The 57,671-nt window shown below is 35.1% G+C and carries 56 protein-coding genes, 3 tRNA genes, 2 rRNA genes and 1 pseudogene (2 of these 62 only partly in view); 22 read left to right on the top strand and 40 right to left on the bottom strand.

Annotated elements, in window-relative coordinates; translation table 11 throughout:
• The 3 genes in view from rsmB to def are tightly spaced (each overlapping or abutting the next) and all read right to left on the bottom strand, a layout consistent with a single transcriptional unit that may run on beyond the window.
• Positions 1–128 carry the 5' end (the start) of a 16S rRNA (cytosine(967)-C(5))-methyltransferase RsmB gene (gene rsmB / locus GKC53_04915; GenBank protein QRN41462.1) on the bottom strand. It extends 1,165 nt beyond the left edge of the window, so 128 of the gene's 1,293 nt are visible here — the first part of the coding sequence; it begins with the start codon at positions 126–128; its stop codon lies beyond the left edge, outside the window.
• The gene (locus GKC53_04910) at positions 95–1,018 is read right to left on the bottom strand and encodes a methionyl-tRNA formyltransferase (GenBank protein ID QRN41461.1); all 924 of its coding nucleotides are present in this window, start codon (positions 1,016–1,018) and stop codon (positions 95–97) included. The genes rsmB and GKC53_04910 overlap by 34 nt, the downstream gene beginning before the upstream one ends.
• On the bottom strand, positions 1,018–1,524 hold the full coding sequence (gene def, locus GKC53_04905) for a peptide deformylase (GenBank protein ID QRN41460.1): 507 nt from the start codon (positions 1,522–1,524) through the stop codon (positions 1,018–1,020). The genes GKC53_04910 and def overlap by 1 nt, the downstream gene beginning before the upstream one ends.
• A 171-nt stretch (positions 1,525–1,695) precedes the next feature.
• Here def and GKC53_04900 point away from each other — a divergent pair, with 171 nt between their 5' ends.
• The 5 genes from GKC53_04900 (at position 1,696) to GKC53_04880 (ending at position 8,423) form a co-directional block, all read left to right on the top strand.
• On the top strand, positions 1,696–2,766 hold the full coding sequence (locus GKC53_04900; protein ID QRN41459.1) for a hypothetical protein: 1,071 nt from the start codon (positions 1,696–1,698) through the stop codon (positions 2,764–2,766).
• Positions 2,767–2,780: 14 nt separating this feature from the next.
• Positions 2,781–3,899: a DNA-protecting protein DprA gene (gene dprA, locus GKC53_04895; GenBank protein ID QRN41458.1), complete on the top strand. Its 1,119-nt coding sequence runs from the start codon at positions 2,781–2,783 to the stop codon at positions 3,897–3,899.
• A 17-nt stretch (positions 3,900–3,916) separates the two neighbouring features.
• Positions 3,917–4,381 (top strand): DUF494 family protein, encoded by a 465-nt coding sequence (locus tag GKC53_04890; GenBank protein QRN41457.1) that lies wholly within the window; start codon positions 3,917–3,919, stop codon positions 4,379–4,381.
• Positions 4,382–4,718: 337 nt separating this feature from the next.
• Positions 4,719–7,004, top strand: coding sequence for a type I DNA topoisomerase (topA, locus tag GKC53_04885; protein QRN41456.1), 2,286 nt, complete (start codon positions 4,719–4,721; stop codon positions 7,002–7,004).
• An 18-nt stretch (positions 7,005–7,022) separates the two neighbouring features.
• Complete coding sequence (locus GKC53_04880) at positions 7,023–8,423, top strand: amino acid permease (GenBank protein ID QRN41455.1); 1,401 nt, start codon at positions 7,023–7,025, stop codon at positions 8,421–8,423.
• A 56-nt stretch (positions 8,424–8,479) separates the two neighbouring features.
• Here the strand turns inward: GKC53_04880 and GKC53_04875 are convergent, their stop codons facing one another.
• From GKC53_04875 to GKC53_04810, 14 genes are all read right to left on the bottom strand, one after another.
• Positions 8,480–8,902 (bottom strand): F0F1 ATP synthase subunit epsilon, encoded by a 423-nt coding sequence (locus GKC53_04875; protein ID QRN41454.1) that lies wholly within the window; start codon positions 8,900–8,902, stop codon positions 8,480–8,482.
• Between the two features lie 13 nt (positions 8,903–8,915).
• Positions 8,916–10,313 (bottom strand): F0F1 ATP synthase subunit beta, encoded by a 1,398-nt coding sequence (gene atpD, locus GKC53_04870; GenBank protein QRN41453.1) that lies wholly within the window; start codon positions 10,311–10,313, stop codon positions 8,916–8,918.
• A gap of 41 nt (positions 10,314–10,354) precedes the next feature.
• Positions 10,355–11,239, bottom strand: a complete 885-nt coding sequence (gene atpG, locus GKC53_04865) for a F0F1 ATP synthase subunit gamma (protein ID QRN41452.1) — start codon at positions 11,237–11,239, stop codon at positions 10,355–10,357.
• A 23-nt stretch (positions 11,240–11,262) separates the two neighbouring features.
• Complete coding sequence (locus GKC53_04860; protein ID QRN41451.1) at positions 11,263–12,801, bottom strand: F0F1 ATP synthase subunit alpha; 1,539 nt, start codon at positions 12,799–12,801, stop codon at positions 11,263–11,265.
• A gap of 9 nt (positions 12,802–12,810) precedes the next feature.
• The gene (locus GKC53_04855; GenBank protein ID QRN41450.1) at positions 12,811–13,350 is read right to left on the bottom strand and encodes a F0F1 ATP synthase subunit delta; all 540 of its coding nucleotides are present in this window, start codon (positions 13,348–13,350) and stop codon (positions 12,811–12,813) included.
• A gap of 2 nt (positions 13,351–13,352) precedes the next feature.
• On the bottom strand, positions 13,353–13,823 hold the full coding sequence (locus tag GKC53_04850; GenBank protein ID QRN41449.1) for a F0F1 ATP synthase subunit B: 471 nt from the start codon (positions 13,821–13,823) through the stop codon (positions 13,353–13,355).
• 2 nt (positions 13,824–13,825) lie between these two features.
• Positions 13,826–14,059, bottom strand: coding sequence for a F0F1 ATP synthase subunit C (atpE, locus tag GKC53_04845; GenBank protein QRN41448.1), 234 nt, complete (start codon positions 14,057–14,059; stop codon positions 13,826–13,828).
• A 52-nt stretch (positions 14,060–14,111) separates the two neighbouring features.
• Complete coding sequence (gene atpB, locus GKC53_04840; protein QRN41841.1) at positions 14,112–14,948, bottom strand: F0F1 ATP synthase subunit A; 837 nt, start codon at positions 14,946–14,948, stop codon at positions 14,112–14,114.
• A 14-nt stretch (positions 14,949–14,962) separates the two neighbouring features.
• The gene (locus tag GKC53_04835) at positions 14,963–15,307 is read right to left on the bottom strand and encodes a hypothetical protein (protein ID QRN41447.1); all 345 of its coding nucleotides are present in this window, start codon (positions 15,305–15,307) and stop codon (positions 14,963–14,965) included.
• A 112-nt stretch (positions 15,308–15,419) separates the two neighbouring features.
• Complete coding sequence (locus tag GKC53_04830) at positions 15,420–16,283, bottom strand: ParB/RepB/Spo0J family partition protein (protein QRN41446.1); 864 nt, start codon at positions 16,281–16,283, stop codon at positions 15,420–15,422.
• A 16-nt stretch (positions 16,284–16,299) separates the two neighbouring features.
• Positions 16,300–17,079 carry an AAA family ATPase gene (locus tag GKC53_04825; GenBank protein ID QRN41445.1) on the bottom strand — a complete coding sequence of 260 codons (780 nt, stop codon included), beginning with the start codon at positions 17,077–17,079 and terminating at the stop codon, positions 16,300–16,302.
• Positions 17,080–17,081: 2 nt separating this feature from the next.
• The gene (gene rsmG / locus GKC53_04820; protein ID QRN41840.1) at positions 17,082–17,720 is read right to left on the bottom strand and encodes a 16S rRNA (guanine(527)-N(7))-methyltransferase RsmG; all 639 of its coding nucleotides are present in this window, start codon (positions 17,718–17,720) and stop codon (positions 17,082–17,084) included.
• Positions 17,713–19,602 (bottom strand): tRNA uridine-5-carboxymethylaminomethyl(34) synthesis enzyme MnmG, encoded by a 1,890-nt coding sequence (gene mnmG, locus GKC53_04815; GenBank protein QRN41444.1) that lies wholly within the window; start codon positions 19,600–19,602, stop codon positions 17,713–17,715. The genes rsmG and mnmG overlap by 8 nt, the downstream gene beginning before the upstream one ends.
• Before the next feature lie 205 nt (positions 19,603–19,807).
• Positions 19,808–19,883 (bottom strand) — tRNA-Thr (locus tag GKC53_04810).
• A 163-nt stretch (positions 19,884–20,046) separates the two neighbouring features.
• Between GKC53_04810 and GKC53_04805 the strand changes: the two genes are divergently transcribed.
• Positions 20,047–20,131 (top strand) — tRNA-Leu (locus GKC53_04805).
• Positions 20,132–20,191: 60 nt separating this feature from the next.
• Here GKC53_04805 and GKC53_04800 read toward each other — a convergent pair.
• Positions 20,192–20,506, bottom strand: coding sequence for a hypothetical protein (locus GKC53_04800; protein ID QRN41443.1), 315 nt, complete (start codon positions 20,504–20,506; stop codon positions 20,192–20,194).
• Positions 20,507–20,773: 267 nt separating this feature from the next.
• Here GKC53_04800 and GKC53_04795 point away from each other — a divergent pair, with 267 nt between their 5' ends.
• From GKC53_04795 to GKC53_04775, 5 genes and pseudogenes are all read left to right on the top strand, one after another.
• Entirely contained in the window at positions 20,774–20,932 is a 159-nt protein-coding gene (locus GKC53_04795) for a hypothetical protein (protein QRN41442.1), read from the top strand.
• Positions 20,933–21,379, top strand: coding sequence for a hypothetical protein (locus GKC53_04790; GenBank protein ID QRN41441.1), 447 nt, complete (start codon positions 20,933–20,935; stop codon positions 21,377–21,379).
• A 159-nt stretch (positions 21,380–21,538) separates the two neighbouring features.
• A pseudogene (locus GKC53_04785) lies at positions 21,539–22,766 on the top strand (transposase).
• Positions 22,767–22,807: 41 nt separating this feature from the next.
• Positions 22,808–22,942, top strand: coding sequence for a hypothetical protein (locus GKC53_04780; protein QRN41839.1), 135 nt, complete (start codon positions 22,808–22,810; stop codon positions 22,940–22,942).
• A 24-nt stretch (positions 22,943–22,966) separates the two neighbouring features.
• Positions 22,967–23,128, top strand: coding sequence for a hypothetical protein (locus GKC53_04775; GenBank protein ID QRN41838.1), 162 nt, complete (start codon positions 22,967–22,969; stop codon positions 23,126–23,128).
• 244 nt (positions 23,129–23,372) lie between these two features.
• Here the strand turns inward: GKC53_04775 and GKC53_04770 are convergent, their stop codons facing one another.
• The 7 genes from GKC53_04770 to rsmI form a co-directional block, all read right to left on the bottom strand.
• The gene (locus GKC53_04770; protein QRN41440.1) at positions 23,373–23,678 is read right to left on the bottom strand and encodes a hypothetical protein; all 306 of its coding nucleotides are present in this window, start codon (positions 23,676–23,678) and stop codon (positions 23,373–23,375) included.
• A 606-nt stretch (positions 23,679–24,284) separates the two neighbouring features.
• Positions 24,285–24,509, bottom strand: coding sequence for a hypothetical protein (locus tag GKC53_04765; GenBank protein QRN41439.1), 225 nt, complete (start codon positions 24,507–24,509; stop codon positions 24,285–24,287).
• 1,822 nt (positions 24,510–26,331) lie between these two features.
• The gene (locus GKC53_04760) at positions 26,332–27,717 is read right to left on the bottom strand and encodes a hypothetical protein (protein ID QRN41438.1); all 1,386 of its coding nucleotides are present in this window, start codon (positions 27,715–27,717) and stop codon (positions 26,332–26,334) included.
• A gap of 262 nt (positions 27,718–27,979) precedes the next feature.
• Positions 27,980–28,093 (bottom strand): 5S ribosomal RNA (gene rrf, locus GKC53_04755).
• A 131-nt stretch (positions 28,094–28,224) separates the two neighbouring features.
• Positions 28,225–31,122: ribosomal RNA gene (locus GKC53_04750) — 23S ribosomal RNA — on the bottom strand.
• Positions 31,123–31,772: 650 nt separating this feature from the next.
• Positions 31,773–31,857, bottom strand: a tRNA-Leu gene (locus GKC53_04745).
• A 55-nt stretch (positions 31,858–31,912) separates the two neighbouring features.
• Entirely contained in the window at positions 31,913–32,791 is an 879-nt protein-coding gene (gene rsmI, locus GKC53_04740) for a 16S rRNA (cytidine(1402)-2'-O)-methyltransferase (protein ID QRN41437.1), read from the bottom strand.
• 455 nt (positions 32,792–33,246) lie between these two features.
• Between rsmI and GKC53_04735 the strand changes: the two genes are divergently transcribed.
• Genes GKC53_04735 through GKC53_04715 form a run of 5 tightly spaced genes read left to right on the top strand, consistent with a single transcriptional unit; the run spans position 33,247 to position 37,100 of the window.
• Positions 33,247–33,852, top strand: coding sequence for a phosphoheptose isomerase (locus tag GKC53_04735; GenBank protein ID QRN41436.1), 606 nt, complete (start codon positions 33,247–33,249; stop codon positions 33,850–33,852).
• A gap of 37 nt (positions 33,853–33,889) precedes the next feature.
• Positions 33,890–34,519, top strand: coding sequence for a BON domain-containing protein (locus tag GKC53_04730; GenBank protein QRN41435.1), 630 nt, complete (start codon positions 33,890–33,892; stop codon positions 34,517–34,519).
• 47 nt (positions 34,520–34,566) lie between these two features.
• Complete coding sequence (locus GKC53_04725; protein QRN41434.1) at positions 34,567–35,025, top strand: hypothetical protein; 459 nt, start codon at positions 34,567–34,569, stop codon at positions 35,023–35,025.
• Positions 35,026–35,034: 9 nt separating this feature from the next.
• The gene (locus tag GKC53_04720; protein ID QRN41433.1) at positions 35,035–36,366 is read left to right on the top strand and encodes a murein transglycosylase; all 1,332 of its coding nucleotides are present in this window, start codon (positions 35,035–35,037) and stop codon (positions 36,364–36,366) included.
• Positions 36,367–36,368: 2 nt separating this feature from the next.
• On the top strand, positions 36,369–37,100 hold the full coding sequence (locus GKC53_04715) for a 16S rRNA (uracil(1498)-N(3))-methyltransferase (protein ID QRN41432.1): 732 nt from the start codon (positions 36,369–36,371) through the stop codon (positions 37,098–37,100).
• Here the strand turns inward: GKC53_04715 and mnmC are convergent.
• From mnmC to GKC53_04680, 7 genes are read right to left on the bottom strand one after another with little or no spacing between them, the layout of a single operon-like run.
• Complete coding sequence (mnmC, locus tag GKC53_04710) at positions 37,093–38,766, bottom strand: FAD-dependent 5-carboxymethylaminomethyl-2-thiouridine(34) oxidoreductase MnmC (protein ID QRN41431.1); 1,674 nt, start codon at positions 38,764–38,766, stop codon at positions 37,093–37,095. The two genes, GKC53_04715 and mnmC, sit on opposite strands and share 8 nt — an antisense overlap.
• Complete coding sequence (locus GKC53_04705) at positions 38,748–40,982, bottom strand: AsmA family protein (GenBank protein ID QRN41430.1); 2,235 nt, start codon at positions 40,980–40,982, stop codon at positions 38,748–38,750. Before GKC53_04705 ends, mnmC begins: the two co-directional genes overlap by 19 nt.
• Before the next feature lie 21 nt (positions 40,983–41,003).
• Positions 41,004–42,122 carry an aspartate-semialdehyde dehydrogenase gene (gene asd / locus GKC53_04700; GenBank protein ID QRN41429.1) on the bottom strand — a complete coding sequence of 373 codons (1,119 nt, stop codon included), beginning with the start codon at positions 42,120–42,122 and terminating at the stop codon, positions 41,004–41,006.
• 39 nt (positions 42,123–42,161) lie between these two features.
• A complete protein-coding gene (gene ptsP / locus GKC53_04695) occupies positions 42,162–43,904 on the bottom strand; it encodes a phosphoenolpyruvate--protein phosphotransferase (GenBank protein QRN41428.1) in 1,743 nt (580 codons plus the stop codon).
• Positions 43,905–43,906: 2 nt separating this feature from the next.
• Entirely contained in the window at positions 43,907–44,176 is a 270-nt protein-coding gene (locus tag GKC53_04690) for an HPr family phosphocarrier protein (protein QRN41427.1), read from the bottom strand.
• Positions 44,173–44,580 (bottom strand): hypothetical protein, encoded by a 408-nt coding sequence (locus tag GKC53_04685; protein ID QRN41426.1) that lies wholly within the window; start codon positions 44,578–44,580, stop codon positions 44,173–44,175. Before GKC53_04685 ends, GKC53_04690 begins: the two co-directional genes overlap by 4 nt.
• A gap of 7 nt (positions 44,581–44,587) precedes the next feature.
• The gene (locus tag GKC53_04680; protein ID QRN41425.1) at positions 44,588–45,133 is read right to left on the bottom strand and encodes a hypoxanthine-guanine phosphoribosyltransferase; all 546 of its coding nucleotides are present in this window, start codon (positions 45,131–45,133) and stop codon (positions 44,588–44,590) included.
• Positions 45,134–45,297: 164 nt separating this feature from the next.
• Between GKC53_04680 and minC the strand changes: the two genes are divergently transcribed.
• The 4 genes from minC (at position 45,298) to GKC53_04660 (ending at position 48,606) form a co-directional block, all read left to right on the top strand.
• Complete coding sequence (minC, locus tag GKC53_04675) at positions 45,298–46,011, top strand: septum site-determining protein MinC (GenBank protein ID QRN41424.1); 714 nt, start codon at positions 45,298–45,300, stop codon at positions 46,009–46,011.
• Between the two features lie 25 nt (positions 46,012–46,036).
• On the top strand, positions 46,037–46,849 hold the full coding sequence (gene minD / locus GKC53_04670) for a septum site-determining protein MinD (protein QRN41423.1): 813 nt from the start codon (positions 46,037–46,039) through the stop codon (positions 46,847–46,849).
• A 9-nt stretch (positions 46,850–46,858) separates the two neighbouring features.
• Positions 46,859–47,146, top strand: coding sequence for a cell division topological specificity factor MinE (minE, locus tag GKC53_04665; GenBank protein QRN41422.1), 288 nt, complete (start codon positions 46,859–46,861; stop codon positions 47,144–47,146).
• A 539-nt stretch (positions 47,147–47,685) separates the two neighbouring features.
• Complete coding sequence (locus tag GKC53_04660; GenBank protein QRN41421.1) at positions 47,686–48,606, top strand: LysR family transcriptional regulator; 921 nt, start codon at positions 47,686–47,688, stop codon at positions 48,604–48,606.
• Between the two features lie 92 nt (positions 48,607–48,698).
• Here GKC53_04660 and ilvC read toward each other — a convergent pair whose 3' ends face one another.
• The 6 genes from ilvC to GKC53_04630 all read right to left on the bottom strand — a co-directional run bounded on the left by ilvC (position 48,699) and on the right by GKC53_04630 (position 54,180).
• Entirely contained in the window at positions 48,699–49,712 is a 1,014-nt protein-coding gene (gene ilvC, locus GKC53_04655; GenBank protein ID QRN41837.1) for a ketol-acid reductoisomerase, read from the bottom strand.
• A 19-nt stretch (positions 49,713–49,731) separates the two neighbouring features.
• Positions 49,732–50,223, bottom strand: a complete 492-nt coding sequence (ilvN, locus tag GKC53_04650; protein ID QRN41420.1) for an acetolactate synthase small subunit — start codon at positions 50,221–50,223, stop codon at positions 49,732–49,734.
• Complete coding sequence (ilvB, locus tag GKC53_04645) at positions 50,220–51,998, bottom strand: biosynthetic-type acetolactate synthase large subunit (protein QRN41419.1); 1,779 nt, start codon at positions 51,996–51,998, stop codon at positions 50,220–50,222. Before ilvB ends, ilvN begins: the two co-directional genes overlap by 4 nt.
• A 249-nt stretch (positions 51,999–52,247) precedes the next feature.
• On the bottom strand, positions 52,248–52,682 hold the full coding sequence (locus GKC53_04640; protein QRN41418.1) for a ClpXP protease specificity-enhancing factor: 435 nt from the start codon (positions 52,680–52,682) through the stop codon (positions 52,248–52,250).
• A gap of 12 nt (positions 52,683–52,694) precedes the next feature.
• A complete protein-coding gene (locus tag GKC53_04635; protein ID QRN41417.1) occupies positions 52,695–53,333 on the bottom strand; it encodes a stringent starvation protein A in 639 nt (212 codons plus the stop codon).
• A gap of 100 nt (positions 53,334–53,433) precedes the next feature.
• Positions 53,434–54,180 carry a Nif3-like dinuclear metal center hexameric protein gene (locus GKC53_04630; protein QRN41416.1) on the bottom strand — a complete coding sequence of 249 codons (747 nt, stop codon included), beginning with the start codon at positions 54,178–54,180 and terminating at the stop codon, positions 53,434–53,436.
• An 85-nt stretch (positions 54,181–54,265) separates the two neighbouring features.
• On the opposite strand from GKC53_04630, the gene GKC53_04625 reads away from it, so the two are divergent.
• Together GKC53_04625 and bioB are read left to right on the top strand one after the other, a co-directional pair.
• A complete protein-coding gene (locus GKC53_04625; GenBank protein QRN41415.1) occupies positions 54,266–55,432 on the top strand; it encodes a glycerophosphodiester phosphodiesterase in 1,167 nt (388 codons plus the stop codon).
• A gap of 24 nt (positions 55,433–55,456) precedes the next feature.
• Positions 55,457–56,434 (top strand): biotin synthase BioB, encoded by a 978-nt coding sequence (gene bioB / locus GKC53_04620; protein QRN41414.1) that lies wholly within the window; start codon positions 55,457–55,459, stop codon positions 56,432–56,434.
• Here the strand turns inward: bioB and yaaA are convergent.
• Both yaaA and GKC53_04610 read right to left on the bottom strand, forming a co-directional pair.
• A complete protein-coding gene (gene yaaA, locus GKC53_04615) occupies positions 56,418–57,194 on the bottom strand; it encodes a peroxide stress protein YaaA (protein ID QRN41413.1) in 777 nt (258 codons plus the stop codon). The two genes, bioB and yaaA, sit on opposite strands and share 17 nt — an antisense overlap.
• A gap of 56 nt (positions 57,195–57,250) precedes the next feature.
• Positions 57,251–57,671, bottom strand: the 3' portion of a protein-coding gene (locus GKC53_04610) for an OmpA family protein (GenBank protein ID QRN41412.1). It continues 230 nt past the right edge of the window; only the last 421 of its 651 coding nucleotides appear in the window; its start codon lies beyond the right edge, outside the window; the stop codon is at positions 57,251–57,253.

Here is a 57,671-nt window from a genome sequence, read left to right as displayed (position 1 = left end):
GCAAATACATCAGTTAAGTTACGCCTCTCTAACAGTACTTGCTTAAGAATCTTAACCGCATATGTCTGAATTTTATTTTGGTTCAAAAATACTCCTATCCAAGAACAGTACCCACTTTTATAGGGAATCCTAAAATAAAATCCTTAACTGCCATCTTATGAGAACCCGGTTTTTGTATTTGCTCAATTAGTAACGAACCCTCTGAAGTAGCTACTTCTACTCCTAGATTAGACACTGATACAACACTACCTGGGGTACACTGGCACTTACTGGAAACTATCTTTGCTTGCCATATTTTAATTTCTTGATCATTAATTTTGGTTCTTGCAATCGGGAATGGGTTAAAAGCACGAATCTTTCGATCAATGACTATAGCAGAATCATGCCAGTTAATTATTGCCTCATTCTTGTGAATTTTATGCGCATAAGTTACCCCCTCTTCGTGCTGTGGGTAAGCCACCAAATTAGGCAACTCTCTTAACACATCAAGACACAGTTCAGCACCAATCTGCTTTAATTTATCATGCAAACTGCTAGTTGTTTCTCGATCACTAATCAAAATTTCTTGTATTTTTAGTATAGAGCCAGTATCCAATCCGACATCCATTCGCATAATTGAAATACCTGTTTTTTTATCTCCTACTTCAATCGCTCTCTGAATGGGTGCAGCACCTCTCCAACGAGGTAAAATTGATGCATGAATATTAATACAACCATATCGTGGCACATCCAGAATAGTCGCTGGGATAATGAGCCCGTAAGCAACTACTATCATCAGATCGGCTTTATAGGTTCTCAATTGTTGAACTATATCTTCATTTCTTAGAGAATTCGGCTGTAACACTTTAATGTTATATTTTTGAGCAACTTCTTTAACTGGACTTGCTGCCAACTTTAACCCTCTTCCTTTAGGCTTATCAGGTTGAGTCACAACTGCAACCACATCAACCCCATACTCTATTAATTTTTGCAAAGTATGTGACGCAAACTCAGGCGTTCCTGCAAAAATAATTCTCATTAAGCAAAATCTTTCTTAAACTGCTTTAATAATTTGGATTTAATTCTATTTAGTTTTAACCGAGATAAATACTCAACAAAAACCTTTCCATTAAGATGATCAATTTCATGCTGAATACACTTAGCCAGCAATCCATCAGCCTCAAGATTTACAATCTGCCCATTTTCATCCAAAGCACTAACTTTTACTTTTGCTGCTCTCACCACTTTCTCATACACCCCCGGCACTGATAAACAACCTTCTTCACTTTCTATCTCTCCCTCTGATGCAATAATCTCGGGGTTAATAAATACTTGAGGATGATTTTTCTCTTCAGATACATCGATAACTACCACTCTCACATGAAAATCAACTTGTGTTGCAGCTAACCCTACTCCATTTAATGAATACATGGTTTCAAACATATCAGAAATAAGTGTCTTAATTTCCCCATTAACACTTTCAACTGGCTGAGCCACAATGTGTAAATTCTCATCTGGATATTTTAATACATTCAAAATTGCCATATGAAACCCAATGATACTTTAAAGTAATCTCAATTAAAAAACTTACCACGTTAAATTATAATATTAAATCCAAAATACTGTGTTATATTACAGCACATCAGTTTAAATTGTATATTTTTTTAAATGTCACTAACTTGAGAAGTATACACTATAATCCTAAAGGTAGTTAAAATGAAAATTTCTTTGCTCACTGTAACTTTATTCCTAAGCGTCTTGCCAAATCTAAGTACAAGTCATGATTATTTATCCGTTGCCAACTCTTCTAAAAATATTTCACCAAAAAATGGTGCAATGTTAACCCCCATTAATTCAGATAAACCTGTGATCAAACTATACCCTCAAATTAGAATCAAAGAAAGTAATAAACCATCTTTTGTCCCAATGAACTTATTGAAAAATTTTATGACATACCCCACCATCATTGAAAATGATGAAATTAAAAACTCCCCTTATATCATTGGTAACTCAAAAAATACTTACTTTTATTTACCCGGTGATAGAATTTATGCAAACAATCTTATTAATACAGGTCGATATATTATTTACAGACCCAACAAGGACATTACAGACCCAGAAACAGGGAAATCCATAGGACAAGAAATTGTTTATGTTGGAGAAGCAAAAACCATTGAACCTCACAATATCAATAGGCGTCTAGTAAGAGATAATATGGCACAGGAAAAACTACCTCAAAATGAACGTTATTCTAGTGCCACAATTTTAGGTCAAAAAGCACCTCCTTTTATAAAAATTCCCACTAAAATGGCTCATCCGCTGATAGTAACCAAAGCAGTTGCTGAAATCAGTAAGGGAGATAAGTTATTATTGGTTCCTGAAAATAGCAATAAGAATTTCCATTTCACACCTCACCCTGCTGCTAATAGTTTCCAAGCTCAAATCATTCACGTATTTGAAGGTATAGGACAACACATTGGTAAATATCAAACAGTACTCCTCAACAAAGGAACAGCTCAAGGACTAGATAGAGGTGCTATCGTCTCAATTTATGAAAAACTTCCTAATACAACATGGGTAGACTCATCAAATATAGAAAAAATTACAGTTAAAAACATTGCTTTCCCTGTTAATTTAGTAGGTAAGGCTATAGTCTATAATCTTTCAGATAATATGGCCTATGCTCTCATTATTGAAAACTATGATAATGCTTATATTCAAATCGGAAATTTTGCCACAGGAAAAGGACAAGACTTAGAAGACATTCCTGAATATGAGCCTCACTAAACATATCAATACATATGATACTCTCTGACTCTGAACTAAAAGATTATTTGACTGTAGCATTTACTCCCTACTTAGGTGCAATCAGCTTTCTAAATTTAATGAAAGAATTTAAAACTCCCGATGAAATTTTAAAAACGCCATTTGAGAAACTAAGACCTTTCATTGAAAAACCCCATTTAGTCTCAAAAAACTGGCTCAATCCAGATGTAATGGAAAAGTATGTTTTACCCGCAATACAATGGAAAAATAAAAACAAAAATTGCCATATAATGACTCTGTATGATTCTGACTATCCCATGGCACTAACAGAGGTGTATCCATCTCCACCTGTTCTTTTCCTAAGAGGTAATAAATACCTACTTAATCAACAAAAAATTGCTATCGTTGGGAGTAGAAATCCGACACCCCAAGGCCTACATATCGCCAAAAATACGGCTCAAGAAATTAGTAGGAATGGTTTTTGTGTCATATCCGGTATGGCTTCTGGGATTGATACAGCTGCCCATGAAGGTGCACTCTTAGAAAAAGGATCAACAATTGCGGTTCTAGGAACTGGCATAGATCTAGTCTATCCTAAATCTAACTATGAGCTAGCTCATCAAATTTCCGAAATTGGACTTATTATTTCTGAATTTCCAATCGGTACTAAAGCCAATGCCATTAACTTTCCTATTCGCAACAGAATTATTGCTGGTTTGAGTTTAACTACTGTGGTCGTAGAGGCAACATTAAAATCTGGCTCTTTAATTACAGCCAGATTAGCGATAGATCAGGGAAAAGATGTCATGGCTTTCCCCGGTTCAATTTACAATACACAATCCAAAGGTTCTCATCAATTAATAAAAAATGGTGCAAAACTAGTCGAATCTGCTCAAGAAATTATGGAAGATTTTCTTGAATCTGATTATAATAATATAAACCGTGACAATGAAATTGATGATAAAAAGACATCGGATAATGAATTAGTTAACAAGGTATTGGAAATCATGGGTAGTCAAATCATGCATCCAGATGAGATCTCAAATACTCTTCACTTGCAAACAGAGGAGGTTCATAGCTTATTACTCATGTTAGAGCTTGAGGGTAGAATTCAAAAAACTTCGGGCGGTCGATTTCAAAGAGTAGTCTTTTAATTTAAAGGAAACTAGTTATGTTTGATGTTCTTGTGTTTTTATTCGAACAGTGTCAAAGTCTTGGTCACTTACCTTCTAGGTATTACATTACAGAAAAGCTTGGTGAGGCTGGGTTTGAGTATGCTGATATTGTTGATGCTCTCATTTGTTTTGATGAATTATGTAATTTTAAAACCCCACATAAAGAGTTGGGCTTTCCTCAATTAGAATCAAGAATGCGATTTTTCTCTCCAGAGGAAATAAAGTCGCTGCCCTTAGAGGTTAGAGGTTACATACACTTTCTATATCGTGAAAAGGTAATTGAATTTAGTGAAATAGAAATACTAATCCATGCCATTATGAAAGTGGATTCTAATAAGATCGACATAGAAACAGTAAAAGTCATCACTCTAATAGCCGCCTGGATGAACCAATCTGAAATGCCTGTTCTAATTGGAGATGATTTACTCAGTACATTGTATGTCAAAAACCTCGCACATTAAACACGACCGGCTTAGTTATTCTCGTAATTTTCCAACTATTTAACCAACTTAATACAATCTAAATTACTAGTTAGTTTTATTTGTAATTTAGTATTCCTAATACCTCCCCTCTCTGAAGTAACATTACATTTTATCTAGGAATTTTCCACACAACTCTAACCAAACTCACATTAAAAAGAAGGCATAGTCAATTTGTTCCATCTGAGTAAAAAAAAATAATTTTAAAAGTTTATTTAAATATAGTAGAATTTGCCGAGAAGGCTTATAAAATAGAGATTGTGTATTACCGAGTTTAATATCCAATTAAGTAAGTAAAACAAAAACAGAATACAAACACATGACAAAAAATTTACTTATCGTTGAATCTCCCTCAAAGGCAAAAACCTTAAAAAAATATCTAGGTAATGATTTTGAAATCTTGGCTTCTTATGGTCATGTAAGAGATTTAGCACCAAAATCGGGAGCAGTTGATCCCGAAAATAACTTTGAAATGAGATATGAATTGGCATCTAAAAATAAAAAGCATTTGGATGCCATAATCAAGGCTGCAATAAAAAGCAATAATATCTATCTTGCAACCGACCCAGACCGTGAAGGAGAAGCCATTTCTTGGCACTTACAAGAAATACTCAAACAAAATGAAAAATTAAAACATATTCAACCTCAAAGAGTGACCTTTAATGAGATTACCAAATCGGCAGTAACATATGCTATCGAAAATCCTCGTGGACTGTCACAAAATCTAATCGATGCACAACAAACTAGAAGAGCTTTAGATTATTTAGTTGGATTCAACTTATCCCCCCTCTTATGGAAAAAAATTCATAGGGGTTTATCTGCAGGAAGAGTACAAAGCCCTGCTCTAAGGTTAATCTGTGAAAGAGAAGACGCAAGAACATCCTTTCAATCTAAAGAATATTGGACAATACACCTAGACAGCGAAAAAGACTCGAAATCTTTTACTGCTAAACTCTTTCAATACAAAGGAAAAAAACTAGAACAATTTGATATTCCTTCAAAAAATGACAATGATGAAATTATCAAAAATCTTGCTAATAAGCCTGCTATTGTGTCAGATATTGTCAAAAAACAGAGAAAACGCAAACCCGTAGCACCGTTCTCTACCTCCACCCTCCAACAAGAAGGCGTGAGAAAGCTATCCATGACCACCACAAAAATAATGAAAACTGCCCAACAGTTATATGAAGGTATAGATGTTGGTCAAGGTGCTGTTGGCCTAATCACTTATATGCGTACAGATTCTGTTTCTCTTTCTAATGAGGCGATCACTGAAATTAGAAATTATATTCAACAAAATATGGATGCTCAATATCTCCCTAAGTCGCCAAACATTTATAAAACTAAAACTAAAAATGCTCAAGAAGCTCATGAAGCAATTCGTCCTACTTCTATTGAACGAACACCTGAATCTGTGAAACCTTTTTTGACCAGCGATCAATTTAAACTGTATCAAATGGTTTGGAAGCGAACTCTTGCAAGTCAAATGTCTGAAGCTAAATTTCATACGACTACTGTGGATATCTCTATTGAAGATTCTATCCTTAAAACATATGGCAATATAATGATTTTTAATGGATTTCTATCAGTATATGAAGAAAGCCAAGATGAGCCAAAAGATGAGAATAAATTACTTCTTCCTGATTTGAAAATTAACGAGGAAATATTTGTTAATAAACTTTACGGGGAACAACATTTCACTCAACCACCACCAAGATACACAGAAGCTTCTTTGGTGAAGGCACTAGAAGAATTTGGTATTGGACGACCTTCCACATACGCCAGTATCATATCCACCCTAAAGAATAGGGACTATGTCCAAGTCAACCAAAAACAATTCATTCCTACTGACAGAGGAGAAATAGTTAATAAATTTCTCACACAGCACTTTGATCATTACGTAGACTACAATTTTACGGCAAAGATGGAGAATGACTTAGACAGCATTGCAAATGGTGATAAAAAATGGTTGCCTATCATGAGGGCTTTCTGGAAGAATTTTAGTCAACAAGTAGAAGAAAAAGAAAATATTTCTCGTAAAGACGTAACAACAGAAGATCTAGATGAAGTTTGTCCTAAATGTAAAAAACATAAATTACAGGTAAAATTTGGCCGTAGAGGTAGATTTATTGCTTGCTCTGGATATCCCGATTGTGACTATACTCGTAACATTGATCAAACAAAAGAGGATAAAGCACGAGAGCTTGAAATTGTAGAAGGTAGGACATGTCCTGAGTGTGAAAGTCAATTAATTTATAAAATGGGACCTTATGGCCGTTTTATTGGTTGCTCTAATTACCCTAAATGTAAGTATATAGAACCTCTTAACAAACCAAGAGATACAGGTATTGTATGCCCAGTATGCAACCAGGGTACATTATTAGAGAAGAAAAGTCGCTACGGTAAATCTTTCTTTGGTTGTAGCCATTATCCAAAATGTAATTATGCTGTTTGGAATGAACCAATCAAAGAAAATTGTCCAAAATGCAACTGGCCAATATTAACCATCAAAGTCTCAAAAAGAAGAGGTACTGAAAAAGTATGTCCTCAAAAGGAGTGTGGCTATAGTGAACCTTTTGAAGACGAAAACATAAATAAAACATAAATATCTGTTAGGTTAAATATGAACACAAACAATAATAGAAATCAATTAACACATACCATCAAAACAAAACATCTAGTGATGTTATCTCTTGGAGGAGCTATTGGCACTGGGCTATTTCTGGGTTCTGGTACTGTTATCAATGAATCAGGCTCTTTGGGTGCAATTCTAGCCTACATTTTTGGCGGCTGTGTCACTTATTTTGTTATGATGTGCCTGGGTGAATTATCGGCTTATATGCCTAATACCAACGCCTTCGGTGTTTATGCCACTAAATTTATTGGCCCCGCAACCGGATATGTTATTGCTTGGACTTACTGGTTATCCTGGGCTCTAACTCTTGGAATTGATTTTACTGCTGCTGCTATTTTAATGCATGAATGGTTTGCTCATTTTCCTATATGGGGGTGGGTTTTAATTTTCACAGCTCTTATTTTTACCTTTAATATTTATTCGACTAAGGTATTTGCAGAATCTGAATTCTACTTATCATTGATAAAAGTAATAACTGTGATTGGTTTTATCTTACTGGGACTAATTGTTTTATTTAATATCCTCCCGATGGTGCCTGTCAAAGAATACCCAAACACCTATCTAAATAATTTCTCAGGAGATAATCTTTTTCCTCATGGCTGGGCAGGTATTTTTACAACAATGCTACTAGTTAACTTTTCTTTTACCGGAACTGAACTAATTGCGGTTGCAGCAGGAGAGTCAGAAGAGCCTCAAAAAAGTGTTCCGAAAGCAATAAAAGCAACTTTTTGGCGTTTACTAATTATGTTTATTGGAACTATAACCATTATTGCATTTTTATTTCCCAGATCTCAACTAGGCATAGATACAGACAGTATTAGTAGTAGTCCTTTTGTCTTACTTTTGAGTCAAATGAATATTCCCTATGTGGAAGATATTATCCGTTTTGTGATCATTACAGCACTTTTATCATCTGCAAACGCTGGTTTATATGGTTCTTCAAGAATGTTGTGGTCTATATCCAATGAATATCACTTACCCAAATGGATTAATTATTTGACTAAAGGGGGCGTACCTGTTTATGCTGTTATTATTACTGTTTTGGGTGCATTACCTGGACTCCTTTTAAAATATTTTGAAATTAGCACTGTTCTTAATGCAATTATCGATGTATCAGGTATTACTATGGTTGTAGTCTGGATGAGTATTTGTATATGTCAATTTAACTTTAGAAGAAAACTCTTAAAGGAACAGAAATTAATAAGTGAACTTCCTTACCTTTCTCCTTGGTATCCCTTTCCCGCAATCATAGGTTTTATTTTCCTTTTTATCACTGCTGTTAGTATTTTATTAGAGAGCGACAGGATATGGAGTTTTATTTTTTGTATTTTATTTATTGTAAGCTGTTATATAGCTTATTACTGGAAAGAAGCGCCTTCCTCTCGTTAAAAAAACCTCGAAGGATATCCTTCGAGGTTCTAAATAAAACCAGTTAAAAAGAATTACTATTTATGAGTTTTTATATAATCCAACGCTTTTAATTCAGCAATCGCCATCTCTAATGCAATCTCTGCTTTTTCTCTTTCTTGATCACTACTAGCATTTTTAAGCTTTTCCTCTGCAATACGTTTTGATTCTTCTGCTCTTTTTTCATCCAACGCCTCAGAACGAACAGCTATATCGGAAAGAATTTTAATATTATCTGGTTGTACTTCAAGCACGCCCCCTGATACACTAATTCTTACTTCTTCACTTTGATCAGGTACTACCAATCTCAGTAAACCGGGTTTCAGTAAACTCATGATAGGAGCATGCTTAGGGTAAATTCCAAGTTCACCCGAACGAGTAGGAACCACCACAAAGGAAGCTTCTCCCGAATAAATCTGTTCTTCATTGCTGACCACTTCAACTTGCATGGTACTACTCATGTCAATTTACTCCTTAGTTTAAAGTTTTTCCTTTTTCAATCGCCTCTTCAATAGAACCAACCATATAAAAAGCTTGCTCTGGCAAATAATCATAATCTCCATTTAAAATACCTTTAAACCCTGCAATAGTATCTTTTAGAGAGACATACTTACCTGGAGATCCCGTAAATACTTCAGCAACATGGAAAGGTTGTGATAAGAATCTTTGAATTTTACGTGCACGCATAACAATCATACGATCTTCATCAGATAGTTCATCCATGCCTAAGATGGCAATAATATCTTGCAACTCCTTATATTTCTGTAAGGTTGCCTGAACCTGACGAGCCACTTGATAATGCTCATCGCCTAAAACATCAGGATCCAACTGTCTTGACGAAGAATCTAAAGGATCTACGGCTGGATAAATACCTAAAGAAGCAATATCTCGACTTAATACTACTGTTGCATCCAAGTGAGCAAATGTTGTTGCCGGAGATGGATCAGTCAAATCATCTGCAGGTACATAAACCGCTTGAATCGAAGTAATAGAACCAGTTTGTGTTGAAGTAATACGCTCTTGTAAACGCCCCATCTCTTCAGCTAATGTAGGTTGGTAACCAACAGCAGAAGGCATACGCCCTAATAAAGCAGATACTTCAGTTCCTGCTAAAGTATAACGATAGATATTATCAATAAACAATAATACATCACGTCCTTTTCCTGACTCATCTTTTTCATCACGAAAATATTCTGCCATGGTTAAACCAGTTAACGCGACCCGCAAACGATTTCCTGGAGGTTCATTCATTTGCCCATAGACCATGGTCACTTTGTCTAATACATTAGACTCCTTCATTTCATGATAGAAATCATTGCCCTCACGAGTTCTCTCCCCCACTCCAGTAAAAACAGAAAGCCCACTATGTGCCTTGGCAATATTATTAATCAATTCCATCATATTGACCGTTTTACCAACACCAGCTCCTCCAAATAAGCCAACCTTACCCCCCTTAGCAAAAGGACATAATAAATCAATAACTTTAATGCCAGTCTCTAATATCTCGGTTGAACTGGATAATTCATCAAATCTGGGTGCTAACTGATGAATTGCACGACTTTTTTTTGCGCCAATCGGGCCTCCTTCATCCACAGGATCTCCCAACACATCCATAATTCTACCTAAAGTTTCAATTCCGACAGGAACAGTAATTGGATTTCCTGTGTTTTCAACCATTAGTCCACGTTTTAATCCATCTGAACTACCCATTGCAATAGTTCGCACAACACCATCACCTAACTGTTGTTGTACTTCTAGCGTTAAATTTTTATCAACTAACTTTAATGCATCAAAAACTTTAGGTATTGAATCACGAGGAAACTCAACATCCACTACCGCCCCAACAATTTGCACGATTTTACCTTGGCTCATAAGACCTATTCCTTAAAATAACTTAACACTGGTACTCATAGCTATACAGCAGCAGCGCCAGCAACAATTTCCGATAATTCTGTTGTAATAGCCGCTTGACGAGACTTATTGTATTTAAGCCGTAAAAACTTAATTGCGTTACTCGCGTTATCAGTAGCGGACTTCATTGCAACCATTCTAGCTGCTTGCTCTGAAGCCATGCTATCACACACCGCTTGATATACAACAGATTCCAAATAACGCTGTACTAAAAATTCAAGCACTTCTAAAGCACTTGGTTCAAAAATATAGTCCCATTGGTAATGAGAACTCCTTGATGAGCTCTCATCACCCTCCAAGACTTCTTTTCCTACAGGTAAAAAATATTCATCCACAGGCATTTGTTTCATCGTATTAATAAATCTCGAATACATTAAATGCACAACATCTATTTCTTTATTTTCATACTTATCAAATACGACTTTCAAAGATCCTAGCAGTATTTCTAATCTAGGAATATCACCTAAACCGACCGTGCTGGCAATAACATTCAAGCCTAATCGTTGGCAAGTTAACAGTCCCTTTAACCCAAAACATACAACATCGACAGGAACTCCTTGCTTAGTGTATTCCTTCACCTTAGCGAAAAATACTTTCAAAACATTTGAATTTAAGCCACCACATAAACCTTTATCTGTCGTAATTAATACGATACAAGCTCTTTTTATATTTTCCCTTCTATCAAGCAATAAAAGTGCTTCATCAGGGTTTGTAGCAGCCAAATGTTTCATTACATCCCTCACTTCATCTGCATAGGGACGTGCTTTACTCATTCTCTCTTGAGTCTTTCGCATTTTAGAGGTTGACACCATCTGCATAGCTTTAGTGATTTTTTGTGTATTTTGCACACTACGAATCTTGGTGATAATCTCTTTACCTACAGCCATTCTTTTCCTCTCTCAAATCCTTTTCATGCAAAAGATTTTTTAAACGATTCCATTGCTTTAGACAGAACCTGCTCCGTCTGCTCACTCATTACCCCAGTCTTATCTATATCTTGGACTACTTGAGGATGAGAAGTTTTGACAAATTCTAAAAATTCTTTTTCAAATCTCAATGCATCTACAACGCGCACATCATCATAAGCATGACCATTGATAGACCAAAGCGTCACCGCCATCTCACCAACACTCAATGTACTGAACTGCTTCTGTTTCATCAGTTCGGTTACCACTTCACCATGTTGTAATTGTTTACGTGTTGCCTCATCTAAATCTGATGCAAATTGAGAAAATGCAGCCAACTCACGATATTGAGCCAAAGCTAAACGAATACCACCGCCTAATTTTTTGATCACCTTAGTTTGGGCAGCACCACCGACACGAGATACTGAGATACCTGCATTAATCGCTGGACGAATTCCTGAGTTAAACAAATCTGTTTCTAAGAATATTTGTCCGTCAGTAATAGAAATAACATTAGTAGGAACAAAAGCCGATACATCACCTGCTTGAGTTTCAATAATCGGTAAGGCAGTCAAGGATCCAGTTTTCCCTGTCACTTTCCCACCAGTTAATTTTTCAACTTCCTGTGCATTAATTCTAGCGGCACGCTCTAACAATCTTGAATGTAAATAAAAAATATCACCAGGATAAGCCTCACGACCAGGAGGACGACGAAGCAGTAACGAAATTTGACGGTAAGCTACCGCCTGTTTTGATAAATCATCATAAACTATCAATGCATCTTCACCAATATCCCTAAAATACTCCCCCATTGTACAACCCGAATAAGGTGCAATGTATTGCAACGCAGCAGATTCTGCTGCAGACGCAGCAACTACAATTGTGTGCGCCAAAGCACCCTGCTCTTCCAATTTCCTAACAACATTAGCAATCGAAGAAGCTTTCTGCCCAATTGCCACATAGATACAAATAACTCCCGTACCTTTTTGATTAACAATCGTATCCAGAGCGACAGTAGTCTTACCTGTCTGACGATCACCAATAATTAATTCTCTTTGCCCACGACCAATAGGCACCATTGAATCCACAGCCTTCAAACCAGTTTGTAATGGTTGATCAACTGACTTTCGCTGAATCACACCCGGTGCAATCTTTTCAATTGGTGCTGACTCTTTACTATTAATAGATCCTTTACCATCAATCGGTTGTCCTAAAGCATTCACAACACGACCAACCAATTCACGTCCAACTGGAACTTCAAAAATACGACCGGTACAGACAACCTCATCACCTTCTGTAATGTGATTATACTCTCCCAAGATAACTGCACCAACAAAATCTCTCTCTAAGTTCATGGCCAGACCATAAGTATGCCCTGGAAACTCAATCATTTCTCCTAGCATAACATCTGATAATCCATGAATCCTAACGATACCATCAGTTACAGAAATAACTGTTCCACGGGTACGTACTTCCTCACCCAAAGAAAAATTTTTAATTCTTTCCTTAATTATTTCGCTTATCTCAGCAGGATTTAGCTGCATGAAAATCTCCTAACTTGTCATGGTCTGATAAAGTGAATCTAACTCACTTTTGACAGACATATCTAACACTTGATCACCGAACTCAACTTTAAAACCACCTATAAGTTCTGGTTCAATCACCAATTTAGTCGCCAATTTAGCTCCACAATGTGTTTCAACTGATCTTACTAAATCAGCAAATTCATCATCTGAGAGCGGATATGCACTATATAGCGTTGCTTGTCCAATTCCCTCTGTCGCCAACACCATTTCTTTGTATAATTCATAAATAGCATTAATCAACTGAACTCGATTGTTTTCAATTAAAATCACAAGAAAGTTTTCCAGCATTCCATCTAGGCCATCTTTTCCTACTATACTAGAAAAACTATCTATTTTTTGGTTCTTACTAAATTTAGGCGACTCAATCAAAATTTGAACTTTAGGATTCAAACTCACCTCCGATAAAACGGATAGCTGTTTTAACCAAGATTCTAATTTATTTCGCTCCTGTGCCAAACTATACAAAGCTTTAGCATAGGGTCTAGCAACTGTCGCTAATTCAGTCATTATTACAGCTCCTGTTTGAGAGTATTTAAGATGTCAGTATGATTCTCGGAATTAATTTCACGACGAAGAATCTTTTCCGCTCCTAAAATAGCCAATTGAGCTACCTTTAATCTTAACTCTTCTTTTACTCTATTAACTTCCTGATCAATCTGAGATTGAGCCTGTTCAATAATTTTATTAGCTTGAACTTGAGCCTCTTGTTTTGCACTCTCAGTGATTAACTCAGCCCTCTTATCAGCACTAGCAATCATTTCTGAAACTCGCTGACGACCCTCTGCCAAAGACGCTGCAACTTGTAATTCCGCTTTTTCAAAATCACTCTTACCACGCTCTGCAGCAGCCAACCCCTCAGCAATTGTATTAGCACGCTCGTCCAATGCCTTTGCAATCGGAGGCCATACAAACTTCATAGTAAACCAAACTAACGCAATAAAAACAATAGCCTGTGCAATTAAAGTTACATTTATATTCACGATTAAACCTTCAAATAGTAGAGAAAAGAAACGCCTAAACTAATAATGAACGCAGCATCAATCATACCCATAATAATGAAAAACTTAGTTAATAAAGAATTCATTAACTCTGGCTGACGACCTGAAGCTTCCATGTACTTAGCGCCCAATAAACCAATACCAATTGAAGCACCCATGGCTGGAATACCAATCATCAAACCACAAGCAATCGCAATCAATCCACCTATACCTGACATGTCAAACTCCTTAAAAATAAAAAATTTAAATCTATTAAACCAATCTAACTAACTAATGGGAATCATGCGCTTGCCCTATATAAACAAAAGCTAGCACCATGAACAAATAAGCCTGCAAAGTAATAATCAAAATATGAAAAATCGCCCAAGCAGAACCTAATATTATTTGCAATAACAATAATAAGGAACTACTCAACATATTACTTGATGTCCACGCACCACCAAGTAGTGCAATAACCATAAACACAATTTCACCAGCGTACATATTACCCCATAATCGCATACCATGAGATAACGTTTTGGATACATATTCGATAATATTCATAAACAAATTCGGTAATGCAAACAGAATATTGCTACCAAACGGAACTGAAACTAATTCGTGCCACCAAACTTTCAATCCTTTTATTTTAATATTGTAATAAAAACATAACACTAAAACAGATATAGAAAGTGCCATTGTAGTATTTAAATCAGCAGTAGCAACAACTCTTAGAGCTGCATGTTCATCATGCAACAAATGTTGCCATGCCCAAGGTAACAAGTCTACTGGCAATAAATCCATAAAATTCATAAAGAAAATCCAGACAAAGAGTGTCAATCCCAACGGAGCCACTAATCTTCTAGACACTGGATTATGTACCATCTCTTTACAGCTACTATCCACAAATTCATACAAAAGCTCAATTAGTGCCTGGAATCGCCCAGGAACCCCCGGGGTCACTCTTTTGGCTACAAGTCGTAATATAACACACGCCAACACCCCCAAAATAACTGCAAAGAAAAGACTGTCAATATTAATATACGAAAAATCAAATAAGGCTGTTTGGAGCCTCTCAGGAATACTATAATTAATCAAATGATGTCCAATATATTCATTAGAAGTCATTGTTGATGCATTACTCATAAATAAGAACTTTTCCTAAACATTAATAAGCCAACTTGAGTTACCAAAATCAAACCCACCAAATAACCTATCCAATTAACTTCAGGGCATAGAAAGTAAATGGTAACAATTATAACCACAGTCACTACTATCTTGTGAACTTCAACAATAAGCAAAGCAATGGGTAACAACTCTGGAGTTTTCTTTAACCTAGTTAAAACAACAATCGATAGTAACGTAGGTATAAAATAAGTCAATCCACCTAATAAAACCGAAACCGCTACAGAAAGCTCTGAAAAAATCAAAGCCACAAACCAAGACAAGCAAATAACTACCAACTGCAATTTTGCTAAATCTTTCATGTTTTTTTATTTTTAGAATAAAGAGTTCAATTATAAATAAACCACAATCACTCAGTCAAGGTCTTAATACCTATTAAAACTAGTAACCCACGTGATTTAATTAAAATTTAACCTAAAAATTCTTATTATTATTTTTAAAATGCATCTTCAATAGCAATTGATCCAATTCATCATAAGAGGTAAAACTAAAGGATAATACACCTGAGCCGAGTTTAGAATTTTCTCGTAAGTCAACTTTTATACCAAAATAATCGCTTAATTGCTCTTCTAATTTCTGAGTTTCGATATCCTTTATTTTCTTAGTTTGAGTAACGCCTATACGGTTAACTCTTTTCTCAATTTCTCGGACTGACCAACCTCTCTTAACCGCTTTATGAGCCAAATCCAATTGTTTCATAACTGGTAAAGTAATGATGGCTCGTGCGTGCCCCATATCTAATTTATTTTCTATCAAATATCCTTGGATTTCTTCAGGCAAATTTAACAAGCGCATGGTATTAGTGATGCTACTACGAGAACGACCTACTGCACTGGCTATTTTTTCATGTGTTAGACCAAACTCTTCCTTAAGCCTGAGCAACCCTTGTGCTTCTTCAATGGGGTTTAAATTTTGTCTCTGAATATTTTCAATTAATCCAATTGCTAAGGCATCTTCATCACTAATTTCTCTAATAATTGCTGGTATTTCTGTTAGCCCCGCCAATTGACTTGCTCTCCATCTTCTTTCACCTGCAATTATTTCATAGCTATGATCCTTTTTTTTTCTCACCAAAATCGGCTGAATAATCCCATGCTCCTTAATCGATTCCGCCAACTCTTGCAAAGATTTATTATCCATCTGTGCTCGAGGTTGATAAATACCCGGCTCTAAGTCTGAAACATTTAATAATTCAACTGACTGAACATTATCCGACGCCTCTAAACTAACTCCCAATAAAGAATCCAGTCCCCTACCTAAAGTATTTTTTTTTACCATATGAAACCTTTATTTTTTAACCGAATTTTTTGATTTTTTCATTTAACTCTCTTGCTAACTCTAAATAGCTTTTCGCACCTTTAGAATGCTCATCATATGTAATAACTGGCAATCCATGACTTGGTGCTTCTGCTAATTTAATGTTTCTAGGTATGGTCGTCTTAAACAAATCTGATTGAAAATATTTTTCTAGTTGACTAGAAACCTCTTTTGATAAATTACTACGAGAATCAAACATTGTTCGAACCAAACCTATAATTTCTAAGGAGGGATTAATCTTAGATTTTTTAATCTTATTAATAGTTGCTATCAAATCAGAAATACCTTCCAACGCATAATACTCGCAAATCATTGGAACTAATATAAAATCAGCCGCCACTAAAGAATTAATAGTCAGAAGTGTTAAGGTAGGGGGAGAGTCAATCAGTATATAATCATATTTTTCTCGAACTGTATTTAACGCAATTTTTAATTTCATTTCTCGAGCTAACTCTTGTACCAACTCAATCTCAGCACCGACTAAAGAACGATTAGAGCCTAAAACATCAAAATCTGCTCCTTTAGAATGTAAAATTGCATTTTCTACAATAGATTCATCAAATAAAATATTGTACACACCGAGTTCAAGTGAATTTTTATCCACACCACTACCTGTCGTTGCATTTCCCTGAGGGTCTAAATCTACTACTAAAACATCTTTTCCCATTCTAGCTAACGAGGCTGCCAAATTGACCGTAGTAGTAGTTTTACCTACTCCACCCTTTTGATTAGTAATAGCAATAATATGACAACTCATTATTAATCCTTATTAAACAACATCTTAACAATATGCCTTTCTGCATTAATTTGAGGTACACTAATCGGCTTAATCCAATCTACTACTATCCAATCGGGTAATTTTGAAAGTTCCTCATAGGGATAAGTTCCTTTCATAGCTAACCAGCAACCTTCATCAGATAATAGTTGCTTTGTCATATTAACAAAATCACTTAACTCTGAAAATGCTCTACTAACCAACATATCAAACTTCATACCTTGTAAAACTTCTATTCTACTTTGCTTTACTTCAACATTAGATAATGCCAATTCAATAACTACCTGCGACAAAAAAGTAGTTTTTTTGCTATTAGAATCAACCAATACAACTTTCAAGTCAGGTTTAGTAATTGCAATTGGAATTCCAGGCAAACCTCCTCCAGAACCAACGTCCATTAAAGAGTCAATATTATCGAGCTCATTCAAAATACTTAAACTATCAAATATATGGTGGGTTAGCATTTGAAACTTATTTCGCAATGCTGTTAAATTATAAGTCTTATTCCATTTATATAATAAATCAATATATTGCAATAATTTTGACTCCACCTCCTCAGGCAAAAAAACCTGTAACTCACTCAACCCTTCCCGTAAATCTGATAAATGAATCGATTCATGCATTTTCATCTTGAAATCCTTTTTTTGCATAGACCAATAACAACATGACAGCAGCTGGGGTGACACCAGAAATTCTTGAAGCCTGACCAATATTCTCTGGCTTAAACTCCATCAATTTTTGCTTAACTTCATTAGATAAGCCAATTAGTTGATTATAATCTAAATCATGGGGGAGACTAATTAAATCAAGATCCTTCTGTTTTTCGATTGATTGGTTTTGTTTTTCAATATATCCCTTGTATTTGACCGAAATTTCTATTTGTTCAATTTCTTCTAAAGATAATTTCTTACCCTCTGTAGCGGGTAACAATGTCATTAGATCCTCATATCTAATTTGGGGTCTACTTAATAAACTCTCCAGATTGTATTCATGACTTATAGTTTTACCTAATACCCTAATTTGATCATGTGTAGAGACTTTTGTAGGTGTAATCCATACCTCTTTTAAACGTTGCAATTCTCGTTCTATATTATCTTGTTTTTTTTCATATTGATGCCACTGAGTCTCACTTACCACACCCAATCGATACCCTATATGGGTCAAACGTTTATCTGCATTATCTTCTCTTAATTGCAAGCGATACTCAGCTCGGCTTGTAAACATACGATAAGGCTCGGTGAGACCTTTAGTTAATAGATCATCCACCAAAACACCAATATATGCTTCATTTCGGGCAGGTACCCAAATATCCTGCTCTCTAACTTTTAATACAGCATTAATTCCTGCTAAAAGACCTTGCGCAGCAGCTTCTTCATAACCTGTTGTACCATTAATCTGTCCTGCAAAAAATAAATTTTCTATAACTTTGGTCTCTAAACTTGACTTTAATGCTCTTGGATCAAAATAATCATATTCAATCGCATAACCAGGTCTTAAAATATGAGCATTTTCTAAACCTGACATACTCCTTACTAACTGAATTTGTATGTCAAAAGGCAAACTAGTTGAAATACCATTAGGATAAAACTCATGTGTTGTTAAACCTTCTGGCTCCAAAAAAATTTGGTGGCTGTCTTTATCTCTAAATCTATTAATTTTATCTTCGATAGAAGGACAATAGCGAGGGCCAACTCCTTCTATTACGCCTGTAAATATAGGACTCCTATTAAAACCTGAACGAATAATATCATGAGTACGGGCATTGGTATGAGTGATCCAACATGAAACTTGTGATGGGTGAGAAAATCTTTCTGAACGAACTGAAAAATAAGGAGCAGGATCATCCCCAGGCTGTTCTTGTAACTTTGTAAAATCAATAGTTCTACCATCAATTCTGGGTGGTGTTCCTGTTTTTAGTCGGCCTCTAGGCAAGTCTAGATCACTTAAACATTTGCCCAATCGATTAGCTGCAACATCACCTGCCCGTCCCCCACTATAATTCTGTAATCCAATGTGAATCTTACCTGTTAAAAAAGTTCCCACAGTCAAAATAACAGTTTGAGCATAAAAATCTAAATCGATAGTCGTTTTAACACCAATAACTTTATAGTTCTTTACAATAAGATCATCAACAGACTGTTGAAACAAATCCAAATTATTTTGATTCTCCAAGACACCTCTAATGGCTGCTTTATATAACAAACGATCTGCTTGAGCCCTAGTAGCCCTTACCGCTGGACCTTTAGATGAATTTAGTCTTCTAAACTGAATGCCAGACTGATCTGCAGCCCAGCCCATAACCCCACCCAATGCATCAATTTCTCTTACTAAATGCCCCTTACCTATTCCTCCAATAGAAGGATTACACGACATTTGCCCCAAAGTTTCAATGTTATGTGTCAATAACAATGTTTGTGCACCCATCCTCGCTGCAACCAATGCTGCCTCTGTTCCTGCATGGCCACCCCCAACGACAATTACATCATATTTCTTAGGATAAATCATAATTAAAACAAAAAAGGTTATTCAGGGTCTACGATTATACTATAACAATGATTTTTCTCACTCAAATAACTTTGAACTTTAAATTCAATCAACTTTAAATAACCAAATTGTAGATAGGTTGAGATTGAAAGAATTGTTATATTGATTAAAATCAAAAAAATATAGAATAAAAAAAAGCTTCCTACTTGGAAGCTTTTTTTTATTCTGGTGCCGGCACCAAGAGTCGAACTCGGGACCTTCTGATTACAAGTCAGCTGCTCTACCAACTGAGCTATGCCGGCGAATTTGAAGCGTAATTATCGCCAATTTTATTCATTTTTGCAAGTCACTTTAAAAATAAAATTGCAAATAAAATAATTCCACTAGGTTCACTAATTATGGTTAAAATGTATTGCCAATAAAGCCCAATACAATTATAATGTCGTAATCGAAGTCTAATTTCGTGCGGAAGTGGCGAAATTGGTAGACGCACTAGACTTAGGATCTAGCGCCGCAAGGTGTGAGAGTTCGAGTCTCTCCTTCCGCACCATCTTAGTTATCTTGTCAACCGAGTTGGTTTTTTCGCTTTAAAAATAATTTCCATCTAAGGTTAGATTGCTAGAATCTGGGCTAAAACGATTTTTAAATTTTCTTTTAAAGATTCATTGTTTGGCAGCACTTCTAGTCCATTATCTAGAATTTCTTTTGCTTTATCAATATCATGGTTTCTCACACAGATTTCTCCTAAAAGAATAAATGATCGCTCTATTTCATCATATTCCATAGTCAAATTATTATTTATAACGTTCAAATATGGCAATATGGAATTTTCCATATATTGAAAGTTTTCATCGCCATCTAAGAGTATATTATAAATTAATTCGTTAATATATTTATGACGTAAAGGATTTCTGCTACCAATCAAGTTAGCTGTTTTTAAAAATGAAACTCCTGCATTTTTTAATCTTCCATTTTATTATAATAAAAGAGATCCCATCGGATTTGAGAAAGATCAACATGACTTTATTAAAAGAACTCACTACGAACCACAATTGAGGAAATTAAAAAAGCATGGTATAGATCTGTCTAATAGAGGAATCGCCATACAAGATTTAATTTGGAGCTCTAGTGTCCAGCATGGAGCAAATACAGATGTTATTTAAAATCCTTAAAAGGAAAAGATGTTAACAAAATGACCGATATTCAAATTATTAATGCGGTACAAGACAAAAGAGAAGTCAAATATAGAAACTATCAGAATGAATCATGCGAGCAGGAGTGCATAGGTAAAAAAGAAAGACAAGATTTATTCAAATTAGATCGAAAATATCAAATGATGAAAGAGAATTAAATGTTTAAAAATTATGTATTGCTAACATGTTTACTGATTGGCTCTACCGCTTGTGCCAAAAATGTTAATATGACTAAAGCTAATTCTATTAATGATTTTTTTGCACCAAAAGAATATGAAAATGACGAAAATGAGAAAAAATGTATGCGGGATAACATCAATAGTTTCGACGGATTAACTTATTGTTTGGAAATTGGAATAGATAAAATTAAGAAAAATATTAAACAAAAATTAATTAACCTAAATAAATCAGAGTCAATTCTGGATACTGAGCTTAATAAAATTAAAATAAAATGCAGGAAAAAAGCAATAAATAGCTTTAAAGAAGATGATGATGAAGAAAGGAGTGAGAAGGATATAGAAATGGAAGAAGCACCAACAGTTAACTCATTAACTGCCGATTGTATAAAATATGATCTATACCAATTCGGTCGTAATTTAAAATAGTATTATCCCCACCACAAGGTGGGGATTTTTTTGTCATGCTCGCCGTAAGACCCCGTCCTTCAGGGCGGGGATATAAGGCGTAACCACAAAGTGGTTATTCCGTCTTTTAGTGTCTATGCTATCTTATTGACTATTCATAGTTCATTAGATAATCAAGACATGCAAATCAAAAAAGATTTTAAATTTGAGTTAATACCTAATGGTGAACATATTCGCAAAATGAAGCAGTTTGTGGTTGTTCTTGTTTTGTATTTAATCATGCTTTAGATTGGCAGAATAAGCACTATGAGGCTGATAACGGTTTCAAATTCTGCTACAGTAAAATATCGAGCTTACTACCTAAATGGAAAGATGAGTTCAAATGGCTTAAAGATTGCCATAGTCAAGTGTTACAACAATCCTTAAAAGATCTAGAAGCCTCTTTTCGGAATTTCTTTGCCAAACGTTCTAGTTTTCCTAAGTTTAAGAAAAAGGGATTGAAAGAAAGCTTTAGATTTCCCCAAGGTGTAAAACTAGAACAAGGTAACAACCGTTTGTATTTACCCAAAATAGGCTGGGTAAGATACCGTAATAGTCGTCATGTCATTGGTTCAATTAAAAACGTTACCATTAGTCACAAGTGTGGAAAGTGGTATGTTGCTATACAAACGGAATATGATGTTGAACTACCAATACCATTAGGTAATGAAGTGGGTATATAGATATGGGGATTACCCGTTTTGCAACCTTAAGTAACGGTCAATACTTTGAGCCTATCAATCGTTTTAAAACGGCACAACGTCAGTTAGCTAAACTGCAATGTCAAATGAGCCATAAGACGCCATTGAGTCACAACTGGAAAAAAGCAAAAAATAAAGTATCACGCTTACACTCGAGAATAGCCAATATTAGACGTCATTACCTTCATCAAATCTCTGCTCAAATTAGCAAAAACCACGCCATTGTGTATGTAGAAGATTTGCAGGTTGGTCACATATCTAAGTCTGCAAAGGGGGATATGACTCATCCTGGTAAAAGAGTAAAGCAAAAATCGGGATTAAATCGTTCTATCCTAGATCAATCATGGTATGAATTTAGAAGGCAACTGGACTATAAACTGTTATGGCGAGGAGGTCATTTAGTAGCAGTGAATCCTAAGAATACCAGTCGTACTTGCCCAAAATGCGGGCATATAAGTGCACAGAACCGTCAAACGCAATCAAACTTTGAATGTGTTGCATGTGGATATAAATTAAATGCAGATGAGGTTGGAGCGATAAATATATTAAGGGCAGGATGTGCCCGGTTAGCCTGTGAAGTGAATGATGCAGTAAGGTCATCAGCAACAGGAACCCACCGAAGTGAGTTAGCAATACTGCTAAACACCGTAGGAATCCCTGCTCTTTAGGCCGGCGAGGACGTCAAGAGGAAAATTATCCAACTAGGCGTATTACATTTACCGGATATGATTTTTTGAAATCTACAGGTAGAAAAATTAATGGTGCAAATTATAGCCAAATTTTAAAAAGCCTTGAACGATTAAAGGGTACAGCATTATCAACCAACAAAACCATTGAGACTTAGGAAGTTGGTGCTGGGTTAGGACTTCTGGATAGTTCCAGTTACATTAAAAATAGAAAAACAGGTAAAGTCGAATACATAGAAGTTGTTTTGCCCCAATGGTTGTATTGTGAGATAACAACCAAAAGGATTGCGAAAATCAATCCGGAATATCTTAAATTAAAACCGTTAGAAAAAAGGATTTACTAGCAAAACATATTGGGTCACACAAAGAAACAAAATATCCTCAACCCGCCTAAAACGCGTTTTAAGGTGGGGGGGGCAAGGGGTGAGATTTTTTTACCCATACCCAAAATTTTCAAATTTGAGGGTTTTTTGTGGGTTTGTGACGATTTCCACATATTTTGAGGAAAACTTATGAAATAGATGCAAAACAAAATTGATTTGATAGGAAAAAAGGTTTTTGACTCATTTTTGAGCATTATGCTCGACTTCATTCGTAGGTAGTAAATTCTTTTGCTTTTTTGGATATAATTTCCAAGGAGTAATTAATACAATCCTCTGCAGATGCAAAAAAATCATTTTCATCTATATTGAAATCACTATCATCTATCCAAAAAGACTCCGACACTGTAACACTTCCATTTGAAAGTAACAAATCAAATAATTCTCTTTTACTTAAAACAGAGAAATATTGATTTTTATTATTTTTATATATATCTAGTTTGTAGTCTGAGGCATCATGACCGAAATCTAAAAAAAATGTTATAGATTTAACTAGTTCATTATATTCAATCATTATTTATCCAAACATAGGTGTTTATTTTTGATATACGTATTCAAAACAGTGACCATGCTTTCTTGCCCTAAGTTACTTGGCTTAATTCTATCTAAACTTTTACTTCTATACAAACATGTTCTTGTAGGCTTCCCTGTACCTTTTCCAAAAACAAATCATTTATTATCCACCATTTTCTCTCGGCATAAATACGATACACTCAACTGCCACCGACCTTTTAGCATCAATAATAATGTTTGGAAAAACTATAACTAATGCAAGGAAATCGACAACAAACATTCCTCGACTATTATGATTTACGTATTTTTTAATCTCGTATTGAGCGTATGTTTCTTGTATTGACTAGTCAAATAAAACATTCAAGAAATAAAAAAAATGGATAACAAATCAAGTTCACATGCTGCTTATAACATTAGTCACATGTAACAACCAAATACTAACACAAAGCACTCACCAAAATTCACTCGATCATTTTAAAGGAGCTTTTACTCAAACTTTACATTATTTAAGGAATATTGCCCCCCAGAAATCTTTTAATTGATACCGATTTTCTTCAATAATTTTAATAAAATAAAGCACCTAAGAGGTGCTTTATTTTATCTACTTTTACAATACACCGAGGCTAAGTACTGTTTTTGGAAGTTTGACAATATTCATAATTAGTTCACACAAACCATTTGCGAAACCAACGACCACAGTCAGATCTGCACTAGTTTGCACAACCTCTGCTGGAATAAGGCTACGTGTCTCCTTAGCTTTAGGTGCCTTATCCTCAGCAAACGCTGCAGTTGAAAATAATGCTAAAAATGCTACCAAACTCAACTTTCTCATAGTCATACCTCCTTTTTTTCAGTTGACAACAATTTGCTACAAGAACATCCCGTAGCTATGGCAGATTCTATACATTTTAGATGTAAAATGCAAATAGAATTTAATTGATTTCCTATGCTCTTTAATTGTATAACCCAAAAATATTCCTAAAAGTTATATTGAGATCCTAGTAAGTAATTAATTAATATTTTTTTGCTTAAAATCACCAGAATTCTAACCATGACAGGTGAATTCCTAATGAATACTGACAAGTTCAAAATTTTATTTTAATTGCTCATCAAGCATCACCTGACAAGACAAATCAACTGGTTTTTATTGTATTTGAAATTATTCGTTTCAATACAACCAACCAGTGCAAAACAATTTTTGGTTATGCTTATATTTTAAGTATTTCATCGATATAACATCGATACCACCTTCCTTTATAAGATCTTACTCGAATATAGCTCAATTAACAGTAAAAAATCCTAACATAGCTCTAATAAAGAACCATAATAAGAATCTTTTATGCAGTATGATTTGAACAAAATTGAGAAATATTCAAATTAGTACTAGTCTAAATCTCATCAACTCAAAAAGATGGTAAAAAAAACTGACGCTTTGATAATTGAAATAATATGAAAACAAATCATCTAGTCTATGCATTCCTGAACAATTTAATAATCCAGACATCTGTAAAAATAATGAAGAATTATCAAATATTTTTCACCAATATTTAATAAGTTAGTATGTTATCGCCTGCTTCCTACACAAGGTTTATCCTTAACAACTAATCCAGAAATAAACCCATAATAAATCTAAATCATCAAATATTTCATTATGTGAAAATGTATTCGTTAACTTCTGTTGAACGAAAGGCTCTCTGGATAAATTAACATTTTCTAACTACCTGAACTATTGCACTGGCATAAACAGGTACAATCAAAAAAGATTGTATGTACTGACCGAGTGAATTGCGCCACTGATATGGATCCAATCACCGAATAAATATTATTTCCCTTGATGCAAATTAGGTAAATGAATATTGTAGTATCGAGATGGATATCCAAAAACACAAATAGAAACTACCTATATTTTTCGCTCATAGCTAATGATAACTTTTTCATAAGTTCACCATAAATTGAGCACAGTCAACATAAACAATATTACTCTTGATATTTCATAGAATTTGATCAGAAGGGTAATAATACCGAGAGGTGTTTTTTCTATATTTTCTATTCAATCGTAGAGGACAGAAAATTTAAGATGACATAACTTGAATATGATTAAATCTCACAAAATCTTTACCTTGAACCAAGACCAGAGATTTGGATTTATTAGATAGAGATCTACCCTTCTACCAATACTAGCAATTAATCCAATATAAGGAATTGTCAATCTTCCTAAGGTGTTTTATCATCACTTGTTCGCTAACTATCATGCTATAGGTATTGAAATGGAGTCTGGTATATTAGGAGGCTCAAAATTAAGAACCCTCATCATTAATTAAAGTCCTTCAATATTTAAATCATAATTTCCGGGGGAAATATCAATAATGGTTTATAGGGTGTCATAATTTTATTCCGGAGAGTATAACGATAGTGATTGGGCACATCCACCAACACTGGGTTAGCTATCGAGGAAATAATTGAACCAATTTCAACAAACAGTTCCAATCGTAGAACCTACGTTTGAATAGTGTATCTGAGTACTAAAAACCAATAAAAGAAAAAGTTTTATTTTTCATATAATTATAACAAAAATATGTAATTAGGCTCATCATAACGGCTATCAACACAAAAAAAACAATATTCTTCTTTTATAGTTTATCATATTTTTATATTTAAAATAACAGGTCTTCCAGTCCTTCATTTTTAGACGGATATGGGGACGCCTGTTCTTGTCTTTTCTTCTCATTACCTAATGTATCAGGTAATACACCATCAACACAATCAGCCAAATCAGAATCACACTTATTCTGATTTGGTTTTATATTTTCACCGATGTCTGAAGACTCCAAAATAGTGTCTCCCCTATTACCGCTCATATTTGATTCAGGAATAACGGGGGTTGACTGATTAATTGGTTGCAATTCTCGTAAAGTACTACATGCTACTTGAATATGATTATTACAAGCATAGCTCAATAAACTTTTTGCCTTTTCTACCTTCGGCAATACATTTTTCTCTCTCATATACTCCTTAGCCAATTCATAACAAGTTTCATAATGCCCACTATAACAGGATTGTTCTTTACTCAAGTCTGATTCAAGAGTAGGTTGTACCATATTGGTAGTTAGTTGTTTTAATAACGAACATGCTTCTATATCATTCACTTTACAACTTTCACCTAATAAAGAAGAAGCTAATTCCTTATTTTTATCCGATTTAGTACCTTGATTAACAATTAAAGCTCCTGCTCTAGTGCATCCCTTATAATTGTTTAAATGACAGGCTTTAACATAGAAATCATATGCTTTATTAAAATTTTTAACTAGTTTTACTCCATCTTCATAATATCCTGCAACTTTCATACATGCATCAGGATTATTTTGCTGACATAATTCAAAAAATAAAGAAAGAGCCTTTTTAAAATTCTGTGGTTGCGCCAAATCTAACTCATATTTTATAGCTTGCTGGTATAATGTTGCCTTATCTTGATTCCTTTGTAACACTTCTTTCATTTCCTCAGCACTCACACAAGCATTTATGTAATTTCTTTGACAGGCTTGATCATAAAACTCAAAGGCCTTACCATAATCTTGGGGCACCCCATTACCCTCTCTAAATAAATCACCAAGGGCTAAACAACTTTCAGAGTCCCCAATATTGCAGGCTTTTCCAAAATATTGAAGTGCATTTTGATAGTTTTGAGAAACTAGGATCCCATTACGAGATAGGTGCCCTAACCAGTAACATCCCTTTTTGATACCATCTAACATACATGACTTATTAAACAAAGATAAAGCTTGAGAAGTATTTTTACCTTCAATCAAATAATTCAACCCTGCTCGAGTACACCCATCTGCACTATTTAAACCACAAGCTTGATTATAATACTTAGTTGATTGATTAATATCGTTATTATAGTACTCTCCTAGTTTCATACAGGCTTCCAGTTCTCCACCATCACATTGCGCAATCTGTTTTTCTATTGATTTAAACTTAGAACAAGCACCAAGTAAGAAAATGCTAATCCCTATACACACCAAGAAACTATTTTTTTTCATATACTTTCTCTATTTTTACCTATAAAATTGAAATTATAACAATAATATTCACTAAGCAAAAGAATTAGTGATCTGCGGAACTGAAAGAACATTAACTATCATCTAAAAATAAAAAATATAACAATCAAATATAAATATAAAAGGAATAACCATGAACAGTATTTAACAAATGAAACGACCAAATTGTCCAACTGCAGATCCGGTAAAAAAAAAGCAAAGCCCTTGACCGCATAAGCATAAGTCAAGGGCTTTATTGTAATTAGTTTGGCAGTGACCTACTTTCACATGGGTAATCCATACTATCATCGGCGCTGAGTCGTTTCACGGTCCTGTTCGAGATGGGAAGGGGTGGAGCCAACTCGCTATGACCACCAAACAATCTTGTTTTATATTCTCTATTTTTTATTCTTTATTACTACTTATCTTCTTATCTTTAATCAAGAAGCCTCTATCTTAATCACTATATCTCCGTTACATTAACCTTCATCATCTGAAGTCCTTCAAATGATAGAATCAAGCCTCACGAGCAATTAGTATCGGTTAGCTTCATGCGTTACCGCACTTACACACCCGACCTATCAACGTCATAGTCTCTAACGTCTCTTTAGGGAGATTATATCTCCAGGGAAGTCTCATCTTCAGGCGAGCTTCACGCTTAGATGCTTTCAGCGTTTATCTCTTCCAAACTTAGCTACCCGGCTATGCCACTGGCGTGACAACCGGTACACCAGAGGTTTGTTCACTCCGGTCCTCTCGTACTAGGAGCAACCCCCGTCAAACTTCCAACGCCCACTGCAGATAGGGACCAAACTGTCTCACGACGTTCTAAACCCAGCTCACGTACCACTTTAAATGGCGAACAGCCATACCCTTGGGACCAACTACAGCCCCAGGATGTGATGAGCCGACATCGAGGTGCCAAACTCCGCCGTCGATATGAACTCTTGGGCGGAATCAGCCTGTTATCCCCGGAGTACCTTTTATCCGTTGAGCGATGGCCCTTCCATTCAGAACCACCGGATCACTATGTCCTGCTTTCGCACCTGCTCGACTTGTCAGTCTCGCAGTTAAGCTACCTTATGCCATTATACTATCAGTCCGATTTCCGACCGGACCTAGGTAACCTTCGAACTCCTCCGTTACGCTTTAGGAGGAGACCGCCCCAGTCAAACTGCCTACCATGCACGGTCCTTAATCTCGATTCAGAGACCTAAGTTAGAACCTCAAAGTTATAAGGGTGGTATTTCACCAATGGCTCCATAACAACTAGCGTCATTATTTCTTAGCCTCCCACCTATCCTACACATACAACTTCAAAGTCCAATGCAAAGCTACAGTAAAGGTTCACGGGGTCTTTCCGTCTAGCAGCGGGTAGATTGCATCTTCACAACCACTTCAACTTCGCTGAGTCTCAGGAGGAGACAGTGTGGCCATCGTTACGCCATTCGTGCAGGTCGGAACTTACCCGACAAGGAATTTCGCTACCTTAGGACCGTTATAGTTACGGCCGCCGTTTACTGGGACTTCAATCAAGAGCTCTCACCCCATCATTTAATCTTCCAGCACCGGGCAGGCGTCACACCCTATACGTCCACTTTCGTGTTTGCAGAGTGCTGTGTTTTTAGTAAACAGTCGCAGCCACCGATTCTCTGCGGCCCCCTTCTGCTCCGAGCGCAGGCTCTTCACATACCAAGGGCACACCTTCTCCCGAAGTTACGGTGTCATTTTGCCGAGTTCCTTCTCCTGAGTTCTCTCAAGCGCCTTAGAATTTTCTTCCTGCCCACCTGTGTCGGTTTGCGGTACGGTTCATTTATAGCTATGCTTAGTGGCTTTTCCTGGAAGCAGGGTATCAGTTACTTCGGACCCGTAAGTCCTCGTCATCACACCTCAGTATTGAACACCCGGATTTGCCTAAGTGTCCTACCTACATGCTTAAACAACCTATTCCAACAGGTTGATAACCTAACCTTCTCCGTCCCCACATCGCACTATAAATAAGTACGGGAATATTAACCCGTTTCCCATCGATTACGCATTTCTGCCTCACCTTAGGGGCCGACTCACCCTACGCCGATTAACGTTGCGTAGGAAACCTTGGGCTTTCGGCGAACGAGCTTTTCACTCGTTTTATCGCTACTCATGTCAACATTCGCACTTCTGATACCTCCAGCACATTTCTCAATGCACCTTCTTCGGCCTACAGAACGCTCCCCTACCATACATACTTACGTATATATCCGCAGCTTCGGTTATCAGTTTGAGCCCCGTTACATCTTCCGCGCAAGACGACTCGACTAGTGAGCTATTACGCTTTCTTTAAATGATGGCTGCTTCTAAGCCAACATCCTAGCTGTCTATGCCTTCTCACTTCGTTTTCCACTTAACTGATCATTCGGGACCTTAGCTGGCGGTCTGGGTTGTTTCCCTCTCGACACCGGACGTTAGCACCCGATGTCTGTCTCCTAAGAATTTACTTCACGGTATTCTGAGTTTGCCATGGGTTGGTAAGTCGCAATGACCCCCTAGCCATAACAGTGCTTTACCCCCGTGAGTATGCTCTTAAGGCACTACCTAAATAGTTTTCGGGGAGAACCAGCTATCTCCGAGTTTGTTTGGCCTTTCACCCCTATCCACACCTCATCCTCTAATTTTGCAACATTAGTAGGTTCGGACCTCCAGTCAGTGTTACCTAACCTTCATCCTGGACATGGATAGATCACTCGGTTTCGGGTCTACACCCAGCAACTATCGCCCTATTAAGACTCGGTTTCCCTACGCCTCCCCTATCCGGTTAAGCTCGCTACTGAATGTAAGTCGTTGACCCATTATACAAAAGGTACGCAGTCACTACATTAAATGTAGCTCCCACTGTTTGTATGCATCAGGTTTCAGGTTCTTTTCACTCCCCTCCCGGGGTTCTTTTCACCTTTCCCTCACGGTACTAGTTCACTATCGGTCGATGATGAGTATTTAGCCTTGGAGGATGGTCCCCCCATCTTCAAGCAGGATTCCTCGTGTCCCGCCCTACTTCTCGTATACTTAGTACCATTAGCAATCTTTCAAATACGGGGCTTTCACCCTCTATGGCCAACTTTCCCAAGTTGTTCTCCTAAATCACTAATTATCATATACAGGCTCCTCCGCTTTCGCTCGCCACTACTTACGGAATCTCGGTTGATTTCTTTTCCTCTAGGTACTTAGATGGTTCAGTTCCCTAGGTTCGCTTCTTTAACCTATGTATTCAGTTAAAAATGCCTAGTTAATACTAGGCGGGTTTCCCCATTCGGATATCTCCGGATCAATGCTTATTGCCAACTCCCCGAAGCTTTTCGCAGACTATCACGTCCTTCTTCGCCTATCATCGCCAAGGCATCCACCTGATGCACTTAAATCACTTGACTCTATCATTTCAAGAACCTCTGACTTCATATTACCACCGTTGACTAGCAATAATACTTAAGCTCCCTACTCTAATAAAGATTAATGCTCAATTTATAAGGCCTCTTGTCCCCCTTATAAATCTCTTCTTTTAGATACAATCATTACCCAATTATTCGTCGTATCGTCATATCTCACCAATATTCAATATCACTTTACAACTCTATTCATTGTGTTTGATTTCGGCTTCTCAATTGTTAAAGATCATTCGTAATAATACGAGAAAGAAAAACATTATATCCAACTATTATCTACTTTGCAACTACCTTTTGTGGAAATTTTAAATTATTATGATGAAACGACTGCTCAGTTTTAAATCTACTAATTTACATACAAAATACTATTCATTCACTTCACCATCAAGTTAATACGCTTAATCGTAGTACTTTACATACCACATGATATAACTTAAATAGGCAAATAATGATTTGTGTCTCAGAAAAATCAAAGCATGTCCTTCTCAATCTCACATTCATACAACCCTCATACAATACCAATGTTGAAACTAAGAGTTAGAGCTGCTAAAGGGAATATTGATACTAAATTTGAAACTAGGAGAGATAGAGCTTAGATAACACAACCACCACATATTGCTTGTGTCAAACAAGCAAAAGCAATGGTACCCAGGGTCGGACTCGAACCGACACACCTCGCGGCGGGGGATTTTGAGTCCCCTGCGTCTACCAATTTCGCCACCTGGGCAGGCATAATCCGGTCATATTACCCATTTTTCTATCAGAAGTAAAGATCTAATGGGCTAATACTTGGTATGTTTTTTTTCCAACAGGTATGTGTATAATTCTTTTTTATCAAAAGTAACAATATTAGATAGTAATGCAATGATCTTTTTGATGGGCATAACCTCCAATAATTCATCAGCTAAACACCGAACTTCCTCTGGTATTTTTTCTTTTGTCATTTCAAAATTATCAAAAATAATAACCATTTCCCCTTTTTGTTGATTTTTATCATTTAACAGTATCGTCTTTAATTCTGAGGCTGTCCCTATTAATACGGTTTCAAAAGTCTTGGTAATCTCTCGTATTAAAAATAATTTTCGGTTAGGTATTTTTATGCCCACTTCATCCAGTGTAGACAAAATTCGATGTGGCACTTCATAGCAAACCACAACTGTTGGTATTTTGGTAATTTTATCAATAATACAGGCTTTTTCTCCTTTTTTCGGGGGTAAAAATCCAATGAATAGAAATTGATCTGTATTTATTCCCGCAATACTTAAGGCACTCGTCACAGCACAAGCGCCAGGTACCCCATAAATAGGATAACCTGCTTCTCTTACTACCCTAACCAATCGACTACCAGGATCACATATACCAGGTGTGCCTGCATCAGAAACTTGAGCAACTATCTTACCTTCAGAAAGCCAATAACAGACCTTATTTGACATTTCAATCTCATTTTGCTCTCTCAAACTCACCATTTTTTTTGCTTTAATTCCATAAATATTCAATAAATTTTGTGTTACTCTGGTATCCTCAGCACAAACAACATCAGCCATTTCCAAAACAGACAAAGCACGGATACTGATATCTACCAAATTACCTATGGGCGTTGCGACTACATAAAGAGAACTTGGCTGATATGATTGTTCAAGTAACTTCACCGATAAATGCATAAATAATAAATAAATTAATCTCGATGAGAATAGTGTACAATATCCGCTGCCTTTTATAAATAATAAATAGTCAAGATGCACTTAACCCACCCCAAAGGCATACAAGCAGGAAATATTTATTATAACTATTTGATTGATAATCAATTGATTATTATTGAAAGAAACTGGCATTGAAAACTGGTGGTAATTGGTATTATTGCAAGTTAAAAAAAGCTTTTTAGTCTTTTTTGAAGTAAAATTGGAGGATATAGAAGTAATGATAGTTTCGTAGGTGTTCTGGCAGGTATTTATCCTCAGAAAATTTAAGAAATAACCAAAATCACAGTGAAATACTACCTTCTAAAATATCCAACTGCAAAAATGACACATGTTGATGCATTAATGACTCAAAAGTCCAAACCACCTGCGATACATCACTTAACCGATATTGTTGACTCATAGAAAGATTAACTATAATGAAATTAAAACAATATGTTACTGAACATTTTGAACAGAGTATTGAACTACTTAAGCAGTGCAAAGAAAATTTAAATGATGACATCATATTAGCTGCCAATATTATTGTCCAATCACTAATGAATGACGGTAAGGTATTAACTTGTGGTAATGGTGGATCGGCTGCTGATGCCCAACATTTTTCAGCAGAATTAGTAGGTAGGTTTGAACAGGAACGAATGGGGCTTGCCACCATTGCATTAACAACAGATAGTTCGATCCTCACTGCTATTTCTAATGATTATGATTTCGATTTTATTTTTTCAAAACAAATTTTTGCACTTGGTAAAAAAAATGATGTCCTGTTAGCCATTTCAACTTCAGGCAATTCTCCTAATATTATAGAAGCTATTAATGCAGCTCATGAAAAAGAAATATCGATCATCGCCATGACCGGGAATAATGGTGGTAAAATCGCTGAATTACTAAATGCCAATGATATGTTACTCAATGTTCCTCACTCCAGAACTGCAAGAATTCAAGAAGTACACACGTTAATAATTCATGCGATGTGCGACTGTATTGATAAGATGTTGTTTGGTGAAAATAACAATCTATCATTATAATACAGTTATACTCAACTCGATTTGATAGGAAAATGTTATGAAAAAAACACTTAAATGGTTTATTGCTTTCTTAGTTTCTTGTTTGTTATTAAATAGCTGTGCTCCACTTATGATTGGTGGTGTTATTGCAGGGGGTCTCACTATTGCAGATAGAAGAGCTAAAGGTGTCATTGCGGATGACCACATTATGGAAGTTGCCATTATTACTCAAGTAAGGAGTAAATATCCTCATACAATTGACTTAAATAAAATCAGTCAAGTAAGCCTACCGTCTTTAAAGGTAACGAGTTATAACAATAAAATATTGTTAGTTGGAATTGTGGAAAATGAGCGTCAAAAAAATGATATCCAACAAATTGCTCAATCACAAAAAGCCGCAAAAAAAGTTTATAACTTCCTAGATATACAAGGAGAAAGAAATGTAGGAGATTCAACTAATGATGCTTTAATTAGTTCAAAAGTAAGATTATCTCTAATGAATCCAAAAGGATTTTCACCTAATGATGTTAAAATTGTTACTTATGGTGGCAACACTTACGTATTTGGGCTTTTAACCCCTACAGAACAACAAAATGTATCTCGACAAATCAGTATTGTCCCAGGTGTCCAAAAAGTTGTCACTTTATATGAAGATTACAACTATGACACAAAAAAAACGAATAATTGAGTAACCAAATTAAAAAATAAATAATGTTATTTTAAAGGATTTTTAACATGAGCTCTTTTACTGATAGACTTCTTAGATTTATGGGCTATATGATTATTTTCATAATGATAATTGTAGTATGTATTGTTATCTACCTTGTCTATACTTTAATGTTTAGTAGTGATTTTAAACAGCAGTCAAATACGCCCAACACTAGGGTGTTAATGGATCAAAACATCAATAGTGATTTAAATGAAAAAAATCAATCTGACCATGAGAATACCTCGTTATCAAATGACCCCATGACCACAAACATACCACAATATATACCTCCAGAAAGCCAAATCCCTAGCTATAGTACCTATAATCCCTTTGAGGATGATAATATTCCAATCACTGAACCTGACAATAATACAACCTCATCTAACCCCATTGGCGAGATATCCTCTCAGCCAGATAATAGCTCAGCTAAACCGCTCGATCCTACTAATAAAAGCCAACAACCAGATTTAAATTTGTTGTTCTAAATTCATATTATGAAAAAATATACATTTATTACTTTATTCTCAATCATTGCTATTTGTACTTCGGGATGCTCTTCTAATAATAAAAAGCAAAAAATAACTATTTTGGAAAAACCAGATACAGATTATTCTTCTCATTTCAAACCTCAGCCTAAAGCCAGTATCAACACCATTTCCCGATCTCGATACTCTCCTAATGTTACTTATAGTATCGTTGATTATTCTCATTTACCTGAGTGGTCAAACCAATACTTTGAACAAAGCCTATTGGCATTTAAGCGTAGTTGTGAGGTATTGATAAATCAACCTAAATGGAATTATGTATGTCAAGTTGCCTCTCGAATTAAAAATACACGAAAAAATGCTGAACAATTTTTTGAGGAATACTTTCAGCCTTGGGTAGTAACTAACAATAATGGTGGTTTAGTAGGGAAAGTAACGGGCTATTACGAACCTGCTATTTTAGGTTCTAGAACTAAATCAGTTCAATCTCCCTATCCTATTTATGGAATCCCGTATGATTTTGTATCTGTTCCTCTGCCACAAAATTTCATTAATCACCAAGGAACTGTCACAATCCACAGAACAGGTACAAATAGCGGAATAATTTCCCCATCAGGAGAATATGTTGCTAATTTAAGTCAATTTAATATCACAACAAAAACTAAAGCACTAAAGGGAAGATTTTCAGGAAATAAATTTGTACCTTACTATACTAGAAAGGAAATTTACCAAGGCGCTATTGATGATAAGGCGCCTATTTTAGCCTACGCCAATGACCCAGTCGAGTTATTTTTTTTACACATCCAAGGTTCTGGTAGGATTATTACCGAAAATAATCAAGTAATTCGTTTATCTTATGCAGATAAAAACGAATTTCCGTATAAGTCAGTTGGGAGTTACATGACTAAGAACGGCTACATACCTTTAAGTAGTGCTAGTATGCAAAGAATTAAGCAATATATCCAACAACATCCGGATCAAATGAATGAGATTCTGGGGCATAACCCTAGCTTTATTTTCTTTTCTAGTGTTGCCCAAACCGAAGAAAATAAAGGGCCTATTGGTGCTCTAGGTGTACCATTAACAAACGGCTATTCGGGTGCTGTTGATAAACAATATATCGATTTGGGAGCACCTCTATTTCTAGCGACTACAGATACCAGAAACGGTAAAGCATTGAATCGATTAATAGTAGCACAAGATACTGGGTCTGCCATCAACGGTAGTGTAAGAGTAGATTTTTTTTGGGGTTATGGAACCCAAGCAGGTGAAATTGCAGGCAAAACAAACTATCCAGGTTATGTCTGGGTTCTACTTCCAAATGGACAATATCCAATGTAAAAATGGTTCATAGATTTTTTTTAGATAATTTTTTAGACTGTAACATATCAATAAAGCTACCAAAAAAAATATGTTCACATAGCCATGTCTTACGGCTAAGAACAGAAGATACTATCCAATTATTTAATGGAGATGGCTATCACTATGACGCAAGAATTCACGTTATTGATAGAAATAATATAGATGCTCATATCTATGCAAAAACTTATGCCAATAATGAATCCAATCTCAAAATAGGTCTGATCCAGTGTTTTTCTACCAGTCAAAAAATGGATTTTGTTATTCAAAAATCAGTCGAGTTAGGCGTAAATGAAATATACCCCGTTATATCGAAAAGAACCAATGCTAAATTTATACTAGAAAAAAATAAAAACAAAATACAACGGTGGAATGAAATAATTTATGCTGCTTGTGAACAATCTGGTAGAGCAGTCATACCCTTGTTACATCCGATATCTGATCTAACCTCCACATTGGAATCGATAACAACTAAGAATAAATTTATTCTCCACACAAAGAGAGAACCTAACGCTACCTACAATTTCATACCAGACAAAAATAATTTGGTGGTTATTGCGATAGGTCCTGAAGGTGGATTTAGTGAACAGGAGCTTGTTCATGCCAAAGAAAACCATTTTATTCCCTATTCCTTGGGACCAAGAATTCTCAGGACGGAAACTGCACCTATTGCTGCTATATCAAGCTTACAAACACGATATGGTGATTTCAATTAAACCTTCTTCTTTTAATAATATCATTTATAATCAATCTATTAGGGCTAAGAGATTGTCTCAATCTTAATCCTAATGGGTTAGGAAGTACTAGAATTTCTGAAACCAATGCCAGTGAACATAAACTGGAGGTTAATAAACCACGAGAACCATGGGCGGTATTGATATACAGATTAGGCCAATAAGGACAAGGATCTTTTAAGTAATAATTCTTATCAAGACACAATTTAGCGTAAACTTTTCTCATCTGACAAATATCACCCAAGGATCCAACCACGGGTAAATGATCAAAGCTATCACATCTAACAGCATGATGCCCTTTCATCCCGATTTTTTTATTTACAGAGTCATTTCTAATAAAAGAACTATGAAGATAATGATTTAGCTGATATAAATTTTTAACATTCATCAACTCATCTTCTTTACTTAATTCAAATTGTTTATTATTGGGATGAAAAGTTGACCCAAAACAATGTATATTTTTGTAAGCGGGAGCAATATAGCCATCCCCACTCAAAACAATCTTCAATTCTTTACTAATATTATTTGCCTCTATAATAGAGGTCTGTCCACTAATAAAAGAAAGATTCAGGCCTAGGTTTTTATAAATGTCATTATCATCAGCACCTAAGGCCAATACCAATGCGTCTGAAACTATAGATTCATTGGCACTTATTACCTTCCATTGACTGTTCTTTTCTTCATAACAAAAACTAAGAACATTAAAATTAGTTTTTACCTGAATATTTGGATGTATTAGCAACCTTTGAATCCATGATCTAGGATGAGTCCAAGCGCCTCTAGGCCAGAATAGGCCATCCTGCTCTATCTTTATACCTGCAATTTCTTCTGCATCCTTTCTGTGTAAATAATAATTTAAATGATAATTTTTTTCTGCTAACTGCAGATTTCTTTCCCTTTCTCTATCATCATAATTCAAATGTAAGACACCACAATTATCTGAAAACAAATGCTCACTATCCATCAACTCTAATAAGGATACACTTAACCCATAAGATTTATACAATAATTCTGTTTGGATAGTGTGATGAGGAGAGACCTTAGCGTATAAAACTCCTTGATAATTTCCTGAAGCTTTAGATGCTATGTCTTTTTCCTTTTCAAGAAGCGTAACTTGAACATCATGTTGGGCAAGAAAATAAGCTGTTGTTGCACCAGCAATACCACCACCAACAATTACCGCCTGTTTCACATTAATCCTCTTTGAATAATCAATAGGTTGATACCATGGTTTAATATTCGGTAAAACGATTGGTTGAATCTCAGGTATGTTTAGATAACAAATTAAACTGGCGTCATACTCAAAGTCATATAAAAATTTTTCGATATCATTTGATAAATTGATCCACAAATAGGTATGTGGCTCGAGAGTAAACACACTCATACCGATTGGATTCAATACTTGTTCAAAATCATTTAAATGTGGATATGATTGGATCCATTCTTTTTTTTTATCTATTACCAAAGACCATTCAGAAAAAATAAGCCAATAACAAACTCTTTTTGGGTAGTTGTTTTGTACATACTGGATCAAGGAAACGTCAGGAAATCCCTGCCATAAAAAAATCACAATATCTTGAGAAGAAAGTTTTTTAATCCATAAATCAATTTTTGATACATAATCAGAAATCAATGAATTAACTCCCATTGCTGTTTGATAAACTTTCTTAAAACTTCTTCTTTATTATCTGCATCATCCAATAGTTCTAAAACCTGTTTGGAATCTAGGTAATATTTTGGTTCTAATAAATTTCCAGATAACTTAAGTGGGATGGTAATATTAACTTTCTTCCCATTTTTATCCACATAACCAGTTAATAATAGTGAATAGTCCAAGGATTGATTGATTAAATCTGTTGCACCCTGCCCCCTAACCTGGAACTCAGGTCCATCTATTTCTAGTGCAACGGTTTCACTAACACTATTAGTCCAATAGCTCACAAACTTAAATAAAGCAAATTGTGTTTGTTCCAACTCTCTATCTCCACTATCTCTAGATAACTCTAAATTTTGAGTATTGAAAACACCTAACTTATCCTGTGCATAAATAATTTTCTCTAAATTCGCCCCTAAAATAATACCTTGGTAAATTTCAAAACTACTAAACCCATTTAAGTTTGATAATATTTCGGAAATATTATATCCCTCAGTTTGTAATGAGATATAAGAATTTCCATTGCCTGATAAAAAAGGGAAGTTAGTAAAATAAAATAACATCATTCCTATATTTAAATTATTTAACTTTTGCTCTATTTTATACTTAAGCTTATCTTCTAACATTTCAATATCAAGATTGGTTAAAAAACTACCTTCAAAAAATTTCCCTTCCAGATGATTGAGTTGTATATGATCTTTAGTATACATTAAATGACCTGACACATCTGAAAAATAAAAATCAGGAAACTTTAATTGGTTAATACCAAATCTGACCTTAAGCTGATTATCACTTAATAGCTGAAATACTCCAGGTAATTTTGCCAATAACCCATTATAAATTTTTACTGAAGATGCATTACTTATATCCGAATCAATATAAGGCCTAGTATCAAAAGAAGTTAAATCAACTGTCATTTCCCATGTCTTGTCTGCCTGCTCCTGGGAATGCTCTGCTACTAGATGAATGCTCTGTTTATCTAATAAACCGTCCATATTTAATAAGAGGTAATCATCCAATTTATAAAACAAATATCCTTTTAAATGTAATACCCAAAGTGGTATTACATTTTTCGTATTAATTTGTTTAGAATTGAAAATCAATTGCTTCAATACAATAGATTTTTGTTCTAAATTTAATTCAACCGTAGTATTACCATTAACAACGAACGACTTATCTGAGTTATGATAAGTAGTGGCAAAATTAACATTATCAATCAAACAAAAACTTTCTTTACAATTCAATTGACTCAATGTCATATATCCATCTGTATTATTACTTTGGTTTGGTCGTTCAATATTAAAACTTATTTTAGGAATATTAATCTCTTGATGAACAGTCCAATTAATTCTAGCAATGCTGCCCTTATAATTAAAACCATTGACTAATTCAAGACCCTCATAGTTTAAATTACTCAACATAATCTGACTGCGATCAAGATCCCAATTAAAATTAAATTGAACATTAGTGTGATATTGCTTTGTATGAGTTCGATACCATAATGATAAATCTAATTGATTACCCACTATGGTTTTAAGACCTAAATCAAAAACACCTTTGAGATCAAAAGATATAGGATATTTTAATAACTGATTGTTAGAGGTTATGCCTTTTATCTCAAAGTAAGAAGTATAATTTTTAGGCGTAGATATTCTTAATTCAACATCTCTAAAAACAATACTAGAATGATAGGACACATCTTCTAAAATAATTTTCCCACTATAATTTATAGTGTTAGGTATTGATAAAGTATTGTGAGGCCAATTTTCTTTTACTACAGAATTCCTTGAAACATGTTTTCCAGCAACGTCAGTAGGATGTTTAAAACCAATATATAAGCTACCATCAAAAATACTTAGTTGATGAACTTTTATTTTATTCCAAATGATTTTATAGCCAAGTGATATTCTGATTTTTTTTGCAGTTAGATCATAATTCCTATCAGATGAGTTTTTTGTAAAATGAACATCTTTTAACTCTATCGCTGGTCTGAAAAAAATATTGGTTTTAATTTCATTAAAGCTTATCTTAATATCTTTTTCTTTCAAATAGTCAATGATCAAGGTTCTAATTTCATCCTCTGAGTAAACAATATAACCACGTATATAATAAAAACTCAGAAGCAAAATCACAAAAAATAAAAAAAAGAACAAAATTGAATAAAAAATTATCCTAGTTCTTTTTTTTATACGGACTTTAAAAGACTTCATTGTTTATTCTTTGGTTCAACTTTATAAAGGCACCCCTAATATTATCCTAAGTGCTCTTCTTATCGGTTCTGCAGCACCCCACAGCAACTGATCGCCAACTGTAAAAGCTGTAATATAATTTCCACCAAAAGCCATCTTTCTAATTCTTCCAACAGGCACATTTAAGGTTCCTGATACTTTTGCTGGCGTTAATTCTTGACTGGTTATTTCTTTTTCATTAGGCACAACACTCACCCATTCATGAGCATTTTGTAAAATACTCTCAATCTGTGTAGTTGAAATATCTTTCTTCAACTTAATTGTTAACGCCTGACTATGACATCTCATGGCGCCTATTCGTACACATAGCCCATCAACTTTAATACTATTAGGCTCCAAGCCTAGTATTTTATTGGTTTCAACCATTCCTTTCCATTCTTCTCTGGACTGACCATTACCTAAATCACTATCAATCCAAGGAATAAGGCTGCCAGCCAAAGGCACGCCAAAAAATGTTTTTGGATAATCATCTGAACGAATAAACTCATTTACCTTTTGGTCAATTTCTAATATTGCAGAAGCAGGATGATTTAAAAGATGTTTAACTGAATTAGTAATTCCTCCCATGCCTAACAATAATTCACGCATATTTTTGGCACCAGCACCACTTGCTGACTGATAGGTCATAGCACAAATCCAATCCACCAATCCCTCTTGAAACAAACCGCTCAATCCCATTAACATTAAAGATACAGTACAATTACCTCCAATAAAATCCTTAACTCCATTCTCAATTGCCTTTTGAATCACGTCATGATTCACTGGATCTAAAACAATGATGGACTGATCTAACATCCTCAAAGCTGAAGCTGCATCAAGCCAAAACCCATTCCACCCACTATCTCTCAATGGTTGATATACAGACTTAGTATAATCACCACCCTGACAAGTCACAATAACATCCATTTGGGCTAATGATGTTAAATCATTTGCGTCGTACAACTTAGTTTCTTTCTGTCCAAAATTAGGTGCATCTCCTCCCACATTAGAAGTAGAAAAAAACATGGCGTCTTTAATGTATTGAAAATCATTTTCTTCTTTCATTCTTGATATCAACACAGAACCAACCATGCCTCTCCATCCAACAAATCCCACTTTCATTTACATACTCCCCCAAAATAATCACTCATATAACCCAAATCATTGAAACCTATCATAATTATTAATTTTATACAATAAAGTATCTACTCTCTCTGGATTTTCATTTTTTAAAAGCCTATTAACATAACTCTGAGTTTCTTGAATATTCGTATTCACTATAACATTTTTGACTGCAAGCATACTTGGGATATTAATTGAAAAACTTTTCAACCCCATACCAAGTAACATTCTTGTTAATTCAGAATCTGCGGCCATTTCACCACAAACAGAAACTGGTTTATTATATCGAATAGCAGTCTTAATAGAATGACTAATTAATTTCAAAATAACAGGATGTGTTGATTGATATAAATCATTGATAGAATCATTACCCCTATCCACTGCCATCGTATACTGAATTAAATCATTTGTGCCAATAGAAATGAAGTCAACATATTTAATCAAAGTGGTGATTGCTAAAGCTGCAGAGGGGGTCTCTACCATTATGCCCACTTCGATATCAGATTCAAATCTGACGCCAGCATTATCTAGCTGCTCTTTGGCTATATTTAAATGCCTGAGACATTGTTTTAGTTCAGTTATTGATGCAATCATAGGCCACATCATTTTCACTTTCCCAAACTGAGCCGCTCTTAAAATAGCTCTCATTTGTGTTCTAAACATGATTGGCTCTGCTAGACTTAGTCGAATGCCTGTTAACCCTATTGCTGGATGAATAACATCACAATGACCAAACCATCTTGGACTTTTATCTGCACCAATATCTACCGTCCTAATCGTGACTGGTTTTCCCGAAGCCTCTTTGACTAATGTTAAATAATATTCAAATTGCTCTTCCTCGCTAGGTATTGTATTCCTATTTAAAAATAGAAACTCACTTCGAAATAGACCAACCCCATTAGCACCATTCTTATTGGCTAATGTTAAATCACTAATCTCCTCAATATTTGCTAAAATTTCAATATCAACACCATCTAATGTAGTTGCACTAACATTTTTAATTTCATTGAGTTTACGTCGATATTTCTTATACTCTTGTATTTTCTTTTCATACTCATCCAAAATAACTTTATCAGGATCTAAAATTACAATACCATTAACCCCATCTACAATAATCCTTTCATCTTCCTTAATTAAAGATCTTGCATTGCGTAAGCCAAGAACTGAAGGGATACCCAGAGTCTTACCCAAAATTGCAGTATGACTAGTTGACCCACCAACATCTGTGATAAAAGCACACACTCTGTTTTCTTTAAACAGAACCGCGTCTGCAGGAGAAATATCTGTTGCTACTAAAACCACATCTTCAAATAAATCATTGAGTTGTATATCATTAATCTCAACACCACTTAAAGATTTATAAATTTTTTCTACCACTTGATTCAAGTCTTGCTTTCTTGTGCGTAGATAATCATCACCAATAGAATCAAATTGACTGGAAAGTTTTACTAATTGCTGTCTTAACGCCCACTCTGCATTAATCTTTTGTTCTTTAATAATCTCAATCGGGGCATGAGACAAGGTAACATCTGACAGCATCATTGAATGAAATGAAATAAATGCACCCAATTCTTTAGGTAAATCACCAGAAATATATTTTCTTAACTCATCTAGTTGCTTTTTTGTTTGTTTAATCGCATTTTCATAACGTATTACTTCTGATTCTATATGCTCTTCATTAATAGCATATTGAGTCACATCTTCCAACCCCGAGCTTAACAAATGAACTTTGCCAATTGCATACCCTTTGCCCACAGCAATGCCATGCAAGACTAAACTCACATCTATTCTCCTTCGCCAAAACAATCTTGAATCAAATCAGTCAATGTGAATAATGCTTCCTTTTCATCTATACCCTCAATTTCTAAAGTAATACTTGAACCTTGATTAACTGCCAGCATCATCAAACCTAAAATACTTTTTCCATTGATGGTATTCCCCTTAAATGTCACATTAACATCAGATTGGAAACGACTTGCCGTCTGCACGAATAAACTTGACGCCCTTGCATGCAACCCCAACTTATTGATGATTTTTATATCTTTCCTAATCATGTTGGACTCTTATTTAAACTATAAGTAATGATACCTTTTTTTGCTGTTTTCACTACCTCTTGAGCAAATTCAGCTACATCATCATATTTATTAGCATCCTGTACTGCCTTAACGAGCATACAAATATTAATTCCTGCAATAACACTAATCGATCTTGATGCTTCGATATAATTCAAAACATTACACGGTGTCGCACCGAATATATCAGTTAATATTAGTATCGGTTGATCTTCAGGTATCCTCTCTATCACCTGTTGTATTTTAGGGAGTAAACTATCTTGGGTATCCAATGTATTACTGCCAATAACAAAAGTCTCAGGAACACTGTCTCCAAAGAAATGCTTCATTATCTGTCGATAAGAATCACCTAAAGAAAAATGTGTAACAATCAATATAGAGATCATTTTTATCTTATTCCTTTAAAGCGTATATCGCTGGCAAGTTTCTCCAATAACCCTTTACATCCATACCGTATCCAAATACATAGCGATTAGGCACATTAAGCCCTACAAAATCAGCTTGTATAAGCTTTTGAATTGCAAGATCTTTTTGTGCAAAAACAGCTGTATAGCACTTTTTCGCACCTAATTCCAGTACTCTGGATTTTGCTTCAAACAACGTATGTCCTTCATCTAAAATATCATCTAATATTAAGACTGTACGTTGTTGAATAACTTCCTCCCCCGGACATTTAAACCATTTAAACTGTCCACCTGATAGTTCTTTTTGATAACGTGTGACATGAATATAATCAAACTCCAAAGGAAAAAAAAGTAAAGGCAGTAACCTACCTGTAAATACAACAGCACCCCCCATAATGCAAAGTACTAAAGGAAAACTATTGTGAAGCACATGGCTAATCTCATCCGCTATCTGGACTAACTTTTCTTGACAATATATTTCATCATAAATTAGATCCGCATTTTGTAAAATTAAAGATCCCTGTTCTGCATCCATTAATAAATACTTTCTAGTAAAGACAAATTAACCATAACTATTTTACTAGAATTTTAAAATACTTTCTTGTTTACTTAATTTTAATAGAATTATTTGAATTTTATTCACCAAATAGTTAAACTTAGTCTAAAATTAGACATAACATACACAATACTAAATAAATAATGAATAGTTTTGAAATTAAATCTACTAGGTTAAATGGTTTATCTTTCCTTTTAAAATCGCTAGATATTGACAAAATTCAAACAGAATTAAATGCACAACTAAATAAATCGGAAGGGTTAAATACTTTTCCTTTTATTCTAGATTTATCCCTACTACATGGATGTCAATTAAATCAGATCAAAGAGGTAATTTATTTGTTTCAAAGACTGCATTTTAAAGTAATTGCCCTACAACATTATGACGAACAATTTTCACAAATTGCCTCTGAACTCAACTTATTTTTCCAACTAGGCATTAAAACAAATCAATATACTGGCAACAATACTAACCACAACCCACATGAAAATATACCTTATAAAAAAAATAAAAATACTTTTTCTCAGACTGTTATAATAGATCGTCCCATTAGGTCTGGACAACAAGTATATGCTGAAAATAGTGACTTGGTTGTTACTTCACTAGTGAGCGAAGGTGCTGAAATTGTTGCAGATGGAAATATTCATGCCTATGCTCCAGTAAGAGGTAGGGTTTTTGCGGGTGCCTCTGGCGACCTGAATGCTCAAATTTTCATATTGTCTATGCAGGCACAACTTGTTTGTATTGCAGGCATCTACCGAATATTTGATCAAAAGCTACCAAATACCTTGTATAAGCAAAACGTAAAAATTTTTTTGCAAGAAAATAAGTTATCAATTACAGCAATTCATCCATAAAACTTAAAATAGAAGGAAGAAAAAAGTGGCAAAAATTATTGTAGTAACTTCAGGTAAAGGCGGTGTAGGAAAAACCACAACCAGTGCTAGTATTGCTGCTGGTTTGGCATTGGAAGGATTTAAAACTGCGGTCATTGACTTTGATGTTGGTTTGCGTAATTTGGATCTCATCATGGGATGTGAACGCCGTGTAGTTTATGACTTAATTAACGTAGTTAATGGCGAGGCGTCACTTAATCAAGCCCTTATCAAAGATAAACATTCAGAAAATCTATATATTTTACCTGCCTCCCAAACAAAAGATAAAGACTCATTACATACCAAAGGTGTGGAAAAAATATTAAAAGAATTGAGTGATAACCTAAATTTTGATTATATTATTTGCGATTCACCAGCGGGTATCGAAACAGGTGCTTTGATTGCACTCTATTTTGCTGATGAAGCCATCATTACAACCAATCCTGAAGTTTCTAGCGTTAGAGACTCAGATAGAATTTTAGGTATTTTACAAAGTAAGAGTAGGAAAGCAGAGCAAGGAGAATCGGTGAAAGAACATCTTTTGATAACACGTTATTCGCCAGAACGTGTTGAAAATGGTGACATGCTTTCCATTAAAGACATTGAAGAAATATTATGTATTCCTTTAATTGGCGTTATTCCCGAATCAAAAGATGTATTACAAGCCTCTAACTCAGGTACTCCGGCCGTTTATCTGGATCAAAGTAATGTTGCAGAAGCTTATAAAGATGTAGTTGCAAGATTATTGGGTAAAAATAAACCGATGCGCTTTACCGAAGTAACTAAAAAAGGGTTTATTAAACGTTTGTTTAGAGGTTAGGGAGAGTTTATGTCTATATTCAATTTTTTATTCGGCAAAAAAGAAAATTCTGCCAATATCGCCAAAGATCGTTTACAAATCATTATTGCTCAAGAAAGGGGCAAGTCACAAGCACCTGATTATCTTCCTATGTTGCAAAAAGAGTTAATGGAAGTATTGGCAAAATATGTGCAAATTTCCTCTGACGATATTAAAATTAATCACGATACCAAAGATGGAATTGATGTATTGGAACTGAATATTATCCTTCCCGATGATAAAGAAAAACCAGCTTCAGATAGGACAGATAGATTATAGTGCCAATACTTTAGCTCATTAAAATGGGGGAATATAATTGTATCTATCAGAACGTAGATAAGAAACTTATATTCCTCTCAGGGTATCTCTCATTTTACCATTTTCTAAATGGAATCATGGTGTCCTTGACACAACAAACTTTATCTATGGATGTGTTATCAACGAATATTGCACTGATGTCTGGTTAGGGTTCTTTGTACTTCAACAAAAATGGATTTCTTTTTTGCTTAAAATATAACATAGATAGAATATATGACAACTGACTATCTCAACATATGACTTAAAACAACGATAAATCAATAAATATATAATCTGTTGTTTGAATCTATGTCTTGCAAATTTGTATGTTCAATATGGATTGTTTTATCAAACCTAGGATAGGTGTCACTGATTCTTGATAGAAAATTGCTACTTGATAGATGTATTTCTTACTTTATTATCTAACCTCATCAAAGAGGCAAAATTCCGATTGCTTTTATTGATAATAAAAAAAATTCATAATATGATTAATTTAATTAAACCCCCATATAAAATAGCCTATGACTTTAACTGATTTAAAATACCTTATTGCAGTGTCTCAGGAAAAACATTTCGGGAAAGCCGCGCAAAAATGCTTTGTCAGCCAACCCACCTTGTCCATCTGTATCAAAAAATTAGAGGATGAATTAGACGTTAAAATTTTTGATCGAAGCTCTAGTGAAATTATCACGACACCCATAGGTGAAAAAATCATTGAACAAGCTAAAAAAGTCATTGAAGAATCTGACAAAATTAAAATGATTGTCAGCGAAAAACAAGATGAGTTATCTGGCGAATTTAAACTAGGAATTATTTTTACAATTGCCCCCTATATTTTACCTAAGATGATCACTAGCCTGATCCAACTTGCACCAAAAATGCCACTCATGTTAGAAGAAAATTACACATCACACTTACTTGAAATGCTAAAAAATGGTGAATTAGACGCCATGATAGCCGCTGAACCAATAGATGAGGCCGGCATTGAAACTATTCCTTTGTATGAGGAGCCTTTCTTTGTCATTGTCCCTAAGGGACATCCGTTCGAGGAGTACGATCAAATCAATACTAAACAGTTAACCAGTGAGAAAATATTATTGCTAACTGAAGGCGACAGTCTGAGAAATAACATCTTAAATGGCTGTAAAGAGTTGGTCTCCCAACAACGGATTAAAGGGTTAACCAACTCTTTACAGGGTAATTCTATCACAACAGTACGCTACATGGTTGCGAGTGGTTTAGCCATTAGTATTCTTCCCTCTACCGCCTTATACGAAAACGATCATACTATATTTAGTATTATTCCTTTCGAAACCCCCGTACCCAAAAGAAAGGTTATTTTATGCTACCGCAAAAATTTCTTCATGACCAAAGCCATAAATACAATCAGAGAAGCTGTTTTCGCATCCAACCTTACTGGGGTTCAATTTGTTGGACGTTGACACCATGACAACCCTAAACGGATAACCCCCCTTACAACTATGGTGAAACTGATGAAATACCTAACAGATGATTTTTATTATTTATTCAACAGTTAGTTTTTTTCTGTATCCACTAATTTATTTTTAGAAATCCAAGGCATCATAGAACGTAACTGTTTTCCAACCACTTCAACTGGATGCGCTTGATTTAGCCTTCTTCTTGCCGTCATAGACGGATAATTCATCCTACCTTCTGTGATGAAATTTTTTGCATAATCACCATTTTGAATACGTGTTAACGCTTTCTTCATGGCTTGTTTAGATTGATCATTGATCACCTCAGGCCCTGTCACATATTCACCAAACTCTGCATTATTAGAAATAGAATAATTCATATTCGCAATACCGCCTTCATAGATTAAATCTACAATCAATTTCATTTCATGCAAACATTCAAAATAAGCCATCTCTGGGGCATAACCAGCTTCAACCAAAGTCTCAAATCCAGCCTTAATTAATTCAACACATCCACCACATAATACAGCTTGCTCGCCAAATAAATCGGTTTCAGTTTCCTCTCTAAATGTTGTTTCAATCACACCACCTTTCGTACCACCATTGGCTGCGGCATAAGATAAGGCAACTTCTTTAGCTTTTTTTGATCGATCTTGATACACTGCGATTAAGCTAGGTACCCCACCCCCCTTAATAAATTCACTCCTTACTGTGTGTCCCGGGCCTTTGGGTGCAATCATGATCACATCTAAATCTTCACGAGGTACAATTTGATTATAATGAATACAAAATCCATGAGCAAAGGCAATCGTCGTTGCTTGTCTTAAATTAGGTTCAATTTCGCTCTTATATACCGCTGGCTGATCTTCATCTGGTAATAAAATCATCACCACATCCGCCTCTTTGGTTGCATCCGCTACAGATTTAACTTGGTGCCCTGCTTTTTCAGCTTTGTTCCAAGAGTTTCCCTTCCTTGCGCCCACAATAACATTTACCCCAGTGTCTTTTAAGTTAGCAGCATGTGCATGTCCTTGAGAGCCATAACCAATTATGGCAACTGTCTTACCTTTAATTAGGGATAAATCAGCATCTTTATCGTAATAAACTTTCATCATAACATCCTATTATTAATTAAACTTTCATAGTTCTTTCACCACAACCAAGACCTACAGCCCCTGTTCGAACTATTTCTAAAATATTTGTTTTACTTATTAAGTCAATAAAAGAATCAATTTTATCACTACTACCCGTGATTTCTGCTGTTAAAGTCCTCTCTGTCACATCAACCGTATTACCCCGATAAATCTGAATAAGCTCCAAAAACTCTCTACGATCCTTTGCCGTAGCTCTAATTTTGATCAAAATCAACTCCCGCTCAGTAAATTTACCTTGATTTAAATCACAAACCTTAACCACTTCGATTAGTTTGTTTAATTGTTTTAAAATTTGCTCTAGCATTCTTTCATCACCCTGAGTGGTCAGAGTTAACCGAGACAATGTTTTATCATCCGTCACATTCACTGATAAAGAATCAATATTGTATCCCCTAGCAGAAAACAAGCCCACCACTCGACTAAGTGCCCCTGATTCATTTTCCATTAAAACCGAAATGACGTGTCTCACGGCACGCTCCTTGTATCATAATTTCTATCCTTGACATCGAATATATCTGAATCTTTTTCTGATTCTCTCATATGGAGAGGCAATAACATCTCGTCTAACCCCTTGCCATTTCCCACCATAGGATACACATTTTGTTCTTTACTAGTAACAAAATCCATAAAGACTAGACGACCTTTAAGTTTAATGGCCTCTTGCAACGCAGGTTCTACATCCTTTTTGGCTTCAATGCGCATACCAATGTGTCCGTAGGCCTCTGCCAACTTGACAAAATCAGGCAATGAGTCCATATAAGTATGAGAATAACGATTATCATAATAAAATTCTTGCCATTGTCTTACCATACCCAGAAAGTGATTATTCAAGTTAATTATTTTTATCGGTAAATTATATTGATAACAAGTTGATAATTCTTGTATATTCATCTGAATAGAACCATCCCCAGTGACACAAAATACATCTTCTTTTGGTAACGCAAATTTAACCCCCATCGCATAGGGTAGTCCTACCCCCATTGTGCCAAGACCTCCTGAATTCACCCATTGTCTAGTACGCTCGAACGGATAGTATTGAGCAACAAACATTTGGTGTTGCCCCACGTCAGAAGTAATAATTGCACTATTATTAGTTAATTTAGCTAATGTTTCAATTACATACTGGGGTTTTACTGAATCTGTGCTATTGTCATAATAAAAACAATCCCTAGCTCGCCAACTTTCTATTAACGCCCACCACTTTTGCAAATTGACAACATTCAACGTCAATTTTTTTGCCTGCCATATCTCTAATAAATCAGTGAGTACCTGTTTAGCACCACCAACAATAGGAACATCTACTGGTACTCTTTTAGAAATAGATGAGGGATCTATGTCAATATGAATAATTTTCTTTTTGGCTTCCAAATATTTTTCTGGCACAGAAACGACCCGATCATCAAATCTTGCACCAATTGCCAACACCACATCTGCACTTTGCATAGCCAAGTTAGCTTCATAACTACCATGCATGCCCACCATACCGATAAATTGATAATGTGAAGAAGGATAGGCACCCAATCCCATTAAGGTACTGATACAAGGCACCCCCAATAATTGAACTAATTTTATAACCTCTTGATCGGCATTCCCTAAAATAACGCCACCACCATAATAAATAATAGGCCGTTTAGCAGAGGCCAACAATTGAGCTGCCTTCTTGATCTGTCCTTTATGACCTGTAGTAACTGGCTGATATGAACGAATAAAAGGCTCTTCCTGTAAATAACAAAATTTACTTAACTCCTGTGTTGCATCTTTAGCAACATCGATGACAACTGAACCCGGTCTTCCAGTGCGCGCAATATGAAATGCTTTCTTAATAACACCTGTTAGCTCAGATGCCTTAGTCACTAAAAAATTATGTTTAACACAAGGACGAGTGATCCCGATCATATCGACTTCTTGAAAAGCATCTGAACCAATAGCAGAGGTAGATACCTGTCCAGAAATAACAACAATCGGTACTGAATCACTATTCGCAGTTGCAATACCAGTAATCGCATTTGTAGCACCAGGACCTGAAGTAACTAAAGCAACACCAACTTTTCCAGAAACTCGAGCGTAAGCATCAGCCATATGTACTGCAGCCTGCTCGTGTCTTGCCAGAACATGTTGAAAAGCATTCAATTGAAAGATAGCATCATAGATTTCAAGAACGGCACCACCAGGATAGCCAAAAACGTGCGTCACACCTTCAGATTTAAGACTTTGCACAATAATATGTGCACCAGAAACCTGCATACTCACCTCTTTTTTATATTTTTAAATTGAGATTAAATGGCTGCCCTCATCGACAACGCTTTATCGGCTACTTAAACTGATGACGATTTCTGGTACGTGACAGTTAAAAGTAATCAAATTGGCAATCATCCAAATACTTCAGTTTAAATCTTGGGAAAAATAAAAAAATAAAACCATATTCGATTTTTCAGTCTATTCTATTTTAGGTACTTTTTCAAGACGTAGATAAGAAAACGAGAAGGAAAATGACTAGTCCTTGTCTTTTTTCTTCACTATTTTAAAACAAACTTTTGCTTCTTTGACTCCAGCTTGAGCTTTTTCTAAAGAATTTTCTTTTAATACTTCTGTCTTCTCAACGGGCGCACTATGTTTATCTATGGGAAAAGTTAATATTAAATCCGTGTTCTCCCGTGCATAAATCGCTAAAACATGACCCATAGGAATGACAACTTCACTCATTTTGCCAGAAAACCTTGCTGTAAAGTGTATAACATGATTCTTAATTTCAATATCAGGACAAGCTAACATTCCGATATTCAAAGTGATCGCATTATCAGTAACAAACTCTAATGGCACCTGAGTAAACTCATTGACAAACACGTGAATATAGGGCGTGAAATTTTTATCCGCTATATACTCATAAAAAGAACGAATCAGATATGGCTTAAAATCGTTAGGTAACATATCTACTCATCCCTATTTTCTCATCGCCTTCTCAGCTGGTGTCAATGCCTCAATAAAGGACTCTTTTTGGAAAATTCTCTCTCTGTATTTTAAAATAGCAGTACACGATTCACCTAAAGTAATATCATAGTGATTTAGACGCCATAACAATGGTGCAAGAGCAATATCTAATAAAGAGAAATCATCTCCTAATATATACTTATTTTTGGCAAACATTGGTGATAACAGAGTCAACGCTTCTGCAATATTCTGTCTTGCTAGATCTTGCTCTTTTCTCCTACTATTGTCTTTCTTTTTTCCTTCTCCTGATTCTAAATTGATAGATTCTAAAATTTGCACCTGAGAAAAAAGCTCCCTTTCCAACCGGTACATAAATAACCTTCCTTTACCACGAGTAATCGGATCTGCAGGCATCAACTGAGGATGAGGAAAACGCTCATCGATATACTCATTAATAATATTAGACTCGTGTAATGTTAAATCACGCTCAACCAGAACTGGTACTTGATTATAAGGGTTCATTAGCACAAGATCTTCTGGTTTATTAAAGATATCTACATCTTTAATCTCAAAATCCATTCCTTTTTCGTAAAGAACAATACGACACCTTTGACTAAAAGGACAGGTAATACCGGAATATAAAATCATCATAGAAATTATCCAATCTAAGAAAGCACAAAGTAACGGAAAATTGTATCAGATATAATACTTTTTTGCCATATATTTGGTTATATATATTTGTTTCAATTAATTAAATTGGATTTTCTTCATCGAAATAGATAACTTCTAAATTAAATTTTCTGTGAATATGTGCACCAAGAGCCCAAATACCATAACGTTCTGTGGCATGATGACCCGCTGACACAAAGGCAACATCTGTTTCGTTGGCAAAATGATATTGAGCTTCAGATACCTCTCCAGTCACAAATACATCGACTCCCTGAGCAATTGCCTCTAAAAAGAAATTTTGCCCACCCCCTGTACACCACGCAATCTTTTTAATTTCTTTATTTGGCTGTCCAATAACTAAGGGCTTTCTTTTTAACACCCTTTCCAGTTGCATCTCTAGATTACGCAAAGACATCCTATTATTTAATTCTCCTACACATAATAATCCTTGCTCTCCTGTTATTTTTTCACATTTCCATTGCATCTTTTCCGCTAGCTGTGCATTATTACCCAACTCGGGATGTGCATCTAAAGGGAGGTGATAAGCCACTAAATTCAAATCGAATTCTAATATTTTTTTTAATCTTTTTCTTTTCCAACCAATAACAATATCAGCTTCATTTTTCCAAAATATCCCATGATGAACCAACAACATATCTGCATTATGTTTAGTTGCAAAATCAATCGCACGTAAACTCGCTGTGACAGCGGTTACAATCTTAATAACATTCTCTTTTCCTTCCACTTGAAGTCCCAATGGACAATAGTCATAAAATAGGTCTATACTCAGTAATTGATTCAAATAGCTCAGTAATTTCTCGCGTTGCATCTCCTGTCTTTCACTTTCGATTAATCGTTACAATCTTGATATGATCATATGTTATCATTTAAAATGATTCTCAATAAACAACAAGATGAAAGCTATGTGTAAAAAAATTTTTATTTCCGTGATACTTATACTATCTCAATTTATTATGTCAGCTCAGGTAGATCTCGACAAGACAATCAAAACTGTCACTATACAACGAGATGAAGTACGATCTTATGTTCCCCAAAATATTGTTATTGCACACAGAGGCACTACATATTGGGCACCTGAGGAAACAGAAGCCGCTTATCGATGGGCTAGAAATATAGGTGCAGATTACTTGGAAGCTGATTTACAATTAAGTAAAGATGGTATCATTTTAACCTTGCATGATAATAACTTAACTAGAACAACAGACATACAAACGATATACCCCTCTAGAATGAAAGACCCAATAAATACCTTTACATATCAAGAGTTATTAAAATTAGATGCAGGTTCTTGGTTTAACCAAGCCAATCCTTCTCGAGCTAGAGAAAAATTTAAAGGTCTAGAAATCTTAACACTGCAAGATGTCATTAAAATAGCCGAAGGCTACAAAATAAAAAGAGATGAAAATAATCGCAGAGTTATCAGAGAAGATGGTACTTTTGTTTACGTTAAAGATGAAAAAGATAATGGCCATCGTCCTGGTATCTATATAGAACTCAAAGAGCCTGAGTTGAACCAAGGGATTGAGGAAAAACTTGAGCAAGAATTAACTAAATTAAATTGGAATATCTTAAAAAAACCAGAAAATACTCAACACTTTTATATTAACGGAAAAGTCAATATTGGTCATACCAATGGAAAAGTTATATTACAAACTTTCTCTGAAGAAAGTCTAATTAATATTCAAAAAATATTCCAAAATAAAATTCCCACTACTCTTTTGATAGAATGGCATGATGGACAATTTGAAAATAACCAACCTAGTCATTCATTACAAAATAAGGTTGCTTTTGCTAATAGATATCAAGCTACTTTTTTAGGCCCTTCTATTAGGACAAAAAATCAATATTTTTCTGATTGGATACATGCACAAAAACTAGGTATGCATTCTTATTCATTCGATACCTTAAAACAGATGCAGCAATGGAAAAACTTAGTAGATGGGATGTTTACCAACCGTGCCGATCTAAGTATTGAGTTTTATATTAAAAATAAATTAAGGTCTCAAAAATTATTAACTACAACGAATAGCAAAAAACTACTAGATGATTTGGGCTATTAAACAATTTGACCTTGGGAGTGCCTTATGAAATTAGCAAAAAAAGACCAGAAAACTCAATATTGGACAAAATGTCAGGTTAAAGATCTGTACACTCTGCCTTTCATGGATCTGGTTTATAAAGCTGCTAGTGTACACAGAGATAATTTCGATCCGAATGAAATACAGGTCTCAAGCTTGTTATCTATTAAAACCGGAGGATGCCCAGAAAATTGTGCTTATTGCTCTCAATCAGCACACTATAAAACAGGTATTAACAAAGAAGGATTAATGCCATTAGATGAAATATTAGAAAGAGCTAAAATTGCAAAATCCAGAGGAGCATCCCGATTTTGCCTCGCTACAGCATGGAGAGGACCAAGACCAAGAGATATCGATTACTTGACTAATGTTATTCAAGAAGTTAAAAAAATAGGTTTAGATACTTGTGCCTCTTTTGGTCTATTAGAAGAAGGAATGGCCAGTTCTTTTAAGGAAGCAGGACTAGACTATTACAATCATAATCTAGATACTACGCCAGAAAACTATCAAAATATTATACAAACTAGAACTTATGAAGATAGAATTAATACTATTCAACACGTACAAAATGCTGGCTTAAAATTATGCTGTGGCGGAATTATAGGGATCAATGAGAGCAAAGATGACAGAGCATCATTCATTGCCAATCTTGCCAATCTAGAACCCCAACCAGAAAGCGTCCCTATTAACCAACTAGTAAAAATACACAACACCCCACTAGAAAACGCTGAAGAGTTAGATTGGACTGATTTTGTACGAACAATTGCCATTGCTAGGATTACCATGCCTCAAAGCTATATCCGTCTTTCCGCTGGTAGAAACATGCTCAATGAAGCAACACAAGGACTATGTTTCCTAGCAGGTGCAAATTCTATATTTTTTGGCGATAAATTACTCACTACGGAAAATAACAAAGAATCTTCCGACTTACAACTTATGCAAAAATTAAATCTATCACCTCAAAAGCCTAGTTTGTCTGAATAAAAATCCATTCATTAGTATTGGATAAGTCAGGTCGATAAATATAATTTTCTAAATTAAATGTTTTTAAATCCTCGATGTTAGTCAACTGTCGCTCTGCAGCATAACGAACCATCAGACCACGGGCATACTTAGCCAAGACGCCTACAATCTGATACTGCCCATTTTTAGGATTAATTCTTTTAAAAACTGGCGTTATCACTGGATAAGGTATTTTTTTAAAATCTACCGCTTTTGCGTACTCTTGAGAGGCCAAATTAATTAAGCACATTTTTTCCGTATTTATATCATCTTGTATTTTTTGAATAATATATTCATGGAGTAATCCATTCCAAAACTCATAAAGATTATCAGTACTTGTTGTTGATAAAGATGTTCCCATTTCTAAACGATAAGGTGAAATTCCATCCCTAGGTTTTAAAACACCATACAATCCAGATAATATAAGCAATTGATTTTCAAGATATTTCCTTGATAATTGGTTTAAACTTGAATAGTCTAAACCACGATACACATCTCCAGCAAATAACTCTATGGCAGGATAGATTGGAGCAGACCCATTCAAAATATCTTGATATCTTTGCTTATTTTTCCATGCTAATGCATCAGAAATTTTCATCAAAGAAGCTATTTTCTGCGGGGAGCAAACATTAAGATACTGCAATAATTCTCTGGTTTTTCTCTCGAAAACAGGTAATGTTAAATCAGAAAATTTGATTTGAGATTCTTGCATTTTTTTTGCAGGAGAAAGTATAAAAATCATAATCACCCTAAAAAAAAAAGGTTCCGGAACCGGAACCTTCCTCAATATAAAAATAATTATTTAGTTGGTTGCTCCACTTCAATTCTCTTAGTGGCACGAATCTTGATATCAACTCTACGGTCTGGCTCAATACAATCAATTTGAGCTGAACGTCTTTTAGCTGCATTCTTAATACCAGCTACCTGACTTTTACATTGTTCAGTCATACGAGCTTGACTTTCACCATAACCAACTGCAGAAATAATCTCAGTAGGAACACCTTGGCTGATTAAGTAATCTCTTACAGAATTAGCACGACGATCAGAAAGGGCTTGATTGTAACTTTCTTTCCCCATAAAGTCAGTGTGGCCTTCAATCACCACAGACTCAACTTGAGTACCTTGTTCAGTAATCTTAGCAGCTGTATCATTCAATGTTTGAATTGCTTCTGGACGTAATGTAGATTTGTCAAAACCAAATAAAAAGTTACTGCTTAAA

Source organism: Neisseriaceae bacterium (genome assembly GCA_016864895.1).
In the GTDB taxonomy this organism is placed as follows: domain Bacteria; phylum Pseudomonadota; class Gammaproteobacteria; order Burkholderiales; family Neisseriaceae; genus QFNR01.
This window is presented reverse-complemented; position numbering and strand designations above follow the sequence as displayed.

Excerpts from the sequence above, each read along its gene's own strand:
- GKC53_04880 (QRN41455.1), top strand. The coding sequence starts at position 7,023 with ATGAACACAAACAATAATAGAAATCAATTAACACATACCATCAAAACA.
- GKC53_04720 (QRN41433.1), top strand. The coding sequence starts at position 35,035 with ATGAAAAAATATACATTTATTACTTTATTCTCAATCATTGCTATTTGT.
- GKC53_04825 (QRN41445.1), bottom strand. The coding sequence starts at position 17,079 with ATGAGTTGTCATATTATTGCTATTACTAATCAAAAGGGTGGAGTAGGT.
- topA (QRN41456.1), top strand. The coding sequence starts at position 4,719 with ATGACAAAAAATTTACTTATCGTTGAATCTCCCTCAAAGGCAAAAACC.
- atpE (QRN41448.1), bottom strand. The coding sequence starts at position 14,059 with ATGTCAGGTATAGGTGGATTGATTGCGATTGCTTGTGGTTTGATGATT.
- GKC53_04855 (QRN41450.1), bottom strand. The coding sequence starts at position 13,350 with ATGACTGAATTAGCGACAGTTGCTAGACCCTATGCTAAAGCTTTGTAT.
- mnmC (QRN41431.1), bottom strand. The coding sequence starts at position 38,766 with ATGGGAGTTAATTCATTGATTTCTGATTATGTATCAAAAATTGATTTA.
- rsmG (QRN41840.1), bottom strand. The coding sequence starts at position 17,720 with ATGCATGAATCGATTCATTTATCAGATTTACGGGAAGGGTTGAGTGAG.
- GKC53_04875 (QRN41454.1), bottom strand. The coding sequence starts at position 8,902 with ATGAGTAGTACCATGCAAGTTGAAGTGGTCAGCAATGAAGAACAGATT.
- GKC53_04765 (QRN41439.1), bottom strand. The coding sequence starts at position 24,509 with ATGAGAAAGTTGAGTTTGGTAGCATTTTTAGCATTATTTTCAACTGCA.
- ilvC (QRN41837.1), bottom strand. The coding sequence starts at position 49,712 with ATGAAAGTTTATTACGATAAAGATGCTGATTTATCCCTAATTAAAGGT.
- GKC53_04635 (QRN41417.1), bottom strand. The coding sequence starts at position 53,333 with ATGATGATTTTATATTCCGGTATTACCTGTCCTTTTAGTCAAAGGTGT.
- GKC53_04900 (QRN41459.1), top strand. The coding sequence starts at position 1,696 with ATGAAAATTTCTTTGCTCACTGTAACTTTATTCCTAAGCGTCTTGCCA.
- GKC53_04625 (QRN41415.1), top strand. The coding sequence starts at position 54,266 with ATGAAAGCTATGTGTAAAAAAATTTTTATTTCCGTGATACTTATACTA.
- bioB (QRN41414.1), top strand. The coding sequence starts at position 55,457 with ATGAAATTAGCAAAAAAAGACCAGAAAACTCAATATTGGACAAAATGT.
- def (QRN41460.1), bottom strand. The coding sequence starts at position 1,524 with ATGGCAATTTTGAATGTATTAAAATATCCAGATGAGAATTTACACATT.
- GKC53_04830 (QRN41446.1), bottom strand. The coding sequence starts at position 16,283 with ATGGTAAAAAAAAATACTTTAGGTAGGGGACTGGATTCTTTATTGGGA.
- GKC53_04860 (QRN41451.1), bottom strand. The coding sequence starts at position 12,801 with ATGCAGCTAAATCCTGCTGAGATAAGCGAAATAATTAAGGAAAGAATT.
- dprA (QRN41458.1), top strand. The coding sequence starts at position 2,781 with ATGATACTCTCTGACTCTGAACTAAAAGATTATTTGACTGTAGCATTT.
- GKC53_04690 (QRN41427.1), bottom strand. The coding sequence starts at position 44,176 with ATGATTAGGAAAGATATAAAAATCATCAATAAGTTGGGGTTGCATGCA.
- minE (QRN41422.1), top strand. The coding sequence starts at position 46,859 with ATGTCTATATTCAATTTTTTATTCGGCAAAAAAGAAAATTCTGCCAAT.
- GKC53_04770 (QRN41440.1), bottom strand. The coding sequence starts at position 23,678 with ATGATTGAATATAATGAACTAGTTAAATCTATAACATTTTTTTTAGAT.
- GKC53_04630 (QRN41416.1), bottom strand. The coding sequence starts at position 54,180 with ATGCAACGCGAGAAATTACTGAGCTATTTGAATCAATTACTGAGTATA.
- GKC53_04735 (QRN41436.1), top strand. The coding sequence starts at position 33,247 with ATGAAATTAAAACAATATGTTACTGAACATTTTGAACAGAGTATTGAA.
- GKC53_04910 (QRN41461.1), bottom strand. The coding sequence starts at position 1,018 with ATGAGAATTATTTTTGCAGGAACGCCTGAGTTTGCGTCACATACTTTG.
- GKC53_04680 (QRN41425.1), bottom strand. The coding sequence starts at position 45,133 with ATGGATGCAGAACAGGGATCTTTAATTTTACAAAATGCGGATCTAATT.
- GKC53_04890 (QRN41457.1), top strand. The coding sequence starts at position 3,917 with ATGTTTGATGTTCTTGTGTTTTTATTCGAACAGTGTCAAAGTCTTGGT.
- yaaA (QRN41413.1), bottom strand. The coding sequence starts at position 57,194 with ATGATTTTTATACTTTCTCCTGCAAAAAAAATGCAAGAATCTCAAATC.
- GKC53_04730 (QRN41435.1), top strand. The coding sequence starts at position 33,890 with ATGAAAAAAACACTTAAATGGTTTATTGCTTTCTTAGTTTCTTGTTTG.
- GKC53_04760 (QRN41438.1), bottom strand. The coding sequence starts at position 27,717 with ATGAAAAAAAATAGTTTCTTGGTGTGTATAGGGATTAGCATTTTCTTA.
- atpD (QRN41453.1), bottom strand. The coding sequence starts at position 10,313 with ATGAGCCAAGGTAAAATCGTGCAAATTGTTGGGGCGGTAGTGGATGTT.
- GKC53_04660 (QRN41421.1), top strand. The coding sequence starts at position 47,686 with ATGACTTTAACTGATTTAAAATACCTTATTGCAGTGTCTCAGGAAAAA.
- GKC53_04705 (QRN41430.1), bottom strand. The coding sequence starts at position 40,982 with ATGAAGTCTTTTAAAGTCCGTATAAAAAAAAGAACTAGGATAATTTTT.
- atpB (QRN41841.1), bottom strand. The coding sequence starts at position 14,948 with ATGACTTCTAATGAATATATTGGACATCATTTGATTAATTATAGTATT.
- GKC53_04795 (QRN41442.1), top strand. The coding sequence starts at position 20,774 with ATGACCGATATTCAAATTATTAATGCGGTACAAGACAAAAGAGAAGTC.
- GKC53_04725 (QRN41434.1), top strand. The coding sequence starts at position 34,567 with ATGAGCTCTTTTACTGATAGACTTCTTAGATTTATGGGCTATATGATT.
- GKC53_04685 (QRN41426.1), bottom strand. The coding sequence starts at position 44,580 with ATGATCTCTATATTGATTGTTACACATTTTTCTTTAGGTGATTCTTAT.
- GKC53_04835 (QRN41447.1), bottom strand. The coding sequence starts at position 15,307 with ATGAAAGATTTAGCAAAATTGCAGTTGGTAGTTATTTGCTTGTCTTGG.
- ilvB (QRN41419.1), bottom strand. The coding sequence starts at position 51,998 with ATGCAGGTTTCTGGTGCACATATTATTGTGCAAAGTCTTAAATCTGAA.
- atpG (QRN41452.1), bottom strand. The coding sequence starts at position 11,239 with ATGGCTGTAGGTAAAGAGATTATCACCAAGATTCGTAGTGTGCAAAAT.
- asd (QRN41429.1), bottom strand. The coding sequence starts at position 42,122 with ATGAAAGTGGGATTTGTTGGATGGAGAGGCATGGTTGGTTCTGTGTTG.
- mnmG (QRN41444.1), bottom strand. The coding sequence starts at position 19,602 with ATGATTTATCCTAAGAAATATGATGTAATTGTCGTTGGGGGTGGCCAT.
- GKC53_04715 (QRN41432.1), top strand. The coding sequence starts at position 36,369 with ATGGTTCATAGATTTTTTTTAGATAATTTTTTAGACTGTAACATATCA.
- GKC53_04640 (QRN41418.1), bottom strand. The coding sequence starts at position 52,682 with ATGTTACCTAACGATTTTAAGCCATATCTGATTCGTTCTTTTTATGAG.
- rsmI (QRN41437.1), bottom strand. The coding sequence starts at position 32,791 with ATGCATTTATCGGTGAAGTTACTTGAACAATCATATCAGCCAAGTTCT.
- GKC53_04790 (QRN41441.1), top strand. The coding sequence starts at position 20,933 with ATGTTTAAAAATTATGTATTGCTAACATGTTTACTGATTGGCTCTACC.
- minC (QRN41424.1), top strand. The coding sequence starts at position 45,298 with ATGAATAGTTTTGAAATTAAATCTACTAGGTTAAATGGTTTATCTTTC.